We start from the raw sequence: 57,671 nt of genomic DNA, 5'->3' as shown, positions 1-57,671 counted from the left end.
GTCCCAGGTGCGCAGGCCGATGATGTACCGCTCGGTGAGGTCGCGGCCGGTGAGGCGGTCGGCCAGGCGGGCCATGCGGCGGGAGCGGGAGGGGTGGTCGGGTTCGTCGGCGCGGAAGGCGTCCCACATGAACTGTTCGGCGACCATGCGCAGTCTGACCCGGGCGTCACCGGTGACCTCGATCTCGCGGGCCAGGGTGTCGGAGGCCTCGGCGAGGTGGTCGCTGTGAGCGAGGACCTGGGCGAGCCGGTAGACGATGCGGTGGCGCAGGTCGGGTGCGGTGATGGGCTCTTCGAGGGCGGCGCGCAGGAGGTTGACGGTGGTGGCCGGTTCGGTGAGCAGGGAGGCGCTGCCCAGTTCGTACAGGACGGCGGCGCGGTCCCCGGGGTCCGGGGGTTCGCGCAGGGCGCGGGCGAGGTAGCGGCGGGCCGCGTCGGGGGCGCCGGAGCGGAGGGTCTCGGCGGCGGCGGCGCGCAGTTGCTGGACGACCCAGGGGTCGCCGTCGGGGTGGGTCTCCAGGAGGTGGCGGGCGGCCGCGGCGGCACCTCGTCCGTCGTCGACCACGCACCAGGCGGCCTGGCCGTGCAGCGCGACGCGGACGCCGGGCGGGATGGCCCGGTAGACGGCGGTGGCGATGAGCGGGTGGACGAACTCCAGGGACTCGATGCCGGTGAGGATGCGGGCACCGCGCAGCGCGTCGGCCGCGTCGGCGGCCTCCTCGTGGCCGAGTCCGGCGACGGCGGCCGCGAGGTGGGGGTGGATCTCGGTGCCGAGGACGGCGCAGGCCCAGGCGAAGCGGACCGTGGAGGTGCCGAGGCGTTCGATGCGGGCGATCAGTCCGCTGCCCTTGACGGCGGCCGCGAGATCGCGCAGGAGGTGGGCGGCGTCCTCGGTCGGGGTGATCCCGCGGTCGCGGACCTTGGCGGTCAGCTCGACGGTCTCGAAGGGGTTGCCGGCGGTGACGGCCCAGCACTCGCGGCAGAAGGCGTCGTCGGCCCGGGTGCCGAGCGCCTCCCGTACGAGGCGGGCGACGGCGGCGGCGCTCAGGGGCTCCAGGTCGAGGGGGCGCCCCCCGGCACGGCCGGGCAGGGCCTTGAACGGCTCGGCGTGTTCAGGGAGTTCGTCGGGCCGGTAGGCGACGACGACCAGGATCGGGAGCTCTTCGGCGCGGGGTGCGAACGCGGCCAGCCAGCGCAGGGATTCGGGGTCGGCCCAGTGGGCGTCGTCCAGGACGAGCACCATCGGGGCGCGCAGGACGGCGAGGTGGGTGAGCACCCAGTCGAGTCCGTCGCGCAGGCCCTGCGGGTCGGGCGGTGCTCCGTCGGTGGGGGCACAGAGGCCGAGGGCGGGTCCGACGATGTCGTACCAACTGCCCAGCTGGGCGCGGAGATCGACTTCGGCGGCGCCAGCGAACTGGGGCTGGAGGAGTTGCCGGGCGACGTGGAAGGCGACCTGCTGCTCCTGGTCGCCGCCGCGGGCGGCCAGCACGGTGCAGCCCCGGGCGGCGGCGCGGCGGCGGACCTCGGCGAGGAGGGTCGTCTTGCCGATGCCGGGGCGGCCCGCGACCGCGAGCAGAGCGCCGCGTGCGCGTGCGTACGGTTCGGTGCCGTCCGTGCGCAGCCCGGTGAGCTCTGCCAACGCCTCGTCCACGGCGGAGAGTTCGCTCTCCCGCTCCAGGAGAGTCCTTCTGCTCCGCACACTGCGCTGCGTCATGGCGCACCCCCCGTCACGGTGGTGGACCCGCGCGGGGAGCGAGCGCACACCGTGACCTACAGGCAGCTCAGCGTACGCCTCCGGAGTGCCGCGCGAGCCCGACTCGACGCACTCCGGTCGGAGCTGGAAGAGGTGTTCGCACAGAACGCTCCCCTCGCGCTCAGGTCAGGTCGAACTCGCCCTCCCGCGCCCCGGACACGAACGCGCCCCACTCCGCCGGGGTGAAGATCAGGGAGGGGCTCTCGGGGCGGTCGCTGTTGCGCATCGCGATGAACCCCTCGACGAAGGCGATCTGGACATCCCCCAGACCACGGCTGCTCGAGTGCCAATCGGCGTTGCTCAGGTCCAGCTCCGGCTTGTCCCAGCCCATGAGCGGCTGCTGCTGGATGGTGGTCTCGGCCACGTCCGTGCTCCTCCCGATCGCTTCGTCCGCGGCCAGCCTAGCGATCGACTTCGGCCGCCGACAGGCCACGTGAGGGGGACCTTTGCGCGGGCATTTCACGCATCCGGGGGCTGGGACCCCACCAGCCACATCGAGAAGAACTGCGAGCCGCCGCCGTAGGCGTGGCCGAGCACCCTGCGGGCGCCGTCCACCTGGTGCTCCCCGGCCTGCCCGCGGGCCTGGAGCGCGGCCTCCGCGAAGCGGATCATGCCGGAGGCGCCGATCGGGTTGGTGGAGAGCACTCCGCCCGACATGTTGACGGGCAGGTCCCCGTCCAGCTCGGTCACCCCGGCCTCGGTGAGCTTCCAGCCCTCGCCCTCGTCGGCGAAGCCGAGGTTCTCCAGCCACATGGGCTCGTACCAGGAGAACGGCACGTACATCTCGACGGCGTCGATGTCCCGGCGCGGGTCGGTGATCCCGGCCTGCCGGTACACGTCGGCCGCGCAGTCCTTGCCGGCCTGCGGCGACACGGCGTCCTTGCCGGCGAACAGGGTCGGCTCGCTGCGCATCGCGCCGCCCAGCATCCAGGCCGGGGGCCGGGGCGCACGGGCGGCACCCGCGCGATCGGTGAGCACCATCGCGCAGGCGCCGTCGGAGGACGGGCAGGTCTCGGAGTAGCGGATCGGGTCCCAGAGCATGGGCGAGGCCTGGACCTTCTCCAGGGTGATGTCGTGCTCGTGCAGGTGTGCGTACGGGTTCTTGAGGGCGTTGCGGCGGTCCTTGTACGCGACCAGCGAGCCGACCGTGTCGGGGGCCCCGGTGCGCCGCATGTACGCGCGCACGTGGGGGGCGAAGAAGCCGCCCGCCCCGGCCAGCAGGGGCTGCTGGAAGGGGATGGGCAGGGACAGGCCCCACATGGCGTTGGACTCGGACTGCTTCTCGAAGGCGAGGGTGAGCACGGTGCCGTGCACCCGGGCCGCGACGAGGTTGGCGGCGACCAGGGCGGTGGACCCGCCGACGCTGCCGGCGGTGTGCACCCGCAGCATGGGCTTGCCCACCGCGCCGAGCGCGTCGGCCAGGTACAGCTCCGGCATCATGACGCCCTCGAAGAAGTCGGGCGCCTTGCCGATCACCACGGCGTCGATGTCGGCCCAGGTCAGCTCGGCGTCCTCCAGGGCCCGTACGGCGGCCTCCCGGACGAGGCCGGCGATGGACACGTCGCGGCGCGCGGCGACGTGCTTGGTCTGGCCGATGCCTACGACGGCCACGGGCTCCTTGCTCATCGCGGATCCCCTTCGAGTACGGCGACCAGGTTCTGCTGGAGACAGGGCCCGGAGGTGGCGTGGGCGAGGGCGCGGTCGGACTCGCCCCGGTGGATCCGGGCGGCGGCCTCGCCGATGCGGGCAAGGCCGGCGGCCATCATGGGGTTGGCGGCGAGGGCCCCGCCGGACGGGTTGACCGTCACACCGTCACCGAGCCCGAGCGCCTTGCGCAGCACGACCTCCTGCGAGGTGAACGGCGCGTGCAACTCGGCGGTGTCGACGGGCCGTTCGAAGGCGCCGGCCTTCTCGGCGGCCAGCCGGGTCGAGGGCGAGTCGGTGAGGTCGCGGACACCGAGGGAGTGGGCCTCGATGCGGTGGTCGATGCCGCGGATCCAGGCGGGGCGCTCGCACAGCTCCCTGGCGCGCTCGCCAGCCGCGAGGACGACGGCGGCGGCCCCGTCTCCGATGGGCGGGCAGTCGCCGGTCCGCAGCGGCCGTACCAGGTAGTCCCCTTGCTGGACAGGCCCTTTGAGCTGGGCGTGCGGGTTGTCGGTGGTGCGGCTGCGGGCGCCGATCGCGGCCAGTTCCCGCTCGTCCGTGTCGCCCGCGTCGATCAGCGCCTGGGCCTGGAGGGCGGCGAGGGCGACGGAGTCGGGCCACAGAGGGGCGACGTAGTAGGGGTCGAGCTGCCGGGTGAGCACGTCGCGCAGAGAGCCGGGCGAGGACTTGCCGTAGGAGTACACGAGCGCGGTGTCGGCGTCCCCGGACACCAGCTTGGTCCAGGCCTCGTACAGCGCCCACGCCCCGTCCGTCTCCACGTGCGACTCGGAGATGGGCGGCCAGGCGCCGACGCCGTCGAGGGCGAGGGTGAAGGAGAAGGCGCGGCCGGCGAGGTAGTCGCAGGACCCGGAGCAGGTGAAGCCGATGTCGGCGGTCTTCAGGCCGGTCCGGTCCAGGACCTCGTGCAGGACCGGCATGAGCATCTCCACCTCGGACACTTCCGCGGTGGAGCGCAGGGTGTCCGACTGGGCGAAGGCGACGACCGCGATGTCCCGGCTCACAGCAGCTCCTTGTAGGTGTCGTACTCCGCGTCGGGTTCGCCGGTGGGCCGGTAGTGGTCCGGATAGCGCCCGTCCTCGGTCCACACCGGCTCGACCCGGAGGCCCATGCGCACCTGGTCGTAGGGGATCCCGCCGATCCGGCCGTGCAGCGCGAGGTCGGCGCCGTCGAGGGCGATGTGGGCGTAGACGTAGGGCACTTCGATGTCGAGGTTCTTCGCCTTGATGTTGACGATGCAGAAGGTGGTGACCGTGCCGGCGGGGCCCACCTCGACCTGTTCCGACGTGGCGACCCCGCAGGTGGGGCAGGCGCCCCTCGGGGGCACGTAGACCTTGCGGCAGGAGGGGCAGCGCTCGCCGACGGCCCGCCGTTCGTTCTCCAGCGCCCTGATGTACGCGGTCTGGGCACGGCCCGGTGAGTAGGTGTAGTCGAGCCGGGCCTCGGCGACGATTCCGGTGACCGGGTCGTCGAACTCACCCGCGTGGACGGGGACTTCGGCAGCGTCCCCGTCGTCCGGCTCGAAGCAGGCGATGTCGGTGATGGCGCCGACGCGCTCGTCGGCCCAGCGGATGCGGACCCGCATGCCGGTGTGCACGGCGTCGGGGCCGGGGGCGTCGAGGGCGTGCAGCAGGGCGGTGTCGGCGTTGTCGAGCCTGACCAGGACCCAGGCGAAGGGGGTGTCCAGGGGCTGCCCCCGGCGCGGGGCGGGGTTCCAGGCCCAGGTGGTGACCGTGCCGGTGACACCGACGTGCACGAGGTCGCTGAGCTCGTCGGCGGTGACGGGGTCGTACTCGACCGGGGGGACCAGGGTGCGGCCGTCCCGTGTCTTCACGCCTAGGACGACCTGTTCGCGCAGGGCGGTCAGGAAGGCGCTCTGGACCGGGCCGAGGGATCGGGTGAAGGGGAACTCGACGACGAGGGGGGCTTTGAGGACTTCGGGCATGCCCGGGCTCCTTCAGTGGCGTTGGTAGTCGGGCGGTCGCTTCTCGGCGAAGGCGCGTGCGCCTTCCTTCGCGTCGGCGGTGTCGAAGATCGGCCAGCCCCGCTCGAGTTCGGCGGCGAGGCCCTCGCTCTCCGTCAGCTCGGCCGTCTCGTAGACCGAGGCCTTCACCGCCTCCACTGCCAACGGGCCGCAGGCGTTGACCAGTTCGGCGATCTCCAGGGCCTTGTCGAGGGCGGTGCCGTCCGGGACGACGTGTCCGATCAGGCCGATGCCGGCGGCCTCCCGTGCGGTGTACGGGCGTCCGGTGAGCAGCATCTCCAGCGCGTGGGTGCGCGGGATCTGGCGTTGCAGCCGGACCGTGGAGCCGCCGATCGGGAACAGGCCGCGCTTCACCTCGAACAGGCCGAAGGTCGCGGACTCGCCCGCGACCCGGATGTCGGTGCCCTGGAGCATCTCGGTGCCGCCCGCCACGCAGTACCCCTCGACGGCCGCGATCACCGGCTTGCGGGGGCGGTGGTGGCGCAGCATCGCCTTCCAGTGCAGGTCCGGGTCTGCCTTGAGGCGGTCGCGGTACTGCTCGCCCGCGCCGCCCCGGCCACCGGCCAGGGCCTTGAGGTCCATGCCGGCGCAGAACGTGCCGCCCGCCCCGGTGAACACGATCGACCGGATCGAGTCGTCGGCGTCGGCCTCCGCCCACCCGTCGTGGAGGCCCACGAGCATCGGCAACGAGAGCGCGTTCTTCGCCTCCGGCCTGTTGAGCGTGAGCACCAGCGTGGCGCCCTCGCGGCGGATGTCGAGGTGTTCCGTCCCACCCATCGCCCGTCTCCCCTCTGCCAGAACGAGAACAGGTTGCAGGAGCCGCCGACGCACTTCAAGAGTTTTCTGACAGACAGTCAGATTTCTTCGCGCGAGCCCTTCACAGTCACGCCGCCCTTTGCTCTGATGACCGGCGAACCGTCACAGAACCAGGCCGTGTGGGGTCAGGAGGAGCGGTGGAGTACAACCTTGCCGACCTGTTCGAGTCGGTCGTCGACGTGGTGCCGGGCCGGGAGGCTCTGGCGTACCTCGACATTCCCGGTACGGGCGCGGAGCGCCGGTTGACGTACGCGGAGCTGGACGCCGCGGCCAACCGCATCGGTCACCATCTGCTGGACAGCGGGATACAAGCAGGCGAGCACGTGGGACTGCACCTGTACAACGGGGTGGAGTACGTGCAGACGCTGCTGGGCTGCCTGAAGGCGCGGATCGTCCCGGTCAACGTCAACTACCGATACGTAGAGGAGGAGTTGGCCTACCTCTACCGGGACGCGGATCTGGTGGGGCTGGTCTTCGACACGGAGTTCACGGCCCGGGTGGCGGCCGCGCAGCCCCGTGCCGGGAGCCTGCGGCACCTGGTGTGGGTCGGAACCGCCCCGGAGCCGGACGGGCTGTCCGCGGTGGCCTTCGCCGAGGCCGAGGCCTCTGGATCACCGGAGCGCGGCTTTCCCGCCCGCTCGGCCGACGACCAGTTCATCATCTACACCGGGGGCACGACCGGGATGCCGAAGGGGGTGATGTGGCGTCACGAGGATCTGTTCTTCTCGGGGTTGGGCGGCGGCGCACCCACCGGGGAGCCGGTCGGGCGGCCCGAGGAGCTCGCCGAGCGGGTCGCCGCGGGCGGAGCCGGCATCACCTTCTTCCCGACTCCCCCGCTGATGCACGGCACCTCCACCCTGACCACGCTCATCGGCTTCAACTTCGGCCAACGGGTCGTGCTGCACCGCAAGTTCGTGCCCGAGGAGGTGCTCAGGACCGTCGAGGCGGAGAAGGTCAGCGCCATGTCGCTGGTGGGCGACGCGATGCTGCGCCCCCTCATCGACGCGTTGGAAGGGCCCATGAAGGGCACCGACATGTCGTCCGTGTTCAGCGTGTCCTCGTCGGGCGCGATCATGTCGGACACGGTGAGCCGACAGTTCCGGGCGCTCGTGCCGAACGCCCTGCTGCTCAACAACTTCGGCTCCTCCGAGTCCGGCTTCAACGGCACGGCGACCGAGGACTCGGGGCCCGAGCGCGGCTTCCGCGTGCGGGTCAACGCCCGCACCCAGGTGGTCGACCCCGCGACCCGTGAACCCGTCGCCGTGGGCGAGGTGGGGCGGATCGCGCAGTGCGGCCATGTGCCGCTCGGCTACTACAACGACCCGCGGAAGACCGCCGAGACCTTCTTCGAGAAGGACGGTGAGCGCTGGGTACTGCTCGGCGACATGGCCACCGTGGACGAGGAGGGCGTGGTCACCGTCCTCGGGCGGGGCTCGCAGTGCATCAACACGGGGGGCGAGAAGGTGTACCCCGAGGAGGTCGAGCAGGCGCTCAAGGCCCACCCCGACGTGTACGACGCACTGGTGGCCGGGGTGCCGGACGTGAAGTGGGGACACCATGTGGCGGCCGTGGTGCAGCTGCGCGAGGGGGCGGGCGGGATGTCCCTGGACGAGCTCCAGACGCACTGCCGGGCCCGGCTCGCGGGCTACAAGGTGCCGCGCCAGCTGGTCATAGCGGACACCATCCACCGCTCCCCGAGCGGCAAGGCGGACTACCGGTGGGCGCGGAAGGTGGCGGTGGCGGCCGACGGGTGAGGATGTGATCCCGACCCTCGTGCGATTGAACCGAACGTGACGTGCGACCGTACTCATGGTGACAGGCTCGGTCACCGGGCCCTGTTCGTCATGCCGTCGCGGCAGGACCGCACGTCACAGCAAGACCGCACGGAAGGACCACCGGGTGTCACTCTTCACTCGCTCTCGCCAACTGCCGGGTACCGCTGGGGGCGAGGGGGACGCGGACAGTGGGGGTGCGACGGGGGAAGAAGTGACGGAAGGTGCAGGTGAGGCGAGTGCGGCGGCGCAGGACGCGGCTGAACCCCTCGCCTCGGACGGGACCGACTCCCCCGTCTCCACGGACGCGGACGACTCCTCCGCGTCCACGGACGTAGGCAACTCCCCGCGCCCCGGCTGGTTCGGCTGGCGCCGCCGCTACCCGCGTACCGCACGCGGGGTGTCCGTCGGGACGAGCGTGCTGGCCGGGCTGCTGGTCCTGCTCGTGCTGCTGTTCCCCAACCGGCTCGACCACATGAACGTCCGGTCCTTCTTCAGGCTGCCCGTGGAGGCGATCGTCCTCGCGGCCGTGCTGCTCGTGCTGCCGCCTAAGGCGCGCCGGGTCGCGGCGGTCTGCTTCGGGGTGTTCCTCGGCCTGTTCAGCCTCCTGAAGTTCATGGACATGGGCTTCTACCAGACCCTGGCCCGGCCGTTCGACCTGGTCTTCGACTGGATCATGCTGGGCAACGCGACGGACTGGCTCCGGGAGTCGTTCGGCCGCACCGGCGAGGTGCTCGCGATCATCGGGGTGATCGTCCTGATGATCGCGGTGCTCGCGCTGTGCACGCTCGCGGTGATCCGGCTGTCGAACGTCATGTCCCGGCACCGCCCCGTGGCCGTGCGCACCACGCTCGTCCTGGCGACGGTGTGGGTGACCTGCTTCATGGTCGGCGTGCAGTTCGGCGGGGTCACCTTCGCGACCAAGGGAAACACCGAGTTCCTCGCCAACCGGGTGCAGCACCTGCGCAACGGGCTGGGGGACGCCAAGGTCTTCGAGAAGGAGTCCGCGGTCGACGCCTTCGCGGCCACTCCTCCCGACCAGCTGCTGAACGGGCTGCGCGGCAAGGACGTCATGTTCACCTTCATCGAGAGCTACGGCCGGGTGGCGATCGACGACCCGGCGATGGCTCCGGAGATGGACGCGACGCTGAAGAAGGGCGACGAGACGCTCAGGTCGGCCGGGTTCGCCTCGCGCAGCGGCTGGCTGAGGTCCCCCGTGACGGGCGCCGGCAGCTGGATGGCCCACTCGACGTTCCTGTCCGGCCTGTGGGTCAAGAACCAGCAGCGGTACCTGAACCTCACCTCCAGCAAGCGGGCGACCCTCACCAGCTACTTCCAGAAGACCGGTGACTGGCGCACGGTGGGCATCGTGCCGGGTGTGCGCAAGTCCTGGCCCGAGGGCAAGTACTTCGGCCTCGACCACATCTACGACTCCAAGCACCTCGGCTACAAGGGCCCCTACTTCAGCTGGACGCCGGTGCCGGACCAGTTCAGCCTGGAGGCCTTCCAGAAGCTGGAGCACGGCAAGAAGAACCGCGACCCGATCATGGCGGAGATCATCCTGGCCTCCAGCCACAACCCCTGGTCGCCGATCGCCCACACCATCGACTGGAACGACCTCGGCGACGGGACGGTCTTCGAACAGATCAAGAAGGAGGGCACGAACCCGACCGAGGTCTGGAAGAGCCAGGAGCGGGTGCGCACCGAGTACCGCAAGGCCATCCAGTACTCCGTGGACAGCCTGACCCAGTGGATGCAGCGCTACGGCGACGAGCGCACGGTCCTCGTCTTCCTCGGTGACCACCAGCCCGTGCCGACCGTCACCAAGGGCTCCACCAGCTGGGACGTGCCGATCACGATCGTCGCCAAGGACCCGAAGATCCTGGACCGGGTGGCCGACTGGCACTGGACCGACGGCCTCAAGCCCGCCGACAACGCCCCGGTCTGGGGCATGGACAAGTTCCGGGACCGCTTCATGACGGCGTTCGCGAAGTGAGGAAAGGGGCCCTGCTCCGTGCCGCGTCCTGCCGCACGCTCTCTATCGGCGTGCGGGGCGGCTGATGTGTACTGGAGGCCTGCTCTGCGTCGAGGGGGGAAGCGTGTCGAACGCACCGGAGCCGGCCACACCGGAGTCAGGGCATGAGGAGGAGGAATGGCTCGGCAGCCGCGAGGTCGCGAAGCTGTGGCCGGTGCGTGAGCAGTGGCTGCCGGGTGTCGCCGGTCGTGCGGACGTCCGCGTCCGCCGGATCGGCGGGGCAAGCCGGGGCACGTGGGGGGCGGAGCCGACCTTCTACTACTTCCACCCGGGGGACGTGCGCAGGGCCGCGGCGGCCATTGCGGAGGGACAGGTCGACATCCCGTCGAAGTGGCGCACCGACACTCCCGACGGTCGACGGGAGGAGTTTTGGGGCACGCTGGCCGCTCGCGTCGCCGGCACCCTGATGCTCGCGGTCCTGGTGGTCGCGGTCCTCCTCCTGCTGGGCACAGCGGTCTTCCTGCTGACCGTGGATTGATCACCAGCGTCCGAGCTGACCGGGAGGAACTCCTCCGGCCCGGGCGGACCGGCAGGAACTCCTCCGGCCCGGGCGGAACGCTCCCGTCAGCCCGCGAACCGGTCCCGCAGCTCCCGCTTGAGGATCTTCCCACTCGCGTTCCGGGGGAGTTCGTCCACGAAGAGGACCCGCTTGGGTGCCTTGAAGGAGGACAGCTTCTCGCGGGCGTGGGTGAGGAGTTCTTCCTCGGTGACCTCGCCGCGCGGGACGACGACCGCCGTGACGGCCTCGATCCAGCGCTCGTCGGGCAGGCCGATGACGGCGACCTCCGCGACGGCGTCATGGGTGTGGAGCGCGTCCTCGACCTGGCGTGAAGCGACCAGCACGCCACCGGAGTTGATGACGTCCTTCACCCGGTCGACGATCGTGAAGTAGCCGTGCGCGTCCCGCACCGCGAGGTCCCCGGAGCGGAACCAGCCGTCCCGGAAGGCCGCTTCGGTCTCCTCGGGCTTGTCCCAGTACCCCTCGCACAACTGCGGCGACCTGTAGACGATCTCCCCCGGCGAGCCGTCGGGCACGTCCTTGCCGTCCTCGTCGACGACCCGTGCGTCGACGAAGAGGACCGTACGGCCGCAGGAGTCCATCCGCCCCTTGTGCTCGTCGGGTGCGAGGACGGTCGCCAGCGGGCCGATCTCGCTCTGGCCGAAGCAGTTGTAGAACGCCAGCTTCGGCAGGCGCTCGCGCAGCCGTTCCAGAACCGGCACCGGCATGACCGAGGCGCCGTAGTACGCCTTGCGCAGCCCGCTGAGATCGCGGGTGTCGAAGTCGGGACGGTTGGACAGACCGATCCACACCGTCGGAGGGGCGAACAGACTGTCCACCCGGCCCTGTTCGATCAGCTCGAGGAGACGGTCGCCGTCCGGTGCGTGGAGGATGACGTTCGTCGCGCCGACCGCGAGGTACGGCAGCAGGAAGACATGCATCTGGGCCGAGTGGTACAGCGGCAGCGAGTGCACCGGCCGGTCCCCCGCGCTCAGATCGCAGGCGGTGATCGCGCTCAGGTACTCGTGCACCAGGGCGCGGTGGGTCATCATCGCGCCCTTCGGCAGGGCCGTCGTCCCGGAGGTGTACAGCAGCTGGACGAGGTCCTCGCTGCGGGGCTCGGGGCCGTCGTAGGGCGCGGTCGCGGCGAGGCGTTCCAGTAGGGAGCTCTCGGTGTCCCGCAGCGGCAGGGTGCGCACTCCGGCCGGGAGCCGGTCCATGAGGTCGGGATCGGCCAGGACGAGCGTGCTGCCCGACTGGCCGAGGAGGTACCCGAGATCGTCACCGGTGAGGTTCTGGTTGACCGGCACATGCACCAGCCCGGCGCGGGCGCAGGCCAGGAAGGCGATGAGGTAGGCGTCGGAGTTGTGGCCGTAGGCGCCGACCCGGTCGCCCCGGGAGAGTCCCTCACCCAGCAGCACGTTCGCCGCGCGCGAGACCGCCTCGTCGAGTTCCTCGTAGGTCCACGAGCGCTCGCCGTACTCCACCGCGACGCGCGCCGGGGTGCGCCGGGCGCTGCGGCGCAGCACCCCGTCAACCGTACTTCCCTGTCCAGGCGTCATACGGGACAACCTACCGGTTGGTACGCTCAACCGCTCCTTCCCTCAATGACGTTGGGAGGCACGATGCGCACCCGCCCCAGACGCACGGTCGTCGCGGCCGTGGCCCTGTTCGCCGCCGTCGGCGCACTGCCGGCCGCAGCCGCGCAGGACCAGCACCAGGAACAGCGCCATCCGTCCCACGGCGGCCTGTCCGCCACCATCCGCTACACCGAGTACGGCATCCCGCACATCCTCGCCAGGAACTACGCCGACCTGGGCTTCGGCACCGGATGGGCGCAGGCCGCCGACCAGGTGTGTGCCCTCGCCGACGGATTTGTGACTGTACGCGGCGAGCGTTCGCGGTACTTCGGGGCCGACGCGGCCGCCGACTCCGCGCTCTCCTCCGCCACGAAGAACCTCGCCAGCGACCTGTACTTCCGCGGGGTGCGGGAGGCGGGCACGGTGGAGCGGCTGATGGCCCAGCCCGCGCCGCTCGGTCCCGGCCGTGAGGTGAAGGAGCTGATGCGGGGCTTCGCCGCGGGCTACAACACCTGGCTGGAGAAGAACCGGATCACCGACCCGACGTGCCGGGGTGCCGCATGGGTGCGTCCCGTGTCGGTCCAGGACGTGGCCGCCCGCAACTTCGCGCTCGCCGTGCTCGGCGGCCAGGGGCGGGCCGTGGACGGCATCACGGCCGCCCAGCCGCCCGCGCCCGCCACCCCGCAGGCCGGCACCGCGTCGACCGATGCCCCTTCGGCCGGTACCCCTTCAGCCGGTGCACCGGACGCCGAGGACACCGCCCGCGCCGCCCGTGAGCTGTTCGCCGCCGACTCCGCGGACATGGGCTCCAACGCCGTCGCGTTCGGCGGGTCCACCACGGCGAACGGCCGCGGGCTGCTGCTGGGCAACCCGCACTACCCCTGGCAGGGCGGCCGCCGCTTCTGGCAGTCGCAGCAGACCATCCCCGGCGAACTGAACGTCTCCGGCGGCTCGTTGCTCGGTTCGGCGACGGTCTCCATAGGTCACAACGCCCAGGTGGCCTGGAGCCATACCGTGGCCACCGGCGTCACGCTCAACCTGCACCAGCTGACCCTGGACCCGGCGGACCCCACCGCGTACCTGGTGGACGGCAAGCCGGAGCGGATGACCGAGCGCAGGGTGACCGTCGCCGTCAAGGACGGTGAACCGGTGACGAGGGCCCAGTGGTGGACGCGGTACGGTCCGGTCGTCACCTCGCTCGGGGCCGCGCTCCCGCTCCCGTGGACGACCACGACCGCCTACGCCCTGAACGACCCCAACGCCACCAACCTGCGCGCCTCCGACACGGCTCTCGGATTCAGCAAGGCCCGCGGCACGGCCGACGTGCTCGACGCGCTGAAGCGCACCCAGGGCCTGCCGTGGGTCAACACGATCGCCGCTGACTCGCGGGGCCACACGCTGTTCACGCAGTCCCAGGTGCTCCCCCGGATCACCGACGAGCTGGCCCAGCGCTGCTCCACCCCGCTGGGCAGGGTCACCTACCCCGCCTCCGGGGTGGCGATCCTCGACGGCTCCCGCGGCGACTGCGCCCTGGGCAGCGATCCGGACGCCGTACAGCCGGGGATCTTCGGGCCCGCGAAGATGCCGGTCCTCAAGGACGCGCCGTACGCGGAGAACTCCAACGACAGCGCCTGGCTGGCCAACGCACAGCGTCCGATCACCGGGTACGAGCGGGTCTTCGGCACCATCGGCACCCAGCGCTCGATGCGTACCCGCGGGGCCTTGCGGGACGTGTCCGCGATGGCCGCGCGCGGGCAGTTGACCGTACGGGACCTCCAGGCACAGCAGTTCGCCAACCGGGTGACCGCGGGCGACCTCGTCGCGGCGGACGCGGCGAAGGCGTGTGCGGCACTGCCGGGCGGGACGGCAACCGGCAGTGATGGCAAGGCCGTTGACGTCGGTGAGGCCTGCGGGGTGCTCGCGGCCTGGGACCGCACCGCGGACACCGACAGCCGGGGCGCGCTCCTCTTCGACCGGCTGTGGCGGAGGCTGCCGGTGTCCCAGTTGTGGAAGGTGCCGTTCTCGGCGGCCGACCCGGTGGGCACGCCGAACACGCTCGACACGGGCGCGCCGGCCTTCTCGGCGGCCCTCGCGGACACGGTCGCCGAGCTGAGGGCTGCGGGCATTCCGCTGAACTCCCGGCTCGGCGAGCACCAGTTCGTCGTGCGGAACGGGAAGCGGATCGCCGTGCCGGGCGGGACCGAGTCGCTGGGTGTGTGGAACAAGGTGGAGCCGGTCTGGGATCCGGCGAACGGCGGGTACACCGAGGTGACGACCGGGTCCAGCTACATCCAGGCGGTCGGCTGGAACGGCGGCCGCTGCCCGGTGGCCCGGACGCTGCTGACGTACTCCCAGTCCTCGAACCCGGACTCGCCGCACTTCAGCGATCAGACACGGCTGTTCTCGGCGGAGCGCTGGGTGACGTCCCGGTTCTGCGAGAAGGACATCCTGTCGTCGCCGGCGCTGCGGATCGTCCGGGTCCGCTCCTGAGCGGCTGAGGCTCACACCGGCCGGGAGCGCCCCTCCCAGTACGGGTCCCGCAGGCGTCGCTTGTACAGCTTGCCGTTGGGGTCGCGGGGCATCTCGGTGATGAAGTCGACGCTCTTCGGGCACTTGTAGCCCGCGAGCCGTTCGGCGCAGTGGGCGAGGAGGTCGGCGGCCAGGTCCGGCCCGGGGGTGTGCCCCGGGGCCGGTTCCACCACCGCCTTGACCTCCTCGCCCCAGTCGTCGTGCGGGATGCCGAAGGCGGCGGCGTCGGCGACGGCTGGGTGCTGGAGCAGGACCGACTCGATCTCGGCGGGGTAGATGTTGACCCCGCCGGAGATGATCATGTCGATCTTGCGGTCCCGGAGGAAGAGGTAGCCGTCCTCGTCGAGGTAGCCCAGGTCGCCGACGGTGAAGAAGTCGCCGATGCGGTTCTTCCGCGTCTTGGCCTCGTCCTTGTGGTACGCGAAGCCGCCGGTGTTCATCTTCAGGTACACGGTGCCGAGTTCACCGGGCGGCAGCCGGTGGCCGTCGTCGTCGAAGATCGCGAGTTCGCTGATGGGCCAGGCCTTGCCGACCGTGCCGGGCTTCTTCAGCCAGTCCTCGGCGGTGGCGAAGGCCCCGCCGCCCTCGCTGGCCGCGTAGTACTCCTCCACGCAGGGCCCCCACCAGTCGAGCATCGCCCGCTTCACGTGGTCGGGGCAGGGGGCGGCACCGTGGATGGCGTGCCGCATGGACGACACGTCGTAGCGCGCCCGGACCTCGGCGGGCAGCGCGAGCAGGCGGTGGAACTGGGTCGGGACCATGTGGGTGTGGGTGCACCGGTGTTCGTCGATCAGCCGGAGCATCTCCTCCGGGGTCCACTTGTCCATCAGCACCAGCGGGTGGCCGATGTGCAGGGACGCGGCCGCGAACTGGAGGACGGCCGTGTGGTAGAGCGGCGAGCAGACGAGGTGGACGTTGTCGTCGAAGGGCCGGATGCCGAAGATGCCGAGGAAGCCGCCCAGGTACGCCTCTTCCGGGGTCCTGCCTGGCAGGGGCCTGCGGATGCCGCGCGGGCGGCCCGTCGTGCCGGAGGTGTAGTTCATGACCCAGCCGAGCTCGCGGTCGGCGGGCGGCGACTCCGGTTGCCCGGCGAGGAGTTCGGCGTACGGCCGGAAGCCGTCGACCTCGCCGACGGCGTACCGGTGGGTCGCCGCCAGGCCCGCCTCGTCGGCCGCGTGCCGTGCCGCGTCGGCGAAGCGTTCGTGGGCGAGGAGCACCTTGGCGCCCGAGTCGGCGACGATCCAGGCGATCTCGGGGGCGACGAAGTGGTGGTTGACCGGCACCAGGTAGAAGCCGGCCTGGCTGGCGGCGAGGTGTGCGGTGAAGAACTCGACGCTGTTGGGCAGGACCACGGCGAAGGCGTCGCCGCGTTCCAGCCCGGCGGCGCGCAGACCGTGCACCAGCTGGTTGGCGGCGGCGTGCAGGCGGCCCGCGGTCCAGGACGAGCCGTCGGGGGCGATGAGGACCGTGCGCGAGGGGTCCTGCGCGGCCTGGGCCCAGAAGCCCGCGGGGGGTGTGCTCGTCACTGGCCGCTCCTTCCGGCGATGCGGTTGATGCGATCGACGGCTTTCTCGAAGCCGCGGGTGAGGTCGTCGAAGACGGCCTGGACACTGCGTTCGCTGGTCATCCGGCCGACGATCTGCCCGACGGGCGTGCCGAGCAGGGGCTCGACCTCGTACTTCTGGATCCGGGAGACGGCGTCGGCGACCAGCAGCCCCTGGAGGGGCATGGGGAGGGTGCCGGGTCCGTCGGCGGAGTCCCAGGCGTCGGTCCATTCGGTACGGAGCTGACGTGCCGGTTTTCCGGTCAGGGCGCGGGAGCGGACGGTGTCGCCGGAGCCGGCCGCGAGGAGCTTCTCGATCAGCTTGGGTGAGGGCAGTTCGGCCTCTGTGGTGGTCAGCCATATGGAGCCCAGCCACACACCCTGGGCGCCGAGTGCCAGCGCTGCCGCCACCTGCTGTCCGCTGCCGATGCCGCCGGCCGCTAGCACGGGCAGCGGGGCCACGGCGTCGACGACCTCGGGGGTGAGCACCATGGAGGCGATGTCCCCGGTGTGGCCGCCGGCCTCGTAGCCCTGCGCGACCACGATGTCGATGCCGCCCTCCTGGTGCTTGACGGCGTGCCGGGCGCTGCCCGCGAGGGCGGCGACCAGGACGTTCCGCTCGTGCGCGCGGGCCACCACGTCGGCGGGCGGGGAGCCCAGGGCGTTGGCCAGCAACCGGATCGGGTAGTCGAAGGCCACGTCCAGTTGGTTGCGGGCGACCTGTTCCATCCAGCCCGTGATGCGCCACCCGGACGCCTCGCCCTCGGCGAGTTCGGGGACGCCGTACTTGGCGAGGGTGTCCTTGACGAACTGCCGGTGGCCTTCGGGGATCATCGCCTCGACGTCGGCCTCGGTCACACCCTCGACCTTCTTGGCGGGCATGACGACGTCGAGGCCGTAGGGCTTGCCGTCGACGTGGGCCTCGATCCAGTCGAGGTCGCGTTTGAGTTCGTCGGGTGCCGTGTAGCGGACCGCGCCGAGCACTCCGAAGCCGCCGGCCCGGCTGATGGCCGCGGCGACGGCGGGGAACGGCGTGAAGCCGAAGACGGCGTGCTCGACTCCCAGTGTCTTGCTCAGCTCCGTCTGCATGGGCGCAGGATGCCGCAGTCCTGTGGACGACGGAAGAGGTTTTCTGATGCTCCGTCAGATTCGGGTCGGGATCGCGCGGGACTCCGGCCGGTCCGGCTCCTCGGTCCGAGCGCTCAGCCGGGGACGTCCAGCCGCTGGGTGCCGATCACCGACAGCAGCCGCAGCGCCTCCTCGGACCGCGAACCCGGCGTGGCGGTGTAGATCACGACGCGCTGGTCCCGGTCGGCGATGTCGAGGACATCGCAGTTGACGGTGACCGGCCCGACTGCGGGATGGTCGAAGGTCTTGCGGAGTGTGGGCGTGGCCGTGACGTCGTGGGCGGCCCACAGTCGCGCGAACTCCACGCTGCCGTCCAGGAGTTCGGCCACCAGAGAGGTCACCTCGGGATCGTCGGGATAACGGGCCGCGGCGGCGCGCAGCTGCTGGACCGACGAGCGGGCGAACTCCTCGCCGTCCGAGACCCCGTACAGCCGGCGGTCCTCGGGGTGCGGCCCCAGGAACACGCGGCGGACGAGGTTGCGGTCCCGGCGGGAAAGCCGGGAGAAGTCCTCCATGAGCGCCGCGGCCAGGTCGTTCCAGGCGATCACCTCATGGGTCGCCGAGATGACGAAGGCCGCGGCCTGCGGCAGCCGGTGCAGCAGGTCCACGATGCTCTGCCGGACCTCGCGGGAGGGACCCGGCGGCGGGCCCGGCGGGGTGCCGGCCAGGTGGTGCAGGTGGTCGCGTTCGGCGTCCGCCAGCCGCAGGGCACGGGCCACCTGGGCCAGCACCTCGCGGGACGGGCGGGGTGCGCGGGCCTGTTCGAGGCGGGTGTAGTACTCGGTCGAGATGTACGCCAGCTGCGCCACCTCCTCGCGGCGCAGCCCCGGCGTGCGGCGGCGCGGCCCGGCGGGCAGCCCCACGTCGGCGGGGGTGATGCGCTCGCGTCGGCTGCGCAGGAAGTCGGCCAGTTCTCGTCGGTCCACGCCCCCAGTGTGCGCGGACGTCCGGGTGGCCAGCCAGGTACCGGCGGTGCCTGGATGAGCCGTGGTGCGGGGCGCAGGCTCGTCGGCATGAACAACACGACCACCACCACTGCCCTGCTCGCCGACAAGGTCGCCTTCATCACCGGTGCCGGACGCGGCATCGGCGCGGCCGCCGCCCGGCTGTTCGCCCGGGAGGGGGCCCGCGTGCTGCTCGCGTCCCGCACCGAGACCGAACTCAAGGCGGTGACCGAGGAGATCCGTGCCGCCGGCGGCACGGCCGACCACGTCCGCTGCGACCTGGCCGACCCGGAGAGCGTCCGCGCCGCCGTGGACCGGGCCGTCGAGCTGTACGGCCGGCTGGACGTCGCCTTCAACAACGGGGCCACCGTCCAGCACCCCGGACCGATGGACGAGCTGTCCGAAGCCGACTTCGACCGTGTCCTCGCGGTCAACCTCAAGGGCCCCTGGCTGGCCATGAACGCCGAGATCGCGGCGATCCGGGCCACGGCCGGGACGGGCGCGATCGTCAACAACTCCAGCGTGGGCAGCCTGATGGCCAACCCGTGGCTGCCCGCCTACGGCGCCGCCAAGCGGGCGGTCAACAGTCTCACCGCGTCGGCCGCGGCCACCTACGGTCCGGAGGGCATCCGGGTCAACGCCGTCGCCCCGGGCGGCACGATGACCAAGATGATCGACGACTGGGAGGCCGCGACGCCGGGCATCCTCGAGCGGCTCGTCGCGCAGACCCCGCTGGGCCGGGGCGCCGACCCGCACGAGATCGCCGAGGCCGCGGCGTGGCTGCTGAGCGACCGGGCCTCGTACGTCACGGGGGTGGTGCTCAGGGTCGACGGCGGAAGCCGGGCCTGACCGGCGCGGGGCGAGGTCAGATCCCGGCCTCCGCCAGGTCAGTCCCCGGTCTCCGCCAGCACCGCCATCGCCGCGTTGTGCCCCGGCACCCCGCTCACCCCTCCCCCGCGCACCGCGCCCGCCCCGCACAGCAGCACGTTGGCGTGCCGGGTCTCGACGCCCCAGCGGCCGGTGTCCTCCTGGGCATACGGCCAGGACAGTTCGCGGTGGAAGATGTTGCCGCCGGGCAGCCGCAGGTCCCGCTCCAGGTCGAGGGGGGTCCTGGCCTCGATGCAGGGCCGGCCGTCCGCGTCGGTGGCCAGGCAGTCGGTGAGCGGCTCTGCGAGGTGGGCGTCGAGCTGGGCGAGGGTGGCGGCGAGGAGCTCCTCGCGGACGCCGTCGTTGTCGTGGTCGAAGAGCCGGGCCGGGGTATGCAGGCCGAACAGGGTGAGGGTCTGGTAGCCCTGCTCGACGAGGTCGGGACCGAGGATCGTCGGATCCGTGAGGGAGTGGCAGTAGATCTCGGAGGGCGGCGCCTCGGGGAGGCGTCCCGCGGCGGCCTGGGCGTGGGCGGTGGCCAGCTGCCGGTAGCCCTCGGCGATGTGGAAGGTCCCGGAGAACGCCTCGCGCGGGTCGACCTCGCCGTCCTTCAGCCGCGGCAGCCGCTTGAGGAGCATGTTGACCTTGAGCTGGGCCCCTTCGGCGGGGGCGGGGGGCTGGTCACCGGTGAGGGCGGCGAGTTCCTGCGGGGAGGCGTTGACCAGGACGTGCCGGGCGCCGACGACGCCTTCGCCGTCGGCGGTGCGGTAGGTGACCTCCGCCGCGCGTCCGTCCGAGGAGATGCCCACCACCTCGTGCCCGGTGGCGAGGACCGCGCCGGCGTCCCGGGCCGCGCCGGCCAGGGCGTCGGTGAGGGCGCCCATGCCGCCGACGGGTACGTCCCAGGCGCCGGTCCCGCCGCCGATCACGTGGTAGAGGAAGCAGCGGTTCTGCGCGAGGGAGGGATCGTGGGCGTCGGCGAACGTGCCGATGAGCGCGTCGGTCAGCACCACGCCCCGGACCAGGTCGTCGGCGAAGCGGGCCTCCACGGCCACCCCGATCGGCTCCTCGAACAGGACCCGCCACGCCTCCTCGTCGTCCACGCGCCGGCGCAGCTCGTCCCGGCTGGGCAACGGTTCGGTGAGCGTGGGGAAGACGCTCTTCGCGACGCGGCCCGTCATGTCGTAGAACTCCTGCCAGGCCCGGTACTCGCTCTCGCCGCCGGTGAGCCTGGCGAAGGCCTCCCGGGTGCGGCGCTCGCCGCCGCCGACGAGGAGCCCGGTCGGCCTGCCGTCCCGCTCCACCGGGGTGTACGACGAGACGGTGCGGGTGCGGACGCGGAAGTCCAGGCCGAGGTCGCGCACGATCTTCCTGGGCAGCAGGCTGACCAGGTAGGAGTAGCGCGACAACCGGGCGTCCACGCCGGTGAAGGGCCGGGTGGAGACGGCGGCACCCCCGGTGTTCCCGAGCCGTTCGAGGACCAGCACGGACCGGCCGGCCCGGGCCAGATAGGCGGCGGCGACCAGGCCGTTGTGGCCGCCGCCGACGATGACGGCGTCGTAGCTCCGCTGAGGTCCCTCGTGTGCAGGCATGGTTCTTCGTAACACGTGGTGATCTAGGTCGGCCAGAGGGGCGGCATCCGGCGGGACTGCCGGGCCAGGCTGCACCCGGTGGTCAGCGCGCTCCCTGGACTCGCGCCCCCCTACGCCCCTCGCTGCCTGAGGGCCGCCACCCTCCGGTAGAGCGCCACCGCCTCCTCGCCCCGGCCGAGCTGCTCCAGGCAGTGGGCCTCGTCGTTGCGGCTGGCGAGAGTGTCGGGGTGGTCGGGTCCGAGGACGTGCTCGCGGGCGGCGGCCACTCTGCGGTACTCGGTGAGGGCGTCCGCCCAGCGGCCGAGCCAGCCGAGGCCCACGGCCACCTCGCGACGGCTGACCAGGGTGTCCGGGTGGTCGGGTCCGAGGACGCGTTCACGGATCGCGCACACGTCACGGGACTCGGCGAGGGCCTCCTCCCAGCGGCCGAGGCGGCCGAGGTTGACGCCGAGGCCGTGCCGGGCGCGCAGGGTCTCGGGGTGGGCGGGGCCGTGGATGCGGGTGCGGTCCTCGATCAGGTCGCGGTAGAGCTGGAGGGCGTCCGCGCTGCGGCCGAGGCGGCCGAGGCTGATGCCGACCTCGTAGCGGGCGGCGAGGGTGTCGGGGTGGTCGGGGCCGAGGGCCTCGGCACGGGCCTGAGCGACCTCGTGATAGGTCCGGAGGGCTTCGTCCCAGCGGCCCAACTGGCCGAGCGCATAAGCGACTTCGTACCGGGTGACCAGGGTGTCGGGGTGGTGGGGGCCGAGCACCCGGGTGCGGGCCGCGGCCACCTCGCAGGCCATCCGGTACGAGTCCTCCAGGCGCCCGAGCCGGCTGAGGTTGAAGGCGAGGTTGTGACGGCAGCGGAGGGTGTCGGGGTGGTCAGGGCCCATCTGCCGTTCCCTGGCCTCCAGGACCGAGTTGTAGACCTGGTGGGCGTCGACGTGCCGGCCCAGCCGGCCGAGGACGTACGCCATCTCCTGGCGGGCCGCGAGGGTGTCGGGGTGGTCGGCGCCCAGGATGCGGGTCCTGGCCGCGGCCACGTGCTTGTACTCGCGCAGGGCGTCGGCGGCGCGGCCGGTGCGGCTGAGCGTGAAGGCGACCTCGTAGCGGCTGGCGAGGGTGTCGGGGTGGTCGGGGCCCAGCAGGTGCTCGCGCTCCGTGGCGACCGCGCGGTGCACCTCGCCGGCCTCCGTCCAGCGGCCGAGACGCCCCAGGCTGAGTCCCGCGTTGTGCCGTCCGGCCAGCGCGGTGACCGTCTGCGGGGACGGCAGCGGCGGTTCCGCGGGCACGGGGTCCGCGGTGCGGCCGGTGGCGGGGCGGGCGATCCACTCGCCGGTCAGGGCCGCTCCGGCGTCCGGGGGCGTGGTGGCGAGTCCGGCGCCGGTGGCCTTGTGGCCGGTGGTCATGCCGCGGGTCCAGGAAGGCAGCCGGGTCTCACGGGGGCGTTCCGGTCGGGGCGCCGGGAATTCGGGCTGCGGGGTCACCACGGTCGGCACGTACGCCGGTGTCGTCCGGCCGAGTGTGATCCGGCGCCCCACCTCGCGGGCGTCGTGGGGGCGTTGCTCGGGACGTTTGGCCAGCAGGTCGAGGATGACCTTGTCGAGGTACTCGGGCAGTTCGGCGCGGTGGCTGCGCGGCGGCGTGGGCGCGGTGTCGCGGTGGCCGACCAGGATCGCCCAGGCGTCGCCCAGGTCGAACGGGGGCGCCCCGGTGGCGATCTCGTACAGCACGCACCCCAAGGAGTACAGGTCGCTGCGCTGGTCGACCTCGGTGCCCCCGATCTGCTCGGGCGACATGTAGTGCGGGGTGCCCATCGCGATGCCGGTGCCGGTCAGCCGGGAGGTGAAGCCGATGTCGTGGCCGAGACGGGCGATGCCGAAGTCGCAGATCTTCACGGTGCCGTCGGTGAGCCGGACGATGTTCGCGGGCTTGAGGTCCCGGTGCACGACGCCCTGCCGGTGGGTGTAGGCGAGGGCGGCGGCGACCTGGTCGGCGATCTCGACGACGTCGGCGACGGGCAGCGGGTGCTGTTCGTTGTCCTCCAGGAGCTGGCTGAGGTTGCGGCCCTCCAGGAGCTCCATCACCAGGTAGAGCACCCCGTCGGACTCGCCGAAGTCATGGACGACGGTCACCCCGCGGTGGCTGAGGGCCGCGGCCACGCGCGCCTCGCGGCGGAAGCGCTCCCTGAGGACCCGGGTGAAGTTCTGGTCGTGCTGCCCGCCCAGCGGCTTGAGGCACTTCACGGCGACGTGCCGGCCCAGCGACTCGTCGCGGGCCCGCCACACCTCGCCCATGCCGCCGCGCCCGATCAGGTCGAGCAGCCGGTACCGCCCCTGGATGAGCCTGCTGTCCCCCATCTCCTGCGACCGCCCCCGTCGAACTCGCCCCGCCCTCCCCTGGCCCGTCCAGTATGGCGACCTATCGTCCGAGTTTGTACGGGGCGGGCCGGGTGCCTGGCCCGAGCCGGGCCATGGCCCGCAGGATGTGCTGGGGCGGGAGTTGCCAGCGCACCCGTGCGGGCACGCAGCGCAGCAAGGTGCCGGTGGCGCGCAACTGACGGGTGACGGTGGCCGGTTCGGGGGCTCTCCTGCCGTACAGCTCGTGGGCGTACGGCGGCAGGGCGGCGTACGCCAGGTGCGCCACGCGCCGCCACAGCAGCTCGCGCGCCGGGACGAGGAGGGGGTGCGTCGGCGGGCGGAGGAGGAAGTCGTCCACTTCGCGAGCCTCGGGTGTGAGGGCGAGTTCGGGGAGCACCTTCTCGAAGTAGGCGGCCATCTCGGCCTGGTTCGCGGGTACGGCGTCGGGGTCCAGGCCCACCAGGCGGGCGCTGACCCGGTGTTCGCCGATGTAGGTGTCGGCCTGCTCGTCGGTGAGGCGGAAGCCGGAGCGCCGGGCGACCTGGAGGTAGGAGTCGATCTCGGCGCAGTGCACCCACAGCAGGAGTCCGGGTTCGTCGACGCCGTAGCGTTCGCCGGTGTCCGGGTCGGTCGCCCCGAGCATGCTGTGGATCTTCCGGACCCGGGCGCCGGCCTTCTCCGCCGCCTCGGTGGTGCCGTAGGTCGTGGTGCCCACGAAACCGGCGGTGCGCATCAGCCGGCCCCAGGCCTCGCGCCGGAAGTCGGAGTTCTGCGTGACGCCGCGCACCGCGCGCGGGTGCAGTGCCTGGAGGTAGAGCGCGCGGACGCCGGCGACCCACATCATCGGGTCGCCGTGCATCTGCCAGGTCACGGACCTCGGACCGAACAACCCTGGATCACCCGTCATGCCGGAAGTGTGACCGGGATCGGTAGTTGGCACCAGGGAATGTTCGTGACCTGCGCTGATGCCAACTGGATTCAGCAGCCTTATGCCCGCAATCAGAGAGCGGTCCGGTGCTGCTCTCCGCCCCGCACGGTGCCGCGCTCGCGACGGCCGGGCTCGTCGCCGCAGTTGGCGCTCTGACGCGCGGCCCGAGCGCGTAGGGAAATCTCCGCAGCTCAGGGGGCGTAGCGGAGAAAGTCTCACCGTCGTGGGCGGTTGCGGGGTGCGAACGCGCAGAAATCGAACTGGCCGGTTTCATTGACGCGATTCTTACTGAGACCTATCTTCTGATCGAACTTGCGAACAACGTTCGATTTTTCGAACCATGGCCGTCAAAGGGGACAGTCCGTGTTGCGCACCCGTCTCCGGCGTACTTGTGAGCCGGCTCCGGCGGCCCTCTGCACCGCCTTCGTCACCCGACCCGCCACGGCGGGGTCCCCGGTCGCTGCCATGCTCACGCGGAAACCGCGGCACATCGGCCGCTGACCAGCGCGACGCGGCGCCCACGTCGCGCGGAGCCGGTCCTGCCCCCAACAGCACGGAGGCCGGGCCTCACCATCGACCTCACTTGCCCCTGATCACGGCACCCCAAAAAGACAGGAACGGATATGCCCGCGGTTCTCTCACGGCTGGCGGCGATATTTGTCGCCGCCTGCCTGCTCTTCACCGCCCAAGTCGTGACCACGCCTCAGCGGGCGGCCGCCGCTGACCCGGGTTACCTGATGCTGCACTTCACCGGTGAGGGGTCCGGCGGTCAGCAGATGTACCTCGCGCACAGCGCGGACGGCCTGCACTGGAACGACCTGAACGGCGGAGCTCCGATCCTGCGTTCCACGGTCGGTACGAAGGGTGTGCGCGACCCCGCACTCGTGAGATCCCCCGACGGCAGCAAGTACTGGATCATCGCGACCGACCTGTGCATCGGCTGCGGGCAGGACTGGAACGCTTCCATCAACAACGGCAGCCGCAACCTGGTGGTGTGGGAGTCGTCGGACCTGGTGTCCTGGTCGGAGCCGTGGCTGCTCAACGTTGCCGGCGCGATCCCGGACGGCCGCAACGCCTGGGCCCCCGAGGCGATCTGGGACCCCGCGACCAACGACTACGTCCTGTACTGGTCGACAAACGTGCCCCTCAACGGCAAGACGAAGCACCGCATCTTCTACGCCCGCACCAGCGACTTCCGCAGCATCACCACCCCGCAGATCTACATCGACCGCCCCGGAGCCCAGGAACTCATCGACACACAGATCGTCGAGGTCCCGGCCGGCGTCGGCGACTACCGCTACGTACGCGCCTCCGGTGACGGCCAGATCACCCTCGAGGGCAGCAACTCGATCCTCGGTACCTGGACGGCCCTCGGCAACCTCTTGGGCATCGGCGTGACCGGTACGCAGGGCCCCGGCAACAAGGTCGAGGGCCCGATGTGGATGAAGTTCCGCGACCGCAATGAGTGGGCGCTCTACCTCGACCAGTACGCCACAGGACGCGGCTACATGCCGGTCACGACCACCAACCCCTCCGCCACCGGCACCTACCAGCTCCCGGCATCGGGCAGCTACACCATGGGCGTCAACAAGAAGCGTCACGGCTCGATCCTGAACCTCACCGCCGCCGAGGAGACCCGAGTCCTCGCCCGGTACGCCAACACCCCCGCCCAGCGGCTCCAGTCGTTCAACTTCCAGGACCGCTACGTACGGCACGCCAACTTCGACGTGCTCATCGACCAGAACGTCACCAGCGACGACGCCAAGTTCCGGCTGCGGCCCGGCCTGGCGGGCACCGGCACCGTCTCCTTCGAGTCGGTGAACAACCCCGGTTACTTCCTGCGCCACGCCAACTACGACTTCCAGCTGGTCCGCAACGACGGCACCGCCCAGTTCGCCGCCGACGCCACCTTCCGCCAGGTCGCCGGCCTCGCCGACGCCGGCTGGTCCTCCTTCCAGTCCTACAACCACCCCGACCGCTACATCCGCCACTACGCCTACAAACTGAGGCTCGACCCGATCACCACCGCGACCGGACGCGGCGACGCCACCTTCCGCGCCACGAACTGACCCGCACGGAACAGGGAAGCCGGCGCTTCTGCCGTGCCGTTCGCCCTCCAACCCGCCACACAGGCGCGAGCGGCGCCGGCTTCCCTTCCACGAGCCATCCCGATGCACCCCACCCCAAAAAAAGCCGTCCGACATATCGAACGTTGTTCGAATCGTAGGGATGTGAACCCATGCACAGGCTGAGACCAGTGATCCGCCGGAGATTCCGGCCGGGCACTCTCGCCGCCTCGCTCCTGGTGGGCGTCGCCGGCCCAGCGGCCCCCGCCCAGGCAGCAGAGATCACCGATGGCCTGGCTCTCTGGTACAAGCTCGACGCCGCTTCGGGCACCGTGGCGGCGGACGCCTCGGGCAACGGCCGGAACGGAGCCGTGAACGGCACCGCCAGCTGGTCGGGGTCCGGGGAAGGGCTTACGTTCAACGGCTCCGACACCTACATCAAGGTGCCGGACAACATCATGAGCGGCATGAACTCGATCACCGTCTCGATGGACGTCCAGATCGACGCCAGCCAGGCCACGCCCTACTTCTTCTACGGCTTCGGCAACTCCGCCAACGGAGCGGGCAACGGGTACCTGTTCAGCACCGGCAACACGTTCCGGACCGCCATCGCCTCCGGGGCCTTTTCGACCGAGCAGAACACCCGAACCACCAGCGACCTGCCGCGCTCCGTCTGGAAGCACGTCACCTACACGCAGACCGGCACCACGGGCGTGCTGTACCAGGACGGGGTGGAGGTGGCCCGCAACACCTCGGTCACCACCACCCCCGGTTCCATCGGATCCGGCATCACGACGGCCAACTACATCGGCAAGTCCCTCTTCAGCGGTGACAAGCTCTTCAAGGGCAAGATGCGGGACTTCAGGGTCTACAACCGCGCGCTGGCGCCCGGCGAGGTCCTCGAGGTCAGCGGGAACACCACGCACATCGCCGCGGTCGCCCTTCCCTCGCTGAAGATCGACGCGCTCATCGACGACGCCCGCAGCAAGATCACGCTGCCGGTGAAGGAGGGCGCGGACCTCACCGCGCTCGCCCCGCAGTTCACCCTCGCCCAGGGCGCGTCCATCAGCCCGGCCTCCGGCACCCCGCGCGACTTCACCCAGCCCGTGACGTACGAGGTGACCGGCTCAGACGGAACGAAGCGCACCTGGACGGTGAAGGCGCTGGTCATGAGGAGCCCGGTCCTGCCGGGGCTCACCGCCGACCCCAACATCGTCCGCTTCGGCGACACGTACTACATCTACCCGACCACGGACGGCTTCGCGAACTGGAGCGGTACGCAGTTCAAGGCGTACTCGTCCAAGGACCTGGTCCATTGGACGGACCACGGCGTCATCCTGGACCTCGGCCCTGACATCTCCTGGACCAACAGCCGTGCCTGGGCCCCGGCGATGACCGCGAAGAACGGGAAGTACTACTTCTACTACTCCGCCGACGGGAACATCGGTGTCGCGGTCTCCGACTCGCCCACCGGCCCGTTCAAGGACCCCCTGGGCAAGCCGCTGATCGCCCGCGGCGCCTACTCGGGCCAGATGATCGACCCGGCCGTCTTCACCGACGACGACGGCCAGTCCTACCTCTACTTTGCCAACGGCCAGGCGTACGTCGTCCCCCTGAACGACGACATGGTCTCCTTCGACGCCTCCAAGGTCACCAACATCACCCCCAGCGGCTACCGCGAGGGCTCCTTCGTCATCAAGCGCCAGGGCACCTACTACTTCATGTGGTCGGAGAACGACACACGTGACGAGAACTACCGGGTCGCCTACGCCACCGGCTCCTCGCCCACCGGTCCCTGGACCAAGCGCGGCGTGATCCTGGAGAAGGACCTCTCGATCGGCGTCAAGGGCCCCGGCCACCACTCCGTGGTGCAGGTACCGGGCACCGACGACTGGTACATCGCCTACCACCGCTTCGCCATCCCCGGCGGAGACGGCACCCACCGCGAAACCACCATCGACAAGATGGAGTTCGACGACAACGGCCTGATCAAGAAGGTCGTCCCCACCCTGAGCAGCATCGCCCCGGTCACCAGCGGCACCGCCCTGCCGACCGACACCACCCGCTCGCTCCGGTCGGTCAACTTCCCCGGCCGCTACGCCGTCGTACGTTCCGACAGCCTCGGCTACCTCGACCCGGTGACGTCCGCCAGCACCACGGCGATCAAGCAGAACGCCACCTTCACCATCGTCCCCGGCCTCGCCGACGGCAGCTGCTACTCCTTCCGTGACGAGTCCGGCCGCTACCTGCGCCACAAGGACCTCCGGATCCGCTTCGACGCGCCGGGCGGCACGGCGCTGTTCAACAAGGACGCCACCTACTGCGCCCGCCCCGGTTCGGTCGCCGGCTCGGTCTCCCTGGAGTCGTACAACTACCCCGGCCGCTACCTCCGCCACTACAACTACGAGTTGCGCATCGACCCCTTCCAGGACACTGCCACCTTCCGTGCCGACAGTTCCTTCACAGCGGTCACCCCCTGGGCCTGACCGCATTCCCTCACTCGCCAGCTGCCCCGCACGGCTTCACCGTGCGGGGCAGCCCGTGCTTCGGCTCATGGGCTGAGCCGAACCTCAGGAGTTGTCACCAGCGTGACCGGCTGAGCTGGTGAACGGGGACGGTCGAGGCAGCCTGGTTGTCACCCACGAACCATCCGAGTTGTCACAGACGCTCATTCAGCAGTCGTTCTGTCACCAGAAACGAAGATCGGGAGCTTGAGGTTCTCCGCGGCGCTTCCATCAGGTCATGTCCGCTACACGTGCTGGGTCGGGAAGGGTAGTCGACGCCGCTGACACCGGGTTCATCTGGTCGCACCAGTGCAGCTGGGACGACCTTTTCGTGCCGACGGACGTCGACGCGGGGAGGTCCGGCCTGGATCCGGGCGACGGCGAGCTCATCCCGCACCATTGACCAGCGGCACGCCAACGCCCCCGGGGCCGCCATGCCACCGAGGTGCCGGATGCCGCGAAGGTCGGCACCTGGACCGGCGCTTCGTTCAGTCCGGAGGGCGCAATTCGTCGTCCAGGTGGGCCATGGCATAGACCCGCTCATCCGGGTGGCGGGCGAGGCGGGCCATCACCCACGCGGTCTTCGCGTCCATCCCCTTACCGAAGTCGGCGGCCAGGCGCCGCGCCAGCCACGTCGTGCGCGGGGCGAGCACCCACCGTGCGAGCCGGAACCAGACCCGGCCGGTCTCGGCAGTCGTACGGTCTGCGCCCTCGAGGGAGCCCTCCGAGGTGAGATCAGGGGTGTTGGGGGTCGCCACGACGGTGAGTCTTGGCGATGGCCGCAGCACCGGGACGGCCGTCGGGCCAGAGACCACCGCAACGAGCGGTCCTTGCCGTCACCGTTGACGCGGCCCGGGGGCGTCAGGCCGACCGCGCTTCATCCCGCGATCGTACGACGACGAAGAGGCCACCCGCCTCGCCGCCGTTCCTGCCCGGCCAGCCCAGTCCTCTCAGACGTAGTCGCTGCCCGCCGCACGAGGCCCACCGCCTCGACGATCGCCTGTTCGCGAATGCTTAAACAGACCCGGAAGCGCGCTGGGTTTATAGCCAACCGAGGTTGCGCAGTCTCTGGACGGCGATCTCATGGACTGCCCGCAGCTGGTCCTCGTGTTGCCTTCCCAGGCCCCAGTTGTGCCGGTCGATGAATGCGACAGGTCCCCGCAGCTTGATGACCCGATCTTCAGGGCCATAGTCGTCGTCCGGATCTTTTTCGTACTCATCGTCGATGGCCCGCGCGACGGGGCCACTCAGTTCCCAGAACATGCCGTTGGCGACCTTATTCATGCGCCGGTCGTCCTGGTCGTAGGGGACGTAGAAGTAGGCGCTGACGGGGTACAGACCGCGCAGGAACTCATGACCGGTCTCCCCTCGTATCGATCCACTGTTCCGAATGGGGCATTACGGACAGTGGTGGGGGTTGGGCACGTGGACGTACGCCCTCCCAGCGCGGCCAGCGGGGGACCAGCCTGATTGGCGCTAATGCGCGACCATCCGCTGATCGGGCTAACACGTGCTTCGGTGGCGGGCCTCCTGCGATCGGCTCTGGCAGAGTCGATCGGGGTTCAGGGCCCGTGGTCGACGGCGTCCAGCTTTAGTGACCTGGGGAGATGCCATGAGTGAAGCGGGAGACGGCAGCCGCCCGCATGCGGATGAGATGGGCGGCGAGGGGACTGCGTCCCGCACGCCTGCGGGCCCGGGCGGACCTTCTGCGGCGCAGGGCACCGGTCAGGGGCCCAGGCCGCCGTCCTGGCGCGCTGATCACGGGCCTGCTGATCGCCCTCGTGATGGCCAGATCATGGTGACGACGTACGTCTCGGCACAGCACGCCGTCATCGCCCGGAACCTGCCCTGGGGGGTGACCGGCTCCTCGCCGCTCACCACAGCCGTCCAGCAGCACATCTCACTCGACATCCACCACTACTCCGACCAGGCGGCGTTGGAGGCCGCGGCGAACCGGGCGGAGATCTACGGCGGCTTCGTCCCGCAGGGCAACACGGTAGTGATCGCCGAGGCCGCGAGCCTGGTCTCCCCGGCACAGCTGCCGGCCCTGTACGAGCAGGCCGCCAAGCCAAAGGGACAGAAGCTCGCGCTGAAGGTGACCAACAAGCTTCCCAAGCAGGACCCGCTCGGTGTCGTCCCCGGCATCGCCGTGTTCGTACTGCTCGTGGCCGGCTACCTCGGCTCGACCCTCGCCATGCAGCGCACCGGTACCGCGGCCGCCCGCCGGCGCGTCCTGAGCCTCATCGGCCACGCGATCGTCGCGGCCCTCGTGTTCGACGTGATCATCGGTCCGATCCTCGGCGCCTGTCCCGATGTCGGCTCCAACTTCTGGCCGCTGTGGGGCGAGTTCGCCCTCATGTGCCTTGCGGTGGCCCTGTTCGCCGCCACCCTGCAGAGCCATATCGGCCCGATCGGGACCCTGGTCGCCATCGTCATCATGGTCTTCTTCGGCTACCCCTCCGCGGGCGGGGTGAGCGGCACCGCCTACCTGCCGGCCTTCTGGCAGGGCATCGGCCCCGGTCTACCGCCATGGAACGGGACCACCCTGGTCCGCAACACCCTCTACTTCGACGGCAACAGCATCACCCAGCCACTCGTCGTGCTGAGCATCTACGTCGTCGCCGGCGCCGCGCTGGTCACCCTCCTCACCTACGGCCGCCTGCTGTGGTGGCGCGGAGCCAAGAAGCGGCGCTCCCCCATCAGCCCGGAGGAGGAGGGCGGCATCGCCGCCATCCCGCCCGCATGAGACAGCCCCAACAGCACGCCGAGGGCGCCGGACCGTTCACCACGCGGCTCACCTGGCAGCCGCCCGGCGGCGGTACTGCGATCTGGGAATCCCGCCTCGCCCGGCGCCGCGGACTCATCACCGTCCACCCGCCCGGAGCCCCCGCCGCCCGTCACTCCCGTGCCGACGACACCGCCGTCACCCGCCTGCGCAGGCTCAACGCGATCGCCGCCACCGCCTTCGTCCTCGGCGCAGCGCTCTTCGCCGTGGGCGCCGCCGTCGCCCAGTTCGGCTCCGGCGACGCCACCAGCTGCGCGTCGATCTACTTCGCCGGCGGCCTGTGCTTCAACACCGGCGGCTACGTGTCCCTGCTCCAGGTGATCAACGCGCCCCGCCATGTGCCAGGGGGTGAAGGCGCCCTGATCACCCAGCGCTGGCGGTGGTGGAGCTATGAGCCGGCACGGGCCGACTGGCTGAGCGTGTTCGTCCTGTTTGCCGGCACCCTGGTCTTCGCCGTCGACCTGCTCGACTCTTTTCTGCAAGGTCTGACCGTGCAACAGATCAACCGGCTGGTCTGGGCGCCGGACGTGATCGGCTGTGTGCTCTTCCTGATCTCCGGGCACCTCGGCTTCGTCGAGATCTGCCACGGCCGGCCGCGCCTGCTGCCGCGCGACCTGGGCTGGTGGATCGTCGCCGTGAACCAGCTCGGCTCCGCCCTCTTCATGGTCTCGGCAATCGCCGCCTACACCCGCCCCGCCACCGACAGCCTGATCAACGCCGACATCGCCAACTGGGGCACTCTCACCGGCGCCCTCTGCTTCTGCGTCGGCGGCCTCCTCCAGCTTTTCGAACGACCGTAGCCTCGACGACCAGTCGGTAGGTGGCCGGAGAGGTTGAAGCCGAAGGTCTTCTCCAGCCCGACCCGCGAGGGCTAAGAATCCTCGTCACAGGAAGGCTAACGCCGTACCCTCGGCATCCCCAGACCGATCCACGAGATGATCTCGCGCTGGATCTCGTTGTTGCCGCCGCCGAAGGTGAAGATGACGGCCGAGCGGTAGCCGCGCTCCAGCTCGCCGTGCAGGACGTCGCCGACCGAGCCCTCCTTCAGGGCGCCCGCCGCCGCGACGATCTCCATGAGCCACGCGTAGGCGTCCCGGCGGGCCTCGGAGCCGTAGACCTTGACGGCGGAGGCGTCCTGGGGGGTGAGGGTGCCGTTCTGGACGGCGTTCACCATCCGCCAGTTGAGGAGCTTGAGCGCGTCGAGCCGGGTGTGGGTCTGGGCGAGGCGGCGGCGCACCCACGGCAGGTCGATCACCCGGCGGCCGTCGGCGAGCTTGGTCTCCATGGCCCAGCGCTGGACGTTCTGAAGGGCGCGGATGGCCATGGTGCCGTGGGCGGCGAGGGTGACCCGCTCGTGGTTGAGCTGGTTGGTGATCAGCCGCCAGCCCTGGTTCTCCTCACCGACCCGGTGCGAGACGGGGACCCGGACGTTCTCGTAGTAGCTGGCCGTGGTGTCGTGCGAGGCGAGGGTGTTGATGAGGGTGCAGGAGTAGCCGGGGTCGGTGGTCGGCATCAGGAGCATGGTGATGCCCTTGTGCGGCGGGGCGTCCGGGTCGGTGCGGACGGCGAGCCACACCCAGTCGGCGGTGTCACCGTTGGTGGTCCAGATCTTGTGCCCGTTGACGACGTACTCGTCGCCGTCGCGTACGGCGCGCGTCTTCAGGGAGGCGAGGTCGGTGCCCGCGCCGGGCTCGCTGTAGCCGATGGCGAAGTCGATCTCGCCGGAGAGGATGCGCGGCAGGAACCAGGACTTCTGCTCCTCGGTGCCGTACCGCATGATCGTCGGCCCGACGGTGTTGAGGGCCATCAGCGGCAGCGGTACGCCGGCCTGGGCGGCCTCGTCGAAGAAGATGAACTGTTCCATCGCGGTCAGGCCGCGGCCGCCGTACTCCTCGGGCCAGCCGACGCCGAGCCAGCCGTCGGTGCCGAGGCGGCGGATGGTGTCGCGGTAGAAGCGCTTCTGGGCCTCCCGGTCGGTGAAGCGGGCGTGCGCGTTGTCCGGGACCAGGTCGGCGAAGTAGGCGCGCAGTTCGGTGCGCAGCCGCTGCTGCTCGGGCGTGTGGTCGAGATGCACGGCGCCTCCAGGCTCCCAGGCCGGTCCTGACGGCGCACACGGTAGAACGTGTTCCAGAAATTGGGAACGGTCAGGAGGGGGTCTCTCGACGCGCGGGCCCTCTCGACCGGAGGTCCGTCTCAGTGCAGGGTCGCCATGAAGTCCGTGCACGCCTGGGCGCACTCGCGGCACGCCTTGGCCGCCGCCTCCGCACCGGCGTGCCGGTCCAGGACCTGCGCGCACTCCAGGCAGACCGAGCGGCACCATTCCAGCTGGACGCGGATGCCGGCCTCGTCGAGGTGGTTCTCCTCGGAGAGCACACGGCAGGTCGCGTCGCACACCTCGGCGCACATGATGCCCTTGCGCCGCAGTAGTTCCTGCTCCTCGGTGCCGTCCGGATCGACCATGCTCGCACGCAGCGCGCAGGCACGTGCGGTCTCGGTGCACGCCTGGGCGCACGCGAACCGGTCCTCCAGGAACCGGAAGAGCTCCTGCTGGGAAGTCGTAGTCGTCACCAGGGGCGGGTAGCCGGGGTCCCGGCCGTCAAACCCCGGAGTTCCCGGGTTCGCGGCGCTCCCGGGGGTCGGTTCGCTCGCGGGTCCGGGGGTACTCGGGTGCCATGAACCAAGCCCTGAACAGCGAATGGATGGACATGGCGGCGGGCCGGGGCGGTCTCGCGGCCGGAGTGATCGCCGCGGGTGTGGTGGTCGTGGCCGTGCTGATCGGCGCCTTCTGGCTGGGCTCCCGGGTCAGGCGCCGGGAGTCGCCCCCGCCCACTCCCGAGGAGCAGCCGAAGCTGCCCGAGGGCGGGCCGGTCCGTGAGGTCAGGGAGCACCGGGAGCCCGACGAGGTGCCCCGGAGCGACACCCGGCTGACCCCGCACGACCTGCCCAACCACGGCAACAGCCCGACCCGGACCGGTTCGGGCGAGCGGCCGCGCTGGAACGAGGGCAGCAGCGGCTCCTTCGGCAGCGGCGGTCCCGGGGGCAGCTGACGGGCACGCCTGTCCGCCTCACCACTGCTGGAGGCGGCCGCCCGCTCATTCACCGAGCCGGGCGGCCGCCTCCAGCAGCAGTGCGTGGACGAAGGCCTGCGGGAGGTTGCCGCGCAGCTGCCGCTGGGCGATGTCGAACTCCTCCGCGTAGAGGCCGGACGCGCCGCAGGCGCCGCGATTGCGTTCGAACCAGCGGTACGCCTCGGCCGTCCGGCCCTGCTGGTGCTCCGCGAGCGCCATGACGAACCCGCACAGCACGAAGGCTCCCTCGGCCTCCTCCAGGGGACGGTCGTCGTGGCGGAAGCGGTAGAGGTAGTGGTCGTCGGCCAGCTCCCGGCGGCACGCGGCGAGGGTGGCCCGGGTGCGCGGGTCGGCGGCGGGCAGGGCGCCGCGTACGCCGGGCAGCAGCAGGGCGGCGTCCACGGACGGGTCGTCCGGGGTGCGCTGCCAGTGGCCGTCGGGGTGGACGCAGGTCCGCTCGGCGGCGTGGAGCAGGGTGTCGGCGAGGGCCGTGCAGGTGGCGGCGAGCGGGTGGCGCGGCGCCGCCGCCGCTACGGCCCGTAGGCCCGCGACGCAGGTGAGCCTGCTGTGGGTCCACTCCCGGTCGTCCAGCTCCCAGATCCCGGCGTCGGGCTCGCGCCACCGGTCCGACACGGCCCGCACCGCGATCTCCACGGCCTTCCAGTTGCTCTCGTCCAGTCGCCCGTGACGTTCGGCGGCCGCGAACAGCAGAAGGGCCTCGCCGAAGCAGTCGAGCTGGAACTGGTCGCCCACGTGGTTGCCGACGCGGTCGAAGCCGCCGGGGTAGCCGGGCAGGTCCAGGTCGCGCTGGGCCGGGACGGGCCGCCCGTGCACGGTGTAGGCAGGCACCAGACGGGGTCCGTCCGCATGCAGGCGCGCGGTGACGAAGTCGACGGCGGAGTCCAGGAGAACGTGGTCGCCTGCGGCGGCAGCGGCCTGTCCTGCGTAGCTCTGGTCGCGGATCCACACGTACCGGTAGTCGTAGTTGCGGCCCTCCTCGGCGCGCTCGGGCAGGCTGGTCGTCGCCGCCGCGACCATGCCCCCGCCCCGCGTGGTGAGCCCGCGCAGGACGGCGTAGGCCCGCCGCGCGTCACCGGGGGCGGCGGTGCCGTCGAGCGCCGGGACCGCCCGACGCCAGGCGGCCTCGGTGGCCGCCCAGGCCCGCCTTGGCTCCGGCGGCTCGGACGGGAAGGGGGACGCGGAGCACTCCAGCACCAGGTCGTGCCGCTCACCGGGCTTCAGCTCGATGTCGAGGTTCAGGCCGTGCTCGCCCCGGGCCGCCCCCGGGGCGCCCTGCCAGCGCAGCCGGTGTCTGCCGGTCCGCAGCTCCCACACCCCGTCGTCGCCGCGGTGCGCGGAGTCGAGCTCCGCCGCGCCGTACTCGCCGTGCGGGTCGAGGACGACGGAGAGGTGGGCCGGACCGTCGACCGCGTGCAGTTGCCGCAGCAGGACGAGACGGTCCGGGTCGCCGGGGAAGGCCAGCGCCTCACGGCACTCGACGATCCCCTCCTCGGTGACCCAGCGGCTGCGCCAGATGAGGGTGCCTTCCTCGTAGTAGCCACCGAAGACGTGTCGTCCCCGGGGAGTGATGGCGTACGCCCCCCGCCCGCCGACCAGCGCGGCGAAGACCGCGTCGTCGTGCCAGGCGGGAGCGCACAGCCACCCGATGGCACCGTCGGGCCCGATGAGCGCCCCGCGCTCACCGTCCGCCAACAGCGCGTAGTCGTGCAGCGCGTGGGGTGGGTAGGCGGTGGTCATGGGTCACGGGTACCCAGGGGTGGGGAGATCAACAGGGGGTCGGGAGGGCGGGGCCGGTCGCCGCGCGGGATGCGCGGGGGAAGCTCCGTACGGCCCTGGGGTGACGGCCAACTGCTCTCCTTTCCGCAGACGTTGACCGCCGCAGCCTGCCACAGCAGAATGAGCCCGCGCTTCCTGAGAGCGCTCTCAAAACCGTGGCCCGCCCCGGCCCGCAGCCCCGAGGAGACCCATGACCGGCAGCCCGCGCCCGCCCCTCAGCCGCCGCACCCTCATCGGAACCGGACTCGGCGTCGCGGCGCTCACCGCGGCCGGCGCCGGTTCCGCCCAGGCGGCACAGGGCCTCACGGGTGCCGCCACGCTCTCCCCGGCCGGCCGGGCGCGGGCCTTCCTCGCCGCCGCCATGGACGCATACCCGGACCACGGCACGATCCGGCTCACCCAGAGCTACAGCGACCAGGCAGGCCTGTTCAGCACCGCGTTCACGTACGACAACGCCCTCGCGATCCTGGCCCACCTCGCCTCCCCCGGCGGCGGGTCCCGGGCCGTGGCCCTCGGTGACGCGCTGCTGTACGCCCAGGCTCACGACCCCGTCCACGACGACGGCCGGTTGCGGCAGGCGTACAACGTGGGGCCGTACACCTTCTACGACGGCTCCCCGCAGCCGGACGGGTTCGTCCGGGCCGACGGCACGGCCAACGTCGGTACACAGTTCGGCTTCACCGGCACCGCCGTGGGCGACATGGCGTGGGCCGGTCTCGCGCTCGCCGCACTCGCCGCGCGGACAGGTCAGCGGCGCTTCCTCACCGGCGCGGTGCGGATCGGCGAGTGGATCGAGCGGGTCGGGCGGACCGACGAGCCGCTCGGCGGGTACAAGTTCGGCGTCGACGGGGCCGACGAGAGACTGCCGTTCACCTCGACCGAGCACAACACCGACCTGGTCGGGCTGTTCGGACGGCTCGCCCGGCTCACCGGGGACCGGGTCTGGCGGGAGCGCCGGGCGCGGGCGCGGGCCTTCGTCGAGAAGATGTGGGAGCCCGAGGGCGGGTTCTTCTACACCGGCACCAACGACGGCGTGACGGTCAACAGGTCCCCGGTCCCGGAGGACACCCAGACCTGGACCCACCTCGCGCTCGCCTCCCCGGCCCACTCCCGCTCCCTCGACTGGGCCGCGTCCCGACTGGCCGTCCGGGACACCGCGAACCGCCCCAACAGCACGGTCCCTGCGGGCCAGTCCTACGAGGGCGTCACCTTCAGCTCCGCGAGCCTGCTGGCCGACGAGAGCGCTCCGATCGCGGAGGGGCAGCCGAAGCCCGACCGCAACGGCGTCTGGTTCGAGGGCACCGCCCACCTCGCCCTCGCCCTGCGGGAGCGGGGCGGGTCCGGGGACGAGAAGCGCGCCCGACGGCTCCTCGCTTCCGTCGAACGCGCCCAGGACCTCCTCGGCACCGGCCAGACCACCGGCGGCACACCCCTGCCCGCCCGCTCCGGGATCGTCTCGGCGAGCAGCCCCCTCGACACGGGCTTCGGGTTCGGCTACTACCCGTACCGGCACACGGGCGCCACCGCGTGGTACCTCCTGGCGGCGTCCCGCGCCAACCCGCTGCGGGCGTGAGCGGACGTCTCCCGACCGGGCTGCCGTCGGGGCCGACACGGAACCCGGCCTGTTCCGTACGGCGCCGTCGTCACCCGGTCTGCCCGTCGCCCGCGTAGAGGTAGCCGCCGGGGTTCGCGGGGTCCTGGATCAGCAGTACCTGATCGCCGGTGCGGGGGATGCGCAGCTTGGACACGAGGGTCTGGAGCCTGATCGGTCCGCCGGTGTCCCCGACCGTTCCGGCCGGACGGAGGACCAGGTCGACCACCGGGTCGAAGTTGACCAGCTTGCCGGTGTCGCTGATCGACACGACGACCGCGGGGACCGTCGGTACGCCCATGGCGAGCAACTGCTGCACGTTTCCCGCGGAGTTGTACGCGCCGATCGTCTGCTGGACTCGGGCGTGGTCCTCCTGGCCGAGTGCCGCACGCGTCATCCGGCCGTAGAAGCCCTTGCCCGCCGCCACCTGCTCCGCGATCCTGGCCGCCTTCTCCTCACGGCTCCTGCCCCTGCCGAAGATGCCCATGCCGTGCCTGCCCTTCCGGTCCGTTCTGCCTGGTGAGGGCGACGTTAGAAGGCGGGTGGCGCCTACCGATCCCAGGTTCGACCGTCTGTTCCCCAGGACGTACGCTCTGCCCATGCCGTCCCCGAGCCAGCCGACGACCGACGAGCGCCGTCCGCGCGCCATGGTCATCGACAGGGCCTGGCGCGGCCTCGGGCCGGGATGCCGGGCGTTGAGCGGCCCCGGCGGCGCACCGCTCACGCGGACGGTCAAGCTGATCGTGCTGCCGCTGATCGTCCGGCCCGCGCTGCGGCCGGAGTTCGCCGCCGACTTCCTCGACGCGCGGGAGGCGGAGCAACTCGACGCCCTGATCCGGGAGTTCGGCGCGGTCCTGGAAGCGACGGCACAGTGGTTCACGCTGCTGAAGAAGACCCGCCGCGTCCTGGGGATCGTGGCGGGCAACCCCCAGGACCTGTATTTCCAGCGGTGCTTCGAGCTGGCCACCGAGCACGGGGCGCCGGGACCCGGCGCGGAGGCCGTGGCGAAGTCGGTGCTCGCCGACGTCGTGGACGCCACCGGCGGACGGACCGTGGAGGCGCTGAAGGAGCATCTGGCGGACTCCGCCCGGCGGGCCCGTCTCGACGCCGAACTGACAGCGGCATGGGACGGTCGCGAAGAAGCCACGGCCGCCGTCGACACGGGCCTGGCGGCCGAGGTTCTCGACGCCTGCGGTGTCCCGGGGGCTGTTTCGCCGGCCTTCGCCGCCATGGTCCGGGCCGGACACGGCAGCCTGCTCGGGCGGGCCCTGTGGTCGGCTCATCCGGCCGACGTCTGGGACCGCGCCGACGTCGGGGCCCGCGCCGATCTCTGGGGTCGCTCCGACGTACCCCCGCACCTCGGACTGACCGCGCACCGCGTGCCCCCACGCCCCGGAGTCGGCCGCAGCGCCTCGACCGCCACGCTCCCCGCGCCGTTCGACCGTACCCTCTTCGAACGGCTCTTCACCGTGCTCCAGACGTCCACCCATCGCGAGCAACTGCCCACCGTGCCGGAGCTCGTCGGGCGGGAGGTCGGCCGCAGCTGTGCCCCGCTGGGCCTGCACGACGAGAGCCTGCGCGTCGCCGTCGTGCTCGGCGGCCGACTCGCGGCGGGTCTCGATCCGCTGGGCACCAGAGGCTTCGCGGCGGGGTCGACAGCGGCGCACCGCATCGTCAACAGCCGCTGGCAGCGGGAGGCTTCGGTGCTCCGGGCCCGCAGGATGACCGTCTCCCCCGGCCCCGACCCGGACGGTGGTGTGCTGAACGCCCTCGCCCAGGACCTGCGCACCCCGTGGACCGCCTATATGCGGCGGCTCTGGGTGAGGCTGCACGGGCGCGATGTCCGTGAGGCGGCACTGCCCGACGCGGCGTCGGCCTGGAGCGTGCTGGACGGGGTGGCCCGCTCGGTGATGATGGACCACCGGGCCCGCGTCCGTACGGCGCTGCGCACCCTGTCGGCGAGCTCCGAGCCCGCCGCCGAGCCGAGGAGCGCGTGATGCCCGCACGGGGCCCTGCCGTCACGCGCGCCGAGGACGGCACCGTACAGATCGCGGAACCCTTCACGGGTCCCGCGTTCACCCGGGCCGTTCTCGACGTCGCGGGCGCGGTTCTGACCTGGCCCGTCCTCGGTCCAACAGGGCTGCCGGCAGCGGAGATTCACGACGTGGGGCGGGCCCAGCAGTGGCTGTGGGCGGTCTACGGCGAGCGTACGGCCGCGGCTGTCGACGCCGTCGCGTCGGGTGCCGCGGAAGCCGCTGCTGAACTGATGCCGCCCGAGCAGCCGACCGCCCTCGCCGGGAGTGCGGCCCGCCTTGCCTTCTGCCACTGGGCGGCCCGTTGGTGGCCGGCATCGCACCTGGACGGGATTCCCGCACTCGAACCGGGCGTACTGGGGCTGGAGTTGGCCGCTCTCACCCACGAATGCCAGCAACTGCTGGACGAAGCAGGCGAGGTGGAGGGTCACGAGCTGCTGGAGGAGCATCTGCCGGCGCTCGCCCCGCTGATCCGGTGGCGGCAGTCGGCGGCCTCGCCTCGCCGACTGGACCGAGTCCTGCGGCTGATCGACGACGCGGCCGACAGTCTCGGACTGGACGGGGAGGCGCTCGGGAGGCTTAGGTCGGCGCTGGAGCAGGACGCCGGGCCGGCGGGCACTCCGCTCGTTCTCGCCGATCTCTTCGTGCGGCAGCGGGAGTTCGCTCTCGCGGCAGGAGGTGCGCACCCCGCGACCGGCCGTGTGATCGCCCGGGGCCAGGGGAGCAACGACTGGTGCCGCTACCCGCCCGGTTTCGTGGACGCGGCCGAGGGCGCCGTGTCCTGGTCGGTGCTCGCCCTCGGTGCGGGACGGCGGATCGAGGTGGAGGTCGTGGCCGGCCACATGGCCCCCGTGGGCGGGGTGCGCCTCGCGGCGGAGGTCTCCGTGGACGGGGTGCACCCCGCGGCGGGGGTCTCCCCGGACGGCGGTCCGCCGAGCCGTGTTCCGCTGGCCAGGCGGGACGACGTGTGGACCGGCCGGGCGGACCTGGACATCCGGGCCTCGACGACACCGCACGTCGACGTCGGCATCCTGCTGCCGGGGTTCGATCCGGGACGGGGTGCCGATGACCGGGCGGGTTCCGATGACCGGGCGGCACGCGAGGCGGTGCGGGCCCTGGCCCGGCGGCGGCTCGGCGAGGCGGCGGCACCGTTCGACGGCGGGGCCGCGCCGTCGGGCCCGTTCCTCGCCGAGATCGTGGCCGCCGCTGCCGCGGAGGAGGACTTCTAGGCCATGCCGGACGACACGCAGGACCCTCAGCCCGCGGCCGACGCGGATGCGGCGGTAGGGCCCGGCTACGGCGAGCCCTTCGACAGCGGCTTCGCCCTCGCCGAACGCCATCAGCTCACCCCGGATCCGCCGGCCGCCCTGGCCGTCTACGGCGACCTCCTCGCCGTGGCCGAGTCGTTGGAGGACTCCCCGGACGTACGACTGCTGCGCGGGCATCTGCTGTCGGACATCGGGACGGTTCAGCTCGCGGCCACGGATCTGCCCGGGGCGGCCCTGTCCGTCGAGCGGTCCCTGGATCTGGTGCGGGGCGTCGCGTCCGTGCCGATGGGGCCGAACGGCCGCCGGCTGTGGCTGGAGATCCTGCTGAAGACACTGCTGGCCAGGGCGGAACTGCTGCGCAGGACCGGGCAGTTCGACGAGGCGCAGCAGGCGGTGGACGAGGCGGCGGCCCTGCTGGCGGAGTTCGACGACGTCGAGGGGCTGCGCACCGCCGAGATCGGCCTGACCCGGGTGCGTCTGCTGATGGACCGCAGCGCCTGGGGCGCGGCCGAGGAACTGGCCCTCACGCTGCTGGCGGACGCACCGCTCGCCGAACCGTACCTGCTGGACTGCCTGGGGGTCGTCTGCGCCTCGACCGTGCGGTTCGAGCAGGCGGAGGACTGGTTCGCCCGTGCGGAGGAGGCCCATCTGAGGCTGGGCCACCACGCGGAACGCCACCAGGTGCTCGCCCACCGGGCCTACGCGGCGCTGCGGGCCGGCGACCTCGACCGCGCGGAGGAGCTGTACGCGAAGGCCGCGGAGATCTTCGAACGGCAGGGCCGGGCCGAGGACCTGGCGGTCTGCGAACAGGCCCGTGCCGCCATCGCCGCGCACCGCGGGGACACGGCCGGCGCCGCCGCGCTGACCGCGTCCAGCCTGGCCCGCTTCCAGCAGGTCGGTGCCGCGGTCGCCGCCGCCGACACCCTGCTGATGGGCGCCCGGCACGCGTACGAGCGGGGTGACATCGACGAGATGAAGCGGCTCGCCCAGGGCGCGCGGGACGTGTACCAGGAGCGCGAGGTGTACGAGCGGTGCGCCCAGGTGGACCTGATGCTCGCGCTCACCCTCGAGGACAACCTGAACCGGGCCGACCACGGCGTCCACGAGCGGGCCTCGATCGCGACCGCGCTCTCCCTCGCCCTGCCCGCCGCCCTGGCCCTGGAGGCGGCCCGCTACGACTTCGCGACCGCCCACGCCCGCAGCCAGTGGCTCCGACTGGCGGATGAGGCCATGCAGTTGGCCTTCCGCCTGGCACTCCGCAGCAACGACCAGGGGCTGATCTTCGAGCTGGTGGAGCACCGGTGCGCGGGCGCCTCCCTCGCGCTGAGCCGCACCTCCACCGCGGACCGGGCGGCGGCCGTCTTCCCGGACGCCGCCAGGAAGACGTACGCCCCCGACGACGGCGCTCCCCTGACGCTGGGCGGTGTTGCGGCCGAGGCCGCCGCCTCCGTCGGTCTGCGGGTCGCGCCGCCACCGAAAATCGCGATGTCGGCGGGGGCCGGCGGCCGTACCGCGCTCCAGGAGTACGTCCAGGCAGCGGAGTTCCGCTATCAGCGGCGGATCGTGAGCGAGGAAGAGGTGCCGTTCTGTCCGCCGACGCTCTGACCGACCCGAACCGTCCGGTGGTCCAGGTCCGCCTCGCGGACGCCGGTGATCTCCACATGACCTGGACGTGGGTCCGTGGCGCACAGGGCTTCGGCACCGGGTACGCGCTGGGGCGGGACGTGGACGAGGCGGTCCGCGCGCTGGACGCGGCACTGCCGGGCGGCGGCACGGACGGCATGCGGCGTGCGTTCGAGTCCGGCGCGCTGGTCGCGTACGAGGACGAGCGGCACCTGTCGCGCACGCTGGCCGAGGTGCTGTGGCCGCCGGGCCTGACCGACCAGATCCGCCAGGTGTCCGCCCGCCTGGGCCGGCCGCTGATGCGGCTCCAGCCGTCGCCCCGGGTCGCCCAGGTCCCGTGGGAGCTGCTCGCCGTGGACGGTGCCGACCGTGACGTACGGCTGATCGACCTCGTGGATCTGGTCACGACGGCACCGGCGTCGCTCCGCCGGGCGAGCACCACGCCCACCGGTCAGGACCCGGACCCGGACCCGGACGCCGTGATCCTGGTCCTGGACCCCCGTGTCCCCGGCTTCCGGGCCGACTCCCCGCTCGGTTCGGTCCTGGGGCGGCCCGACTCGGACCCGGCGCTGCTGTCCCTCGTGCGGCGCAGGCTCGACGCGGGCACCGTCGTACCGTCCGTCGGCACCCCCGCCGAAGCGTTCCGCCGCACCGATCTCGACCGCGACTGGCTGGGCGAGGCCCTGCGCAGGGGTGCCCGCCGGTTGCTGTACGTCGGTCACGTCAGCGGTGCCCGCGTCGAGGGCGGGCAGAGCGAGGACGTCACCCTTCATCTGTGCTGCGGCCCCGGGACCACGGGGATGACCGAGCCGGTGCGCTCGCACCGCCCGTTGTCCGCCAAGGACCTGCTCCTGGGCACGCTCGCGCTGCGCGCCGACGGTGTACCGGGCGCTCGGCTGTGGCCCGCACCGCCGCGCGTCGCGCTGATCGCCTGCGAGAGCGGGGGCGATCTCCGCTTCGCCGAGTCCTTCGGGCTGGCCGCGGCGATGATCCACAACGGTGCCCGGCTGGTCACGGCCACCCGCTGGGCGCTCCCGACCAGCTTCGCCTTCCACCGCCTGGCCGGTGTGCCGGAGTCCGTACGGCCGCTCACGGACGCGGTGGTCGCCGTGGACGCGGCCCACGAGGACGACGACCCGGTGCGCCATCTCGGCACCTGGCAGCGGGCGCGGCTCGACCAGTGGCGCGCAGGCGGGCGCGTCGAGCACTCGCCCCTTCTCTGGGCCGCCCTGACCTGCATCGTCAGGTGAAGGGCCAGGAGTGATGAAGGCAGAAGCCGCCCAGCCCGATCGCGGCGGTCCCGGCGACCAGCAGGGTGGAGACGAACCTGATGTGCGACACGCGTTCACGGTGTTCGTGGTCCGGGTCGGCGGTGAGGAGGGACGGGTCGGCGGGCGCGTACCGGACCGCGACCTGACGGCCGAGGGACCGGGCGACGTCCGGGATGCCCCGTGTGCACAGCGCGGTGACCTCGGCGCCCTCGTGGGTGGTGAAGGCGAGGACGCAGGCGTGGCTGACGCTCTCGCCGCCTTCGCCGTCGGTGTGGACGTCCTCGGTGACGGCGACCACGCGCCCCTGGACGGTCACGCCCTCGGCGAGCTGGGCGGCGCGGGCCCGGGCGTACGCGCCGTCCCGGCTGAGCGCTGCGACGAGGAGCAGCAGGACACCGACGCAGATCAGGCCCCACGGCCGGCCCCACGCGAAGAACGACTGGACGACCAGTCCGAGGACCAGCAGGATCACCATGCAGTTCGGCCCGCCGGTCCCGGAGGTCCGCCCCTCGCTGTCCAGCATGAGAAGGAACCGTTCCGGCCGCCGCCGCGGGAACCGGACCGGGAACTCCTGCCCCACCCAGGCCACGAGCACCCGGTCGCCCCGCCTGTTCTCGTGCCGCAGCCTGAACTCCCGCCCGGTGCGGGGGTCCTGGTAGGCGATCGTCACCGGTATCCCGCGCTCCCCCGACTCACCGTGTCCCGGCGGATGCACCTCGACGACCCGGGCCGTGACCCACACCGCCCGCTGCGCCCGGGTCAGCCCGGCCAGCGAGCACGCGTACCCCACCGCCGCGAGCCCGGCAGGCACCGTCCACCACCACCAGAGCAGGTTCCGCAGATCCATTCGGCGACCCTCTCGCCACCTGGGCCCCTACCGATCCCGGGTTCGTCCCCGACGTGACCTTCGCCGATTCAAGGTCGATACTGCCCACAGCAGTGCTCTGCGACCACGCCCGTGCGACCCTCACCGACCGCCATGATCGAAAACTGCATCCATCTACTCTGAGCCGGTGCGACGCCGGTGACCGACTTGTCTGTCAATCTCTGGAGGAGACACCCATGAGGATGATCATCAACGTCCCGGAAACCGTGGTCTCGGACGCCCTGCGCGGTATGGCGGCCGCCCATCCGGAGTTGACCGTGGATGTCGAGAACCGTGTGATCGTACGGCGGGACGCACCCGTCGCCGGGAAGGTCGCCCTGGTTTCCGGTGGCGGGTCCGGGCATGAGCCGCTGCACGGCGGATTCGTCGGGCCCGGCATGCTCTCCGCGGCCTGTCCGGGCGAGGTGTTCACCTCGCCGGTGCCCGACCAGATGGTGCGGGCGGCGGCCGCCGTGGACAGCGGGGCCGGAGTGCTGTTCATCGTGAAGAACTACACGGGTGACGTGCTCAACTTCGACATGGCCGCCGAGCTCGCCGAGGACGAGGGCATCCAGGTCGCCAAGGTGCTGGTGAACGACGATGTCGCCGTCACCGACAGCCTCTACACGGCGGGCCGGCGCGGCACCGGTGCCACCCTGTTCGTGGAGAAGATCGCGGGCGCCGCGGCGGACGAGGGGCAGCCGCTGGAGCGGGTGGCGGCGATCGCCCGTCAGGTCAACGAGAACTCCCGGAGTTTCGGCGTCGCGCTGAGCGCCTGCACCACGCCCGCCAAGGGCAGCCCGACCTTCGATCTGCCCGCCGGTGAGCTGGAGTTGGGGGTCGGCATCCACGGCGAGCCCGGCCGGGAGCGGCGCTCGATGATGACCTCCCGGGAGATCGCCGACTTCTCGGTGCAGGCGATCCTCGACGACATGAGCCCGCGCAATCCCGTGCTCGTCCTGGTCAACGGCATGGGCGCCACACCCCTGTTGGAGCTGTACGGGTTCAACGCCGAGGTGCAGCGGGTGCTCGCCGAGCGCGGGGTCGCCGTCGCCCGCACCCTGGTCGGCAACTACGTCACCTCGCTCGACATGGCCGGTGCCTCCGTCACCCTGTGCCAGGTGGACGACGAGCTGCTGCGGCTGTGGGACGCGCCGGTGAAGACGGCGGGGCTGCGCTGGGGGGTGTGAGCAGGCGACCGACGTACCGACCACGCAAGGAGATCCAGTGTTCGACGCCGACTTCTTCCGCCGTTGGATGACGGCGACCGCCACGTCCGTGGACCGTGAGGCGGAGCGGCTCACCGCTCTCGACTCCCCCATCGGGGACGCCGACCACGGCAGCAACCTCCGGCGCGGCTTCACCGCGGTGACCGCGACCCTGGAGAAGGAGGCCCCGGACACCCCGGGCGGGGTCCTCACCCTCGCCGGACGCCAGCTCATCTCGACGGTCGGCGGCGCTTCGGGGCCCCTCTACGGGACGCTGCTGCGGCGCACCGGCAAAGCGCTCGGGGACACCGCCGAGGTCGGCGCGGACCAGCTGACCGAGGCGCTGCGGGCGGGCGTGGAGGCGGTCATGACGCTGGGCGGAGCCGCGCCCGGCGACAAGACCATGATCGACGCCCTGGTGCCCGCCGTCGACGCGCTCGGCACCGGCTTCGCCGCCGCGCGCACGGCCGCCGAGCAGGGAGCCCTCGCCACGACGCCGTTGCAGGCCCGCAAGGGCCGGGCGAGTTACCTCGGCGAGCGCAGCATCGGACACCAGGATCCGGGCGCCACCTCGGCCGCCCTCCTGATCGCAGCTCTCGCGGAGGCAGCCGGTGAGTGACGCAAAGCAGGTCGGGATCGTGCTGGTGTCGCACAGCGCCGAGGTGGCCGCGTCGGTCGCGGAGCTGGCGAAGGGGCTCGCGGGCGGCGGCACCGAGGTGCCCGTGGCCGCAGCGGGCGGTACCGAGGGCGGCGGTCTCGGTACGAGTGCGGAGCTGATCGCCGCCGCGGCCGCGTCCGTGGACCGCGGCGCCGGCGTGGCCGTGCTGACCGACCTCGGCAGCGCGGTGCTCACCGTCAAGGCGCTGCTGGCGGAGGGCGACGAACTTCCGGACGGCACACGCCTGGTGGACGCCCCCTTCGTCGAGGGTGCGGTGGCCGCGGTGGTCACGGCGGCCACCGGCGCCGACCTCGCGGCGGTGGAGGCGGCCGCGGCGGAGGCGTACAGCTACCGGAAGGTCTGACGGGCGGTTCGCGACGACGTGCGCAGCGGCGAGGGCCGGGCGCGGAGAACTCCCCGCCCGGCCCTCGCCGTCACCGTCTCTTGTGGCTTTTCGCCGCCTCGCCCTGGACGAACTCCCGCGCCAGCCGCTCCCCCAGGGTCACCGCGGCCTGGTGGTCCTCCATGGGCTTCACCCGGGAGTCCTTGAACACGATGTAGGTGACACCGGAGGGCGTGCCGCCGCCGCGGGGGTCGGGGCGGATGCCGAGGGCCTTCGCGGTGGCGTAGGACGCCTCTCCGATGATGCCGCTCGGGCCCACGTCCCCGACCACGGCGTACTGCACCCGGTCCTCGTACACGACGGCCGCGACGGCGCCGCCGTGCACCCCGTGGGCGCGGTAGTCCCAGATCGGGCTCGGGGCCGGGACCACGATGAACGGCAGGCGCTCGGCACTCAGATAGCGGCCGTCGGACTGCTGGTAGGCGGTGGCGTCGGAGAAGAGCGGGTCGGTGCGGCTGTTGCAGCGGCTGCCCGGACGGCCGTCGCAGTCGATGTCCATGTCGGCCTTCCAGAACACGGCCTCCTTGGTGCCGCAGACCGGGATGGTCGCGGACGTGTCCTCGTCGGCGCGGTAGCGGCCGCGCGAGACGGGAACGCAGTCCCGCACCCGGGCCAGCAGGTCGGCGGCCGGGACGGTGCCTTCCCGCCGCACCACCGGCTCCGTCCGGGCGGTGGCGACCTCCATGGCAGGGGCTGCCGTGGGGGCGAGCAGAGCGGCGCTTGCCGCGGCCAGCGTCAGCGACTGGACACGCACGATAAGGGACCCTCTCCTCGGGTGCATTGACGGGCACTCAGCCCAATCTGATGCGGTTTCAGCGGACCGGCCACCGCAAGAGGTCCGGACGGGGCAGGGGCCGCGGGGGCGGAGCCCTCGCCGGACCCCGGCCACGCGGTCGCCCTCTTGCCGCGGGTCCACCCCCGGCGCCATATTGGTCCGGACCAATTCCGTGATGTCCTCCGGGGAGGCCGAGACGTGCGAGGCGTACCCGTCCCCCTGGCCCTGTGCGCGGCACTCCTGCTCGTCGCTTGCTGCCGATGCGGCGGGCCGGACGACGGTGAGGGCGGCCCGTTGCCCGCCGCCCCCGGGGGCGTCACCGCGACCGCGGGCAGCGCGACGAGCGTGCATGTCATGTGGAACGCCGTCGGCACCGGGATCGACCGCTACGAGGTGTATCGCGGCACTACAAAGGTCGAGGAAGTGCCCGCTTCGCAGCACATGGTGGATGTCACCAGGCTGCGGCCCGCGACCCCGTATGTCTTCAGCGTGCGGGCCCGCGACACCGAGGGACGTCTCGGCCCGCCGAGCCCGGAGGCGCGGGCGACGACTCCCGCGGCCGTGGCCGCGGACCGCTCGGCCCCGACCCGCCCCGGCGGACTGCGCGGCCGGACGGCGGGCAGCCGGGCCGTCCAGCTGAGCTGGTCCGCCTCCTCGGACGACCGGGACGTCGTGTCGTACGACATCTACCAGGGCGGCAGCAAGATCCACAGCGTGGGCGGGGCCCAGACGGCGGCCGTGGTCACGGGGCTGCGTCCGGGCACGCGCTACTCGTTCACGGTCCGGGCCCGGGACGCGGCCGGCAACCTCTCGCCGGCCGCGGCGGACGTCCGTATCGGCACGCCGGGCGGCGACGACGGCCGGGACACCGCCCCGACCGACTTCCGCGCCACGGCACGGCTCGACGACGACGGGGCGTACTACCTGGACCTGGCCTGGCTCCCGCCCCGGACGGACGGGGTCGTCACCGAGTACCAGGTCCGTCTCGACGGAGCGGCGGCGACCTCGCTCGTCTTCGGCGGGACACCTCCGCGCGGGAGGACGACGTACAGCTTCTATCTGGGGCGCGAGGCCGGCGAGCGGCACCGGGTGCGGATCAGGGCCAGGCTGCCCGACGGCACCTGGGGCGGGCTGTCGGCCGAGCGGACGGTCACGACGGGCGCCGCCTCCGGCCGGTGACGACCGCGCACCTCCGGCCCGCTGGTGCGCCGGCCGGAGGATTCCGTCACCCGCACGGCGGTGCTCCGGGTGCGGGCCGGGCCGTCCGCGCATTGGCTGCCCCTGAGGCAGCACGGGCTTCCCCCACCTCGGCGGCGCCACGGATGTACCGCCAACCGTGCCGCCGGAGGGCAGTCCATGCGCACTATTCAGCCACTTCTCCGCTCCGGCCTGACCGTCGCGGCCGTCGCCGCGCTGCCGCTCGCCCTGACCGCCGGGCCCGCCGCGGCAGGCCCCGGCATCTCCGTGAGCACCTCCGGATCCACGGTCTCCGTCACCACGACGGCCTGCTCCCGCACCGCCCCCACCGGCGGCTGGGGCACCGCCTCGCTGCTCACCAGCAGCCAGGCCAACTTCAGCCAGGGCCGTCAGGTGGCCCTGTCGGGGACCACCTCGCTCCAGTCGGCCGCCTGGTCGAACGTGAGCCCAGGGACGTACACCGTCATCGTGATGTGCGCCTACAACAACAGCACGGCGGGCACCCAGTCGATCATCGTGTCCGGCTCCGCCACGCCCACGACCTCGTCCACGGCCTCCGCCTCCCCCTCACGCGGCGTCCTGGGCGGTCTGGGCGGGGCCACCAAGGACTACGGCACCGTGACGCTGGCGGTCGGCGGCGGTCTGGTGGCGGTCGGCGCGGCGGCGACGGCGTGGTTCCTGCGGCGCCGGTCGCGGCCGTACCGCCTCTGAACGCCTGCCGGGCAAGGGAGTTCACCGAACGCCTTCAGATGTACGGGAGTTCGCCGGACGCCGTCAGCTGTCCGGGAGTTCGGCCAGCTCCTCAAGGGCCTCGGTGAGCCACTGCGTCCAGAAGGTCTCCAGCTCGATGCCCGCGCGCAGGACCAGGTGCTGGAGCCTGGCCTGCGCGCCGTCCTTGCCGGGCGGGAAGTCGCGGTCCTGGATCTGCTCGTACTCCGCCAACTGCCGCCGGTGCAGGTCGAGATGGCGGCGCAGGTCGGCTTCCAGGCCGTCCGTGCCGACGACGGCGGCCGCGCGCAGCCGCAGCAGCAGGGCGTCCCGGTGCGGCTTGGGGTCCTGCGCGGCGGCCGTCCAGCGTTCGAGTTCGGCGCGGCCCGCCGGCAGGACCTCGTAGCTCTTCCTCTGGCCCCGGCTCGGCCGGTCCTCCGGGATGGCCCGGATGTAGCCCTCGGCCTCCAGTTTTCCCAGCTCGCGATAGATCTGCTGGTGCGAGGCCGACCAGAAGTAGCCGATCGACCTGTCGAACCGACGGGTCAGGTCCAGCCCCGCCGACGGCCTTTCGAGCAGTGCGGTGAGGATCGCGTGCGGGAGTGACATGGAGTCATCCTAGGGACGAGCCGAGCGGGGCCGGGGCTCCCTACAGGGCCGCCGCGACCTCGGTGCCCTGCTTGATGGCCCGCTTGGCGTCCAGCTCGGCGGCCACGTCGGCCCCGCCGATCAGGTGCGCGCTGCGGCCCGCGGCGACGAGCTCCTCGTACAGGTCCCGGCGGGGTTCCTGGCCCGTGCACAGCACGATGGTGTCGACCTCCAGGACGGTGCTCTCCTCACCGACGGTGATGTGCAGGCCGGCGTCGTCGACGCGGTCGTAGCGCACGCCCGGGACCATGGTGACGCCCCGGTGCTTGAGCTCGGTGCGGTGGATCCAGCCGGTGGTCTTGCCGAGCCCGGCGCCGACCTTGCTGGTCTTGCGCTGGAGGAGGTGCACGGTCCGGGGCGGCGCGGGGCGCTCGGGGGCGCCGAGTCCGCCGGGTGCCGTGTAGTCCATGTCCACGCCCCACTGGCGGAAGTACGTCGCCGGGTCCTCGTGCGCCTTGTCGCCGCCGTCGGTGAGGAACTCGGCGACGTCGAAGCCGATGCCCCCGGCGCCGAGGATCGCGACCCGGTCGCCGACGGGGGCGTTGTCGCGCAGGACGTCGAGGTAGCCGACCACGCTGGGGTGGTCGAGGCCCGGGATGTCGGGGGTGCGCGGGGTGACGCCGGTGGCGACGACGACCTCGTCGTACTCCGTCAAGTCACCGGAGGACACCGGGGTGTCGAGCCGTACGTCCACGCCGTGGGCGTCGAGCTGGTGGCGGAAGTAGCGGATCGTCTCGTCGAACTCCTGCTTGCCGGGGACCCTGCGGGCCACGTTGAGCTGGCCGCCGATCTCGCTCGCGGCGTCGAAGAGGGTGACCTCGTGGCCGCGTTCGGCGGCGGAGACCGCGCAGGCGAGACCCGCGGGACCGGCGCCGACGACCGCGACCCGCTTGCGCAGCCGGGTCGGGGACAGCACCAGCTCGGTCTCGTGGCAGGCACGCGGGTTGACCAGGCAGGAGGTGATCTGGAGGCTGAAGGTGTGGTCGAGGCAGGCCTGGTTGCAGCCGATGCAGGTGTTGATGGCCTCGGGGCGCCCCTCGGCCGCCTTGTTCACGAAGTCGGGGTCGGCGAGCATCGGGCGGGCCATCGACACCATGTCCGCGTGGCCGTCGGCGAGCAACTGCTCCGCCAGCTCGGGGGTGTTGATGCGGTTGGTGGTCACCAGCGGCACCGACACCTCGCCCATCAGCCGCTTGGTCACCCAGGTGTAGGCGCCGCGCGGCACCGAGGTGGCGATGGTGGGGATGCGGGCCTCGTGCCAGCCGATACCGGTGTTGATGATCGTGGCCCCGGCCGTCTCGACGGCCTTGGCGAGCGTGATCACCTCGTCCAGGGTGGAGCCGCCCGGGACCAGGTCCAGCATGGACAGCCGGTAGACGATGATGAAGTCCTCGCCGACCGCCTCCCGCACCCGGCGCACGATCTCGACCGGGAAGCGCATGCGGTTCTCGTACGACCCGCCCCAGCGGTCGGTGCGGTGGTTGGTCTGGGCCGCGATGAACTCGTTGATGAGGTAGCCCTCGGAGCCCATGATCTCCACGCCGTCGTAGCCGGCCTGCCGGGCGAGGCGGGCGGCACGGGCGTAGTCGTCGATGGTCCGCTCGACCTCGGCGTCGGTGAGCTCGCGGGGCGGGAAGGGGCTGATCGGCGCCTGGAGGGGGCTCGGGGCGACGAGATCCTGGTGGTAGGCGTACCGCCCGAAGTGCAGGATCTGCATCGCGATCCGGCCGCCCTCGCGGTGCACGGCCTCGGTGACGGTGCGGTGCTGCTCGGCCTCCGCGTCGGTGGTGAGCTTGGCGCCGCCCTCGTAGGGCCGTCCTTCGTCGTTGGGCGCGATGCCGCCGGTGACGATCAGGCCCACCCCGCCCCGCGCGCGGGCCGCGTAGAACGCCGCCATGCGCTCGAAGCCGCGCTCGGCCTCCTCCAGGCCGACGTGCATCGAGCCCATCAGGACACGGTTGGGCAGCGTGGTGAAGCCCAGGTCGAGCGGGCTCAGCAGGTGCGGGTAACGGCTCATCGGGCCCCTCCGTCGCGGTCTCGTCCTCCCTGTTGTAGAGGACCGCGACGCGTTTATGCAACTAGTTGCATAACGGGGTGACGAGCACCACGTGGCGCCCTCGCCTGCCGGGCGACGTACTCAGCGACTCTCCAGCCGCACGTGCAGCTCCCGCTCCTGGTCTCCCGACATGGAGGCGAGGTCCCGCACCGTGAACATCGAGTCCAGCGTGGTCCGCAACTGCTCGATGGCCCAGTAGCCGCCCTGTGCGTCGGCCTCCACGGAGGACGACAGCCGGGCGGGCGGCGGGCAGGAACGTGTCTCGGTGACCTCGAACGTCCCCAGCCACACCATCGGCCGCGACTCGTGGAGTTGCTGCGGCACCTCGTCGGCACCCCGGTCGGACTCGAAGCACGCGGTCAGTGTGTCGAAGACGATCCGGGCGTCCTCCGCACTGCATCCGCTGATCTCCAGGGAGACGGACTCGTCGTGCGTTCGCTCACGATCCATCGTGGTCGCTCCTTCCGTGACGATGACCGGACCGCCGGGTTCCCCGCGAACCGTGCCACACCCTCAGAAAACCACCACCTTTCCGGGAGCACTACCGGCGGGGCCTCAGCGGGGCGGCCGGTCCCGGTGCGGATCGAACATCGGCACGGCGATACCGGCGAGCACCAGACCCGCGGCGACGAGAAAGCCCTCCGGCCATGCCATGCCCACCGTCAGAAGAGCCACGGCGACACCGAGGGTGCACCAGGCGCCGGTGCGCCGGTACTCACGGGGCCGGGCGGGACGGCCCGAGCCCAGCGCGCGGGCGAACCGTGGGTCGTCACACTCCAGCCGTGCCGCGAGGTCGACCAGGTGTTCGTCGTCGGGCCGGCCCATGACTCCTCCTTCGCGCGGCGGACGTCCGCTACCGTTCCGCGTCCGCCCCCACCGGGACGCAGACCGGCTGCGGGGTGGTGTCGTCGTCCCCGGGCGTCCGGGCGCGACGACGGGACCCCAGGGCCCGGGCCAGGAGATGGGCCCGCCCCGCGGCCACGGGACCGAGAACGGCCAGGACAAGGACATACCCGGCGATGAACGGCGCCAGACGTGCGTCGAGTCCCGCGCTCGCTGCCATCGCGCCGAGAATCAGGGCGAATTCGCCGCGGGCGACGAGGGTGGTGGCGATGTCGGCGGCGGGCTGCGCGCCGTAGCCGTACAGGCGGGCGACGAGCAGCCCGGCGACGATGTTCATCACGATGGTGACGGCGGCCGCGGCGGCGACGGGTCCGGCGACGGACGTGACGACACCGGGGTCGATGGACAGCCCGAAGGCGAAGAAGAAGATGGCCGCGAAGGCATCGCGCAGCGGGTGCACCAGGCTGCGGATGCGGGGCCCGGAGGGGGTGCCGGCCAGGATCAGGCCGACCATGAAGGCGCCGATGGCGTCGGCGACCCCGAGCACCTCGGAGACGCCCGCGACGAGGACCGCGGCGCCGAGGAAGCTGATGACCAGGAGTTCGTTGTCCCGGACGTGGATCAGCCGGCCGATCCAGCGCGTCCCGTAACGGGCGGCGACGGCCAGCACGATCAGGAAGCCGAAGGCCTTGCCGGCCTGGAGGAGCATCTCCACGGGCCCGCGCGCACCGCTGATCACCGGCTGGAGCGCGGCGAGGTACAGGGCGAGGAAGATGTCCTCCACCACGATCACGCCGAGGATCAGCCGGGTCTCGGGGCGGCCGATCCGCCCCAGGTCGATGAGGATCTTGGTGACGATCGCCGACGAGGAGATGCCGAGGACCCCGGCGAGCACCAGGGCCTCCCGGGTCCCCCAGCCGAGCGCGAAGCCGAAGCCGAGTCCGGCGCCGACGTTCGCCAGGAGGTAGATCCCGCCGGCGGCGAGCAGTCGTCTGCCGCCCTTGCGCAGGTCGTCGACGTGGAACTCCAGGCCCAGGTAGAACAGCAGCAGCACCAGGCCGAGCGCGGAGAGCATCTCGAAGTCGTGCGGATCATCGACCAGCACCAGGCCCGGGGTGTGCGGGCCGAGCAGGATGCCGGCGAGCATGAAGAGCGGGATGGTCGGCAGTCCGATGCGGCCGCCGAGCCGGGCGAGGAAGGCCGCGGCGAGGAAGGCGCCGCCCATGGCGAGGAGGGTGTCAGCGTGTCCCACGGGTCACCTCCCCCGGGGGCACGGCCGGGCGTGCGTGCTGTGTCGTTCGGGGATGGATGCGACAACTCCTTCGTCGGTGGGTGTGCGGTCCACCGTCGCATCCGCCTCCCTGGCCCCGCCATCGGTGCCGACCCCCATTTCCACGAGGGCCGGCACCCGGCGGTCAGGGGCTCAACTCCTGGTGAAGCGGTACGTCTTGCTGTCCGTCAGGACGCAGAAGCCGGGTGAGACGACGATCACGCGCAGGGTTCCGGTACGGCGGTCGTAGTCGATGCCCTCCGCCTCGAACGAGCCGGAGCAGGAGCTGCGCAGGGGCAGTTGGCGCAGTGCCGTGACATGTCCGGTGACGTTGGCCGAGCCGGTCGGGGCGGCGGACAGGTCGACCTGGAGGAGCGGCTTGGTGTAACCGAAGAGGGTGCCGGCCGGGTCGTCGGAGGAGCACAGCAGCCGGGTGGCGGTCACGAAGTCGCAGCCCTGTACGTCCCGTACGGCGTGGTCGAGGGTGACGGTGGCCGCCTGCGGGAGGTTCGCCGAGGGGGAGGTGCTCGCGTTGGCGCCGGGCGTGGGCAGGACCAGGAAGCGGGTCATGGTGCCCCACTCTCCGGTGAGCATCCACTGTCCGTCGGGCGAGATCGCGACCCAGGAGTTGTTGAGGGCCTCGCCGGGGCTGAGGGTGTGGACGTACTCGGACCAGGTGCCGTTCGGTGCCTGTACGCGGTACATCTTGGCGGTGCCGGAGTCGGCCTGGTAGGGCTCGACGTAGTAGCCGTCGTAGGAGGCGTCGGGGTCGCCCACGTGGTTCCAGCCGCGCGTGGAGACGCCGAGGGGGATGGTGCCGATGCCGGTGTACCGGTTGGCGGAATTGGCCGGGACCTCGACGGAGGTCAGGCCCTGGCTCTCGGTGAGCGGGTCGGCGCGGTCGGAGCCCACCTCGGTCCAGGTGTCCGCGGCGGAGGCCGGCGGTGCGGCGGCCAGGAGGGCCGTCGCGGTGAGGGTGACGAGGGCGGCGAGGACCGCGCGCGAGCGCTGTCTGACGCGCAGGGGCATGGAGGGACTCCTGGGGCTCCTGGGGCGGGGGGTGAGGTGGCTCGGCGCACAGTCTGGCGCCCCGCGGGAGTCATGTACAGACCAAGTGGGGGAACACGAGGGCGCCGGAAGGAGGCGGGCGGCCTTCGTCACCCCGGCGCACTTCAGCGGACGCACGCCCCTGTGTTGAGGGATGGTGGAAGAACACCACCGCGTGGCCACGGAGACGGCTGCACGCGGTAGAACAAGGGGAGTCGGCACCGGGGTACGGCGTGCCGCGAGAACGGTCGAAGGCGGTTCGTGCAATGGGTGCAGCCGGAATACCCGCGTCCGAGGGCGGGGAGCCCCCGCGCGGTGCGGTACGGCCGAGCGGGCTGCTCGACGAGTTGGGCATGGCCTCGGTGGTCACGGACACCGAGGGACGCATCGTGCTGTGGAGCCCGCAGGCCGAGAAGCTGTTCGGCTACACAGCGCAGGAGGCCCTCGGGCAGTACGCGGCCCATCTGATGATCCACGAACAGCACGTCGAACTGGTCGTCAAGCTGTTCGCCGACGTCATGGAGACCGGCCAGAGCTGGGCCGGGGCCTTCCCGGTACGGCACAAGGACGGCGGCACCAAGCTCGTGGAGTTCCGCAACATGCGGCTGCTCGACGACCGGGGGGACGTCTACGCGCTGGGGCTGTGCGCCGACCAGGAGACGGTGCGCCGTCTCGACCGGGACGTGGCCCTGTCCACCCGAATGGTCTCCCAGTCCCCGATCGGACTGGCCGTGCTGGACACCGAGCTGCGGTACGTCTCCGTGAACCCGGCCCTGGAGCAGATGAACGGGGTCCCGGCCGCGGACCACGTCGGGCGCAAGATCGGCGAGGTCCTCCCCCATCTCGACGTGACCGCCTTCGAGACCGCCGCCTTCGAGGTGATGCGGACCGGCAAACCCCTGGTCGACCAGCACACGGTCGGCCGGACGCCCGCGGACCCCGACAGCGAGCACGCCTGGTCGGTGTCCCTGTACCGGCTGGAGGACGCCAACGGAACCGTCCTCGGTGTGGCGGGGTCGGTTTTGGACGTCACCGAACACCACCGCGCGACCGTGGCGGCCGAGGCGGCCCGGCGCAGGCTCGCGCTCGTCGCCGACGCCTCCGCCCGCATCGGCACCACGCTGGACCTGGACCGCACCGCCCGTGAGCTGGCCGGCGTGGCCGTGCCGGAGCTCGCGGACGTGGCGGCCGTGGACCTCCTGGAGGCGGTGGTGCAGGGCCGGCCGAGCACCCTGCGCCCGGCCGAGCCCGCCGTGATGCGCCCGCTGGCCGTCGAGGCGGCCGGTGTCCCCGAGGCGCTGCGCGCGGCGGACCCGCCCGGGCTGGTGGCCCACTACGCCCCCGAGCGCCTGGTGACCGAGTGCGTGCGCACCGGGAGGGCCGTCCTGGTGCCGCGCGTCGGTCCGGACGACCTCGCCCGCATCAGCCGGTCCCCGGAGGCGGCCGCACTGCTGGGCAGGGCGGGTGTGCACTCCTACCTGGCCGTACCGCTCATCGCGCGCGGCGAGGTGCTCGGCGCGCTCGACCTCAAGCGGGTCGGCAACCCGGAGCCCTTCGGCGAGGACGACCTGCTGCTGGCCCGGGAGCTCGCGGCCCGCGCGGCCGTGCAGATCGACAACGCGCGCTGGTACCAGGACGCCCGCAACACCGCCCTCACCCTCCAGCGCAGCCTGCTCCCCAGCCACCCCTCGGTGACCGGCGGCCTGGAGGTCGCCTCCCGTTACCAGCCCGCGGGCGCCACGGCCGAGGTCGGCGGCGACTGGTTCGACGTGATCCCGCTGGACGGCGGGAAGACCGCGCTGGTCGTGGGCGACGTGATGGGCAGCGGCATCAACGCGGCCGCGACCATGGGCCGGCTGCGCACCGCCACCAACACCCTGGCCTCACTGGACCTCGATCCGGCCAAGCTGCTCGAACACCTCGACCGGATCACCCAGGACCTGGACCACTCCATCGCCACCTGCGTGTACGCCGTGCACGATCCGCGGCTCGGCCAGTGCCGGATCGCCAACGCGGG

48 protein-coding genes (2 of these 48 only partly in view) are annotated in these 57,671 nt (G+C 71.9%); 21 read left to right on the top strand and 27 right to left on the bottom strand.

Annotation, left to right across the window (positions count from 1 at the left end; genetic code table 11):
* The 6 genes from H295_RS0127295 to H295_RS0127270 all read right to left on the bottom strand — a co-directional run.
* Window positions 1-1,713 carry the 5' portion of a helix-turn-helix transcriptional regulator gene (locus tag H295_RS0127295; protein WP_043218030.1) on the bottom strand. It extends 1,194 nt beyond the left edge of the window, so 1,713 of the gene's 2,907 nt are visible here — the first part of the coding sequence; the start codon lies at window positions 1,711-1,713; its stop codon lies off the left edge, out of view.
* 160 nt (window positions 1,714-1,873) lie between these two features.
* Window positions 1,874-2,116: a DUF397 domain-containing protein gene (locus H295_RS0127290; RefSeq protein ID WP_020138535.1), complete on the bottom strand. Its 243-nt coding sequence runs from the start codon at window positions 2,114-2,116 to the stop codon at window positions 1,874-1,876.
* A 95-nt stretch (window positions 2,117-2,211) separates the two neighbouring features.
* Window positions 2,212-3,378 (bottom strand): thiolase domain-containing protein, encoded by a 1,167-nt coding sequence (locus tag H295_RS0127285; RefSeq protein WP_020138534.1) that lies wholly within the window; start codon window positions 3,376-3,378, stop codon window positions 2,212-2,214.
* Window positions 3,375-4,418, bottom strand: a complete 1,044-nt coding sequence (locus H295_RS0127280) for a thiolase domain-containing protein (RefSeq protein WP_020138533.1) — start codon at window positions 4,416-4,418, stop codon at window positions 3,375-3,377. The genes H295_RS0127285 and H295_RS0127280 overlap by 4 nt, the downstream gene beginning before the upstream one ends.
* On the bottom strand, window positions 4,415-5,359 hold the full coding sequence (locus H295_RS0127275) for a Zn-ribbon domain-containing OB-fold protein (protein ID WP_020138532.1): 945 nt from the start codon (window positions 5,357-5,359) through the stop codon (window positions 4,415-4,417). The genes H295_RS0127280 and H295_RS0127275 overlap by 4 nt, the downstream gene beginning before the upstream one ends.
* Window positions 5,360-5,371: 12 nt before the next feature.
* The gene (locus H295_RS0127270; RefSeq protein WP_020138531.1) at window positions 5,372-6,175 is read right to left on the bottom strand and encodes a crotonase/enoyl-CoA hydratase family protein; all 804 of its coding nucleotides are present in this window, start codon (window positions 6,173-6,175) and stop codon (window positions 5,372-5,374) included.
* 176 nt (window positions 6,176-6,351) lie between these two features.
* On the opposite strand from H295_RS0127270, the gene H295_RS0127265 reads away from it, so the two are divergent.
* From H295_RS0127265 to H295_RS0127255, 3 genes are all read left to right on the top strand, one after another.
* A complete protein-coding gene (locus H295_RS0127265) occupies window positions 6,352-7,968 on the top strand; it encodes an acyl-CoA synthetase (RefSeq protein ID WP_020138530.1) in 1,617 nt (538 codons plus the stop codon).
* Window positions 7,969-8,113: 145 nt separating this feature from the next.
* Window positions 8,114-9,982 (top strand): hypothetical protein, encoded by a 1,869-nt coding sequence (locus tag H295_RS0127260; protein ID WP_028809799.1) that lies wholly within the window; start codon window positions 8,114-8,116, stop codon window positions 9,980-9,982.
* A gap of 103 nt (window positions 9,983-10,085) precedes the next feature.
* Window positions 10,086-10,499, top strand: coding sequence for a hypothetical protein (locus H295_RS0127255; RefSeq protein ID WP_020138528.1), 414 nt, complete (start codon window positions 10,086-10,088; stop codon window positions 10,497-10,499).
* A gap of 86 nt (window positions 10,500-10,585) precedes the next feature.
* On the opposite strand, the gene H295_RS0127250 is transcribed toward H295_RS0127255, so the two are convergent.
* Complete coding sequence (locus tag H295_RS0127250; RefSeq protein WP_028809798.1) at window positions 10,586-12,082, bottom strand: acyl-CoA synthetase; 1,497 nt, start codon at window positions 12,080-12,082, stop codon at window positions 10,586-10,588.
* A gap of 63 nt (window positions 12,083-12,145) precedes the next feature.
* Here H295_RS0127250 and H295_RS0127245 point away from each other — a divergent pair, with 63 nt between their 5' ends.
* Window positions 12,146-14,590: a penicillin acylase family protein gene (locus H295_RS0127245; RefSeq protein WP_020138526.1), complete on the top strand. Its 2,445-nt coding sequence runs from the start codon at window positions 12,146-12,148 to the stop codon at window positions 14,588-14,590.
* A gap of 11 nt (window positions 14,591-14,601) precedes the next feature.
* Here the strand turns inward: H295_RS0127245 and H295_RS0127240 are convergent, their stop codons facing one another.
* From H295_RS0127240 to H295_RS0127230, 3 genes are all read right to left on the bottom strand, one after another.
* Window positions 14,602-16,155 carry an acyl-CoA synthetase gene (locus tag H295_RS0127240; RefSeq protein ID WP_020138525.1) on the bottom strand — a complete coding sequence of 518 codons (1,554 nt, stop codon included), beginning with the start codon at window positions 16,153-16,155 and terminating at the stop codon, window positions 14,602-14,604.
* Window positions 16,152-17,261 (bottom strand): nitronate monooxygenase, encoded by a 1,110-nt coding sequence (locus tag H295_RS0127235; protein WP_020138524.1) that lies wholly within the window; start codon window positions 17,259-17,261, stop codon window positions 16,152-16,154. The genes H295_RS0127240 and H295_RS0127235 overlap by 4 nt, the downstream gene beginning before the upstream one ends.
* 113 nt (window positions 17,262-17,374) lie before the next feature.
* Window positions 17,375-18,226, bottom strand: a complete 852-nt coding sequence (locus H295_RS0127230) for a helix-turn-helix transcriptional regulator (protein WP_020138523.1) — start codon at window positions 18,224-18,226, stop codon at window positions 17,375-17,377.
* A 54-nt stretch (window positions 18,227-18,280) separates the two neighbouring features.
* Here H295_RS0127230 and H295_RS0127225 point away from each other — a divergent pair, with 54 nt between their 5' ends.
* On the top strand, window positions 18,281-19,093 hold the full coding sequence (locus tag H295_RS0127225) for an SDR family NAD(P)-dependent oxidoreductase (protein ID WP_028809797.1): 813 nt from the start codon (window positions 18,281-18,283) through the stop codon (window positions 19,091-19,093).
* 38 nt (window positions 19,094-19,131) lie between these two features.
* On the opposite strand, the gene H295_RS0127220 is transcribed toward H295_RS0127225, so the two are convergent.
* The 3 genes from H295_RS0127220 to H295_RS0127210 form a co-directional block, all read right to left on the bottom strand.
* Entirely contained in the window at window positions 19,132-20,703 is a 1,572-nt protein-coding gene (locus H295_RS0127220; RefSeq protein ID WP_020138521.1) for a phytoene desaturase family protein, read from the bottom strand.
* Between the two features lie 110 nt (window positions 20,704-20,813).
* Window positions 20,814-23,042, bottom strand: coding sequence for a tetratricopeptide repeat-containing serine/threonine-protein kinase (locus H295_RS0127215; protein ID WP_020138520.1), 2,229 nt, complete (start codon window positions 23,040-23,042; stop codon window positions 20,814-20,816).
* A 61-nt stretch (window positions 23,043-23,103) separates the two neighbouring features.
* Window positions 23,104-23,949, bottom strand: a complete 846-nt coding sequence (locus tag H295_RS0127210) for an oxygenase MpaB family protein (RefSeq protein ID WP_106960955.1) — start codon at window positions 23,947-23,949, stop codon at window positions 23,104-23,106.
* A 644-nt stretch (window positions 23,950-24,593) separates the two neighbouring features.
* Here H295_RS0127210 and H295_RS0127205 point away from each other — a divergent pair.
* Both H295_RS0127205 and H295_RS43605 read left to right on the top strand, forming a co-directional pair.
* Window positions 24,594-26,039 (top strand): glycoside hydrolase family 43 protein, encoded by a 1,446-nt coding sequence (locus H295_RS0127205; protein WP_020138518.1) that lies wholly within the window; start codon window positions 24,594-24,596, stop codon window positions 26,037-26,039.
* A gap of 188 nt (window positions 26,040-26,227) precedes the next feature.
* A complete protein-coding gene (locus H295_RS43605) occupies window positions 26,228-28,522 on the top strand; it encodes a family 43 glycosylhydrolase (RefSeq protein WP_028809795.1) in 2,295 nt (764 codons plus the stop codon).
* Between the two features lie 506 nt (window positions 28,523-29,028).
* On the opposite strand, the gene H295_RS0127190 is transcribed toward H295_RS43605, so the two are convergent.
* Both H295_RS0127190 and H295_RS0127185 read right to left on the bottom strand, forming a co-directional pair.
* The gene (locus tag H295_RS0127190; RefSeq protein WP_199788625.1) at window positions 29,029-29,298 is read right to left on the bottom strand and encodes a hypothetical protein; all 270 of its coding nucleotides are present in this window, start codon (window positions 29,296-29,298) and stop codon (window positions 29,029-29,031) included.
* A 283-nt stretch (window positions 29,299-29,581) separates the two neighbouring features.
* Entirely contained in the window at window positions 29,582-29,824 is a 243-nt protein-coding gene (locus H295_RS0127185) for a hypothetical protein (RefSeq protein ID WP_020138515.1), read from the bottom strand.
* Between the two features lie 511 nt (window positions 29,825-30,335).
* Here H295_RS0127185 and H295_RS0127180 point away from each other — a divergent pair.
* Both H295_RS0127180 and H295_RS0127175 read left to right on the top strand, forming a co-directional pair.
* Window positions 30,336-31,286 (top strand): hypothetical protein, encoded by a 951-nt coding sequence (locus tag H295_RS0127180; RefSeq protein ID WP_020138514.1) that lies wholly within the window; start codon window positions 30,336-30,338, stop codon window positions 31,284-31,286.
* Entirely contained in the window at window positions 31,283-32,125 is an 843-nt protein-coding gene (locus H295_RS0127175; protein ID WP_020138513.1) for a hypothetical protein, read from the top strand. Before H295_RS0127180 ends, H295_RS0127175 begins: the two co-directional genes overlap by 4 nt.
* A 95-nt stretch (window positions 32,126-32,220) precedes the next feature.
* Here H295_RS0127175 and H295_RS0127170 read toward each other — a convergent pair whose 3' ends face one another.
* A complete protein-coding gene (locus tag H295_RS0127170; RefSeq protein WP_020138512.1) occupies window positions 32,221-33,399 on the bottom strand; it encodes an acyl-CoA dehydrogenase family protein in 1,179 nt (392 codons plus the stop codon).
* A gap of 119 nt (window positions 33,400-33,518) precedes the next feature.
* Window positions 33,519-33,893 carry a hypothetical protein gene (locus H295_RS0127165; protein WP_020138511.1) on the bottom strand — a complete coding sequence of 125 codons (375 nt, stop codon included), beginning with the start codon at window positions 33,891-33,893 and terminating at the stop codon, window positions 33,519-33,521.
* A gap of 104 nt (window positions 33,894-33,997) precedes the next feature.
* On the opposite strand from H295_RS0127165, the gene H295_RS0127160 reads away from it, so the two are divergent.
* A complete protein-coding gene (locus H295_RS0127160) occupies window positions 33,998-34,372 on the top strand; it encodes a DUF6479 family protein (protein ID WP_106960953.1) in 375 nt (124 codons plus the stop codon).
* 45 nt (window positions 34,373-34,417) lie between these two features.
* On the opposite strand, the gene H295_RS0127155 is transcribed toward H295_RS0127160, so the two are convergent.
* A complete protein-coding gene (locus H295_RS0127155) occupies window positions 34,418-36,151 on the bottom strand; it encodes a glycoside hydrolase family 15 protein (protein WP_020138509.1) in 1,734 nt (577 codons plus the stop codon).
* A 229-nt stretch (window positions 36,152-36,380) separates the two neighbouring features.
* Here H295_RS0127155 and H295_RS0127150 point away from each other — a divergent pair, with 229 nt between their 5' ends.
* Window positions 36,381-37,763: a hypothetical protein gene (locus H295_RS0127150; RefSeq protein WP_020138508.1), complete on the top strand. Its 1,383-nt coding sequence runs from the start codon at window positions 36,381-36,383 to the stop codon at window positions 37,761-37,763.
* Between the two features lie 70 nt (window positions 37,764-37,833).
* On the opposite strand, the gene H295_RS0127145 is transcribed toward H295_RS0127150, so the two are convergent.
* Window positions 37,834-38,268, bottom strand: a complete 435-nt coding sequence (locus H295_RS0127145) for a hypothetical protein (RefSeq protein ID WP_020138507.1) — start codon at window positions 38,266-38,268, stop codon at window positions 37,834-37,836.
* A gap of 112 nt (window positions 38,269-38,380) precedes the next feature.
* On the opposite strand from H295_RS0127145, the gene H295_RS0127140 reads away from it, so the two are divergent.
* The 4 genes from H295_RS0127140 to H295_RS48040 are packed head-to-tail and all read left to right on the top strand — an operon-like array spanning window position 38,381 to window position 43,955.
* Window positions 38,381-39,778: a hypothetical protein gene (locus H295_RS0127140; protein WP_020138506.1), complete on the top strand. Its 1,398-nt coding sequence runs from the start codon at window positions 38,381-38,383 to the stop codon at window positions 39,776-39,778.
* The gene (locus tag H295_RS0127135; RefSeq protein WP_020138505.1) at window positions 39,778-41,043 is read left to right on the top strand and encodes a hypothetical protein; all 1,266 of its coding nucleotides are present in this window, start codon (window positions 39,778-39,780) and stop codon (window positions 41,041-41,043) included. The genes H295_RS0127140 and H295_RS0127135 overlap by 1 nt, the downstream gene beginning before the upstream one ends.
* 3 nt (window positions 41,044-41,046) lie before the next feature.
* Entirely contained in the window at window positions 41,047-42,687 is a 1,641-nt protein-coding gene (locus H295_RS48045) for a hypothetical protein (protein WP_020138504.1), read from the top strand.
* A 56-nt stretch (window positions 42,688-42,743) separates the two neighbouring features.
* A complete protein-coding gene (locus tag H295_RS48040) occupies window positions 42,744-43,955 on the top strand; it encodes a CHAT domain-containing protein (RefSeq protein ID WP_234021691.1) in 1,212 nt (403 codons plus the stop codon).
* On the opposite strand, the gene H295_RS0127120 is transcribed toward H295_RS48040, so the two are convergent.
* Entirely contained in the window at window positions 43,948-44,823 is an 876-nt protein-coding gene (locus tag H295_RS0127120) for a DUF3592 domain-containing protein (protein WP_020138502.1), read from the bottom strand. The genes H295_RS48040 and H295_RS0127120 overlap by 8 nt on opposite strands.
* 215 nt (window positions 44,824-45,038) lie before the next feature.
* Between H295_RS0127120 and dhaK the strand changes: the two genes are divergently transcribed.
* Genes dhaK through H295_RS0127105 form a run of 3 tightly spaced genes read left to right on the top strand, consistent with a single transcriptional unit; the run spans window position 45,039 to window position 47,071 of the window.
* Window positions 45,039-46,031, top strand: coding sequence for a dihydroxyacetone kinase subunit DhaK (gene dhaK / locus H295_RS0127115; RefSeq protein WP_020138501.1), 993 nt, complete (start codon window positions 45,039-45,041; stop codon window positions 46,029-46,031).
* Window positions 46,032-46,068: 37 nt separating this feature from the next.
* On the top strand, window positions 46,069-46,668 hold the full coding sequence (dhaL, locus tag H295_RS0127110; protein ID WP_020138500.1) for a dihydroxyacetone kinase subunit DhaL: 600 nt from the start codon (window positions 46,069-46,071) through the stop codon (window positions 46,666-46,668).
* Window positions 46,661-47,071, top strand: coding sequence for a PTS-dependent dihydroxyacetone kinase phosphotransferase subunit DhaM (locus H295_RS0127105; RefSeq protein ID WP_020138499.1), 411 nt, complete (start codon window positions 46,661-46,663; stop codon window positions 47,069-47,071). Before dhaL ends, H295_RS0127105 begins: the two co-directional genes overlap by 8 nt.
* Before the next feature lie 70 nt (window positions 47,072-47,141).
* Here the strand turns inward: H295_RS0127105 and H295_RS0127100 are convergent, their stop codons facing one another.
* The gene (locus tag H295_RS0127100; protein WP_020138498.1) at window positions 47,142-47,864 is read right to left on the bottom strand and encodes a glycoside hydrolase family 75 protein; all 723 of its coding nucleotides are present in this window, start codon (window positions 47,862-47,864) and stop codon (window positions 47,142-47,144) included.
* A 219-nt stretch (window positions 47,865-48,083) separates the two neighbouring features.
* On the opposite strand from H295_RS0127100, the gene H295_RS0127095 reads away from it, so the two are divergent.
* Together H295_RS0127095 and H295_RS0127090 are read left to right on the top strand one after the other, a co-directional pair.
* On the top strand, window positions 48,084-49,064 hold the full coding sequence (locus H295_RS0127095; protein ID WP_028809792.1) for a fibronectin type III domain-containing protein: 981 nt from the start codon (window positions 48,084-48,086) through the stop codon (window positions 49,062-49,064).
* 177 nt (window positions 49,065-49,241) lie between these two features.
* Complete coding sequence (locus tag H295_RS0127090; RefSeq protein WP_020138496.1) at window positions 49,242-49,793, top strand: hypothetical protein; 552 nt, start codon at window positions 49,242-49,244, stop codon at window positions 49,791-49,793.
* Between the two features lie 63 nt (window positions 49,794-49,856).
* On the opposite strand, the gene H295_RS0127085 is transcribed toward H295_RS0127090, so the two are convergent.
* The 6 genes from H295_RS0127085 to H295_RS0127060 all read right to left on the bottom strand — a co-directional run bounded on the left by H295_RS0127085 (window position 49,857) and on the right by H295_RS0127060 (window position 55,636).
* Window positions 49,857-50,399 (bottom strand): PadR family transcriptional regulator, encoded by a 543-nt coding sequence (locus tag H295_RS0127085; RefSeq protein ID WP_020138495.1) that lies wholly within the window; start codon window positions 50,397-50,399, stop codon window positions 49,857-49,859.
* A 40-nt stretch (window positions 50,400-50,439) separates the two neighbouring features.
* On the bottom strand, window positions 50,440-52,455 hold the full coding sequence (locus tag H295_RS0127080; protein ID WP_020138494.1) for an NADPH-dependent 2,4-dienoyl-CoA reductase: 2,016 nt from the start codon (window positions 52,453-52,455) through the stop codon (window positions 50,440-50,442).
* A 120-nt stretch (window positions 52,456-52,575) separates the two neighbouring features.
* Complete coding sequence (locus tag H295_RS0127075) at window positions 52,576-52,944, bottom strand: hypothetical protein (RefSeq protein ID WP_020138493.1); 369 nt, start codon at window positions 52,942-52,944, stop codon at window positions 52,576-52,578.
* A gap of 105 nt (window positions 52,945-53,049) precedes the next feature.
* Window positions 53,050-53,319 (bottom strand): DUF3040 domain-containing protein, encoded by a 270-nt coding sequence (locus H295_RS0127070; RefSeq protein ID WP_020138492.1) that lies wholly within the window; start codon window positions 53,317-53,319, stop codon window positions 53,050-53,052.
* 28 nt (window positions 53,320-53,347) lie between these two features.
* Complete coding sequence (locus tag H295_RS0127065) at window positions 53,348-54,589, bottom strand: cation:proton antiporter (protein ID WP_020138491.1); 1,242 nt, start codon at window positions 54,587-54,589, stop codon at window positions 53,348-53,350.
* Window positions 54,590-54,760: 171 nt separating this feature from the next.
* Entirely contained in the window at window positions 54,761-55,636 is an 876-nt protein-coding gene (locus H295_RS0127060) for a hypothetical protein (RefSeq protein WP_020138490.1), read from the bottom strand.
* A 284-nt stretch (window positions 55,637-55,920) separates the two neighbouring features.
* Here H295_RS0127060 and H295_RS0127055 point away from each other — a divergent pair, with 284 nt between their 5' ends.
* Window positions 55,921-57,671: the 5' portion of a SpoIIE family protein phosphatase gene (locus tag H295_RS0127055; protein ID WP_051135617.1), read on the top strand. 331 nt of this gene lie beyond the right edge of the window; the window shows 1,751 of its 2,082 coding nt (coding positions 1-1,751); it begins with the start codon at window positions 55,921-55,923; the stop codon falls past the right edge of the window.

The sequence above is a fragment of the Streptomyces sp. 351MFTsu5.1 genome (assembly GCF_000383655.1).
Lineage (GTDB): Bacteria > Actinomycetota > Actinomycetes > Streptomycetales > Streptomycetaceae > Streptomyces > Streptomyces griseorubiginosus.
Note: the sequence above shows the minus strand (reverse complement) of the source record. Positions and strands in the feature narration are given on the sequence as shown.

Coding starts and splice junctions, on each gene's coding strand:
- H295_RS0127285 (WP_020138534.1), bottom strand. CDS start 3,378: ATGAGCAAGGAGCCCGTGGCCGTCGTAGGCATCGGCCAGACCAAGCAC.
- H295_RS0127275 (WP_020138532.1), bottom strand. CDS start 5,359: ATGCCCGAAGTCCTCAAAGCCCCCCTCGTCGTCGAGTTCCCCTTCACC.
- H295_RS0127270 (WP_020138531.1), bottom strand. CDS start 6,175: ATGGGTGGGACGGAACACCTCGACATCCGCCGCGAGGGCGCCACGCTG.
- H295_RS0127250 (WP_028809798.1), bottom strand. CDS start 12,082: ATGACGCCTGGACAGGGAAGTACGGTTGACGGGGTGCTGCGCCGCAGC.
- H295_RS0127245 (WP_020138526.1), top strand. CDS start 12,146: ATGCGCACCCGCCCCAGACGCACGGTCGTCGCGGCCGTGGCCCTGTTC.
- H295_RS0127235 (WP_020138524.1), bottom strand. CDS start 17,261: ATGCAGACGGAGCTGAGCAAGACACTGGGAGTCGAGCACGCCGTCTTC.
- H295_RS0127225 (WP_028809797.1), top strand. CDS start 18,281: ATGAGCCGTGGTGCGGGGCGCAGGCTCGTCGGCATGAACAACACGACC.
- H295_RS0127220 (WP_020138521.1), bottom strand. CDS start 20,703: ATGCCTGCACACGAGGGACCTCAGCGGAGCTACGACGCCGTCATCGTC.
- H295_RS0127215 (WP_020138520.1), bottom strand. CDS start 23,042: ATGGGGGACAGCAGGCTCATCCAGGGGCGGTACCGGCTGCTCGACCTG.
- H295_RS0127210 (WP_106960955.1), bottom strand. CDS start 23,949: ATGACGGGTGATCCAGGGTTGTTCGGTCCGAGGTCCGTGACCTGGCAG.
- H295_RS0127205 (WP_020138518.1), top strand. CDS start 24,594: ATGCCCGCGGTTCTCTCACGGCTGGCGGCGATATTTGTCGCCGCCTGC.
- H295_RS0127185 (WP_020138515.1), bottom strand. CDS start 29,824: ATGAATAAGGTCGCCAACGGCATGTTCTGGGAACTGAGTGGCCCCGTC.
- H295_RS0127180 (WP_020138514.1), top strand. CDS start 30,336: ATGGTGACGACGTACGTCTCGGCACAGCACGCCGTCATCGCCCGGAAC.
- H295_RS0127175 (WP_020138513.1), top strand. CDS start 31,283: ATGAGACAGCCCCAACAGCACGCCGAGGGCGCCGGACCGTTCACCACG.
- H295_RS0127160 (WP_106960953.1), top strand. CDS start 33,998: ATGAACCAAGCCCTGAACAGCGAATGGATGGACATGGCGGCGGGCCGG.
- H295_RS0127155 (WP_020138509.1), bottom strand. CDS start 36,151: ATGACCACCGCCTACCCACCCCACGCGCTGCACGACTACGCGCTGTTG.
- H295_RS0127150 (WP_020138508.1), top strand. CDS start 36,381: ATGACCGGCAGCCCGCGCCCGCCCCTCAGCCGCCGCACCCTCATCGGA.
- H295_RS0127145 (WP_020138507.1), bottom strand. CDS start 38,268: ATGGGCATCTTCGGCAGGGGCAGGAGCCGTGAGGAGAAGGCGGCCAGG.
- H295_RS0127140 (WP_020138506.1), top strand. CDS start 38,381: ATGCCGTCCCCGAGCCAGCCGACGACCGACGAGCGCCGTCCGCGCGCC.
- H295_RS0127135 (WP_020138505.1), top strand. CDS start 39,778: ATGCCCGCACGGGGCCCTGCCGTCACGCGCGCCGAGGACGGCACCGTA.
- H295_RS48045 (WP_020138504.1), top strand. CDS start 41,047: ATGCCGGACGACACGCAGGACCCTCAGCCCGCGGCCGACGCGGATGCG.
- H295_RS48040 (WP_234021691.1), top strand. CDS start 42,744: ATGACCTGGACGTGGGTCCGTGGCGCACAGGGCTTCGGCACCGGGTAC.
- H295_RS0127120 (WP_020138502.1), bottom strand. CDS start 44,823: ATGGATCTGCGGAACCTGCTCTGGTGGTGGTGGACGGTGCCTGCCGGG.
- dhaK (WP_020138501.1), top strand. CDS start 45,039: ATGAGGATGATCATCAACGTCCCGGAAACCGTGGTCTCGGACGCCCTG.
- H295_RS0127090 (WP_020138496.1), top strand. CDS start 49,242: ATGCGCACTATTCAGCCACTTCTCCGCTCCGGCCTGACCGTCGCGGCC.
- H295_RS0127085 (WP_020138495.1), bottom strand. CDS start 50,399: ATGTCACTCCCGCACGCGATCCTCACCGCACTGCTCGAAAGGCCGTCG.
- H295_RS0127080 (WP_020138494.1), bottom strand. CDS start 52,455: ATGAGCCGTTACCCGCACCTGCTGAGCCCGCTCGACCTGGGCTTCACC.
- H295_RS0127075 (WP_020138493.1), bottom strand. CDS start 52,944: ATGGATCGTGAGCGAACGCACGACGAGTCCGTCTCCCTGGAGATCAGC.
- H295_RS0127070 (WP_020138492.1), bottom strand. CDS start 53,319: ATGGGCCGGCCCGACGACGAACACCTGGTCGACCTCGCGGCACGGCTG.
- H295_RS0127060 (WP_020138490.1), bottom strand. CDS start 55,636: ATGCCCCTGCGCGTCAGACAGCGCTCGCGCGCGGTCCTCGCCGCCCTC.